Raw genomic sequence first — 54,858 nt, 5'->3', positions numbered from 1 at the left:
CCATGATTATGGGCAATATTCCGATGGTGCTGATCGGTAGCGTGATCGCCATATGGCTGGCGGGAATATCGTTGTCGGTGGCGTCGTTGGTCGGCTTTATCACCCTGCATAAAGCGTTGATAGCACTCCAGGCCACAGAAGTGCACGACGTACTCGGAACCTTCCGGCGTAAGCGCGGCGTCAAGGGGAATGTCCTTGCACCATTCGCAGCAGCTGATGGTAGGGGTGTTGTTTGCGTTCATGATGGGGTTCCTCCATCGTCCAAGAACTAGTAACGCTTCCGCACCCGTGATTGAACCTGTGCACAGATCGACCTGCGGCTGGTAGTGCAGCAGAAATTCCCGACGCTCCCGAGCCTGCCACAATTCTGCAGCGGAGACCGCGCAGTGTCTGAGCTGGTCACTGCCGCTCCCGAAAGGCCGGCAGTGCCGCTCTCAGGAAGAGGATGAAGAGAACCGCCAGCACGAGCGCAGCGAGGCCCCAATGTTCGCTGACGAAGGCCCCGGCCGCAGTCCCCGAAAGCAGCAATGCCAGCACCGGCAAATGGCAGGGGCAAGTGAGCGCGGCGAGCACACCCCACGTGTAGGCGCGCCAGCGGGGTATCTTGATTGATTCGGATTGGTTGGTGTTACGCATGGGCGTGACCTTCGACGGCGCAATGGGTCAGCCCGGCCAACTCCGTTTTCACTGCGGCTAAAGCCGCCTGCCGTGTCGCGATTTGCCGAAGCAAGCGCTCGATACACCCGATCACATCGGTACTATCGTGCGCATCGAGCGCTCGACAGAGCCGCGCCAATTCGTCGAGCCCGATACCGGACTCGAAGGCGGCACGCACGAAGCACAGCCGCGCCAGGGACCGCTCATCGAAAATGCCGTAACCGCTTTCCGTGCGCCGCGCGGGGTGCAGCAAGCCGCGCAGCACATAATCTCGGACGATATGGACACTAACGCCCGCGTCCTCGGCCAATCTGGATATGGAGTAGGCATTCATCGCCGACACACCCGATCTTCACCGCAAACTGGGGCGCTCAGATATTTCCTTCCGGCTAGGCGCTCAGGTAGCCAGATGAGCAACGGTGCAGCACCCAGAGCCAGTAGCAGCCAAAGCCTGGAGAGATGCTCGCCGTTTTGGTCAAACACATAAGCCAGTAGCGCACCACCCGCGAGCAACAGGAAGTAAGGCCCCGTGATGTAGCAGTGAAGGCGGTGACAACGCGTGGCGTTGACCAGGCAGGCGCCGCCCATCACGGCCAGCGCGGCGCCCGCTGCCAGGAACAACGCGGGGCGTCGATCTGACAGAACAATCGCTATCGTCGCCACGACGGCAGGCAGCCCCCAGAAGCTGACCACCTGCCATGTCTTGCGTAGGCTGTCGCACCTACCGAGTTCGCCTGCCGTGTTGCTCATGTTTCAACCTCCCTCTCTCATTACCCGGCGCAGCAGGACAATTGTTTGACGTCCTTGTTAAAGGTCTGTGCGGCGAGCTTCAGCCCCTCGACCATCGTCAGGTAGGGGAACAACTGATCGGCCAGTTCCTGCACCGTCATCCGGGCGCGGATGGCAATGGCGGCGGTCTGGATGATTTCCCCCGCTTCCGGAGTCACCGCCTGCACGCCCAGCAGCCGGCCGGAGCCCGCTTCGGCGACCAACTTGATGAAACCCCGCGTGTCGAAGTTAGCCAACGCTCGTGGCACGTTGTCCAGGGTCAAGGTGCGGCTGTCGGTTTCGAGGCCGGCGTGCTGCGCTTCGGCTTCGCTGTAGCCGACGGTGGCCACTTGCGGATCGGTGAACACCACGGCCGGCATGACGTCGAGATTGAGCTTTGCCTCGCCGCCGGTCATGTTGATTGCCGCGCGGGTGCCCGCCGCCGCCGCCACATAGACGAACTGTGGTTGGTCGGTGCAGTCGCCGGCCGCATAGATATCCGCTGCGCTGGTGCGCATACCCTGATCGATCTGGATTCCACCGCGCTCGTCCAGCTTCACGCCGGCGCCGTCCAGATTCATGCCCTGGGTGTTCGGCAAGCGCCCGGTGGCAATCAGCAGTTTGTCGGCACGTAACTCACCATGGTTGGTGGCCAGTACGAACTCGCCGTTGGCGTGGGACACCTGGCTGGCTTGCGTTTGCTCCAGCACTTCGATGCCCTCCATACGGAAGGCCTCCGTCACCGCCGCGCCGATGGCCGGGTCTTCGTGGAAGAACATCGCACTGCGTGCCAGGATCGTGACCTCGCTACCCAGCCGGGCGAAGGCCTGCGCCAGTTCCACCGCCACTACGGAGGCGCCGATCACGGCGAGCCGCTTAGGGACTGTATCGCTCGCCAGCGCCTCGTCCGAGGTCCAGTAGGGCGTGTCCTTGAGACCGGGAATCGGCGGAACGGCCGCGCTCGCGCCGGTGGCGATCAGGCAGCGGTCGAAGGCAACGATGCGCTCGCCGCCCTCGGCTAGTTCCACGCTGAGCGTGTGGCCGTCCTGGAAACGGGCGGTGCCACGCAGCACGCTGATGGCTGGGGTGCTCTCCAGAATACCTACGTATTTAGCGTGGCGCAGTTCGTCGACACGGCCTTGCTGCTGCGCGAGCAGTCGCTCGCGCAGGACCGTCGGTGTCGTGGCGGACAATCCAGTATCGAACGGACTCTCGCGGCGCAGATGGGCCACATGCGCGGCACGAATCATGATCTTGGAGGGCACGCAGCCCACGTTGACGCAGGTGCCGCCGATGATGCCGCGCTCGATCAGGGTGACGCGGGCACCGCCTTCCACCGCCTTGAGCGCGGCCGCCATCGCCGCGCCACCGCTGCCGATGACCGCAATGTGGAGCCTACCGTCTTCTTTCCCGGCGCCAGTGCTGCCGCTCAACCAGCCCCGCGCCTTGTCGAGCAGACCAGGACGGGCTTGTATCGTGGAATCTTCGAACGCCGCTCGATACCCCAGAGCCTCGACGGCGGCCTGCATTTGCTCTCGGCTTACGCCCTCGTCGGCCTTCAATTCGGCCTTCCCGCTGGCGTAGGAAACATCCGCCTGGTGCACGCCCGGAATTTGCTCCAGGGCATCTTTCACATGCTCGACACAGGAGGCGCAGGTCATGCCGACGATTTGCAGTTTGGTCATAGCGTTATTCCTCAGATGGGTCTCTTGTCGGTATTACTGTTTCTGCGGAGTCGGACAGGAATCCGGCCCGCAACGGCGGTTGGCGGGCGACACCAGATCCCATATCGACACCCCAAACATGAGGGCCAGGCCGATATAGAGCAGCCAGCCGCTCCGCCAGCCGTAAGCCAGCATCAAAAACACCGCTGCTAGCACCAGGACAGGACCGATCAGACTGAGCGCAGTCCGTCGCCACTGCCGATGATTGAGCCAGCCAAGGGCATTAACGAGCAGAGCCAGTCCAGCAAAAAGAGGCAGCAGCGTGGTGATGAACAGGCCTTCCCACTGGCTCAAAAAGCCCAGACCGATCGCGGCCCCCAGGCTGGCAAGGGCGGGAAAACACGAGGCGCAACCTATGGCGGAAACCAGCACGCCGACAGAACCGGCTTTGTCACCGATCCGCGTGAACAGATTGAAAGAATTTGCCATCGGAATGCCCGCCTATTGCTTGACGCTGGATGGGTAGCCGGCGTCCTCAGTCGCCTTGGTCAGCGCCGGGGCATTGGTCTTGGTATCGTCGAAGGTGACGGTGGCCTCGCGGTTTTCGAAGCTCACCTCAGCCTTGGTCACGCCATCGACCTTGGTCAACGCCTTCTTCACCGTAATCGGGCAGGCGGCGCAGGTCATGCCGGGCACCGACAGGGTAACGGTCTGGATGGCCGCCCAGACAGGTGTGGCGACGAGAGTGGCAAGGGCGAAGGATGCAAGCAGTTTTTTCATGGCGAACTCCTGATCAGTAGAACAAGGGAAGGATGTAAGGGAAGCCGAGCGCGACCAGCGCCAATGCCGCAACCACCCAGAACAGCAGCTTGTAGGTGGTGCGTACCTGAGGAGTCGCGCAGGCTTCCCCGGGTTTGCAGACTTGAGCCGGGCGAAAAATGCGCCGGTAGGCAAAAAAAAGCGCGATCAACGCCCCGCCGATAAAGATCGGGCGATAAGGTTCCAGCACGGTCAGGTTGCCGATCCAGGCCCCGCTGAATCCCAGTGCGATCAGTACCAACGGCCCAAGACAGCAAGTCGAGGCGAGAATCGCAGCAAGCCCCCCGACGACAAGAGGGGCGCGCCCGTTTGATGGTTCAGACATGCATTTCTCCTTTCGAGCATTTGATCGATGGTTTAAGGTTAATCCCGTAGTCAAGTACGGAATCAAGCGGTATGAAAAAAAATTTGGAAAGTCTGACCATCGGCGCCTTCGCCAAGGCGGCCGGGGTCAACGTGGAAACCATCCGGTTCTATCAACGCAAGGAGCTGTTGCCCGAACCGGACAAGCCCTACGGCAGCATTCGCCGCTACGGCGAGGCGGATGTCGCACGGGTGAAATTCGTAAAATCCGCGCAACGGCTAGGCTTTAGCCTCGAAGAAGTGGCCGGGCTATTGAGGCTGGATGACGGCGCTCACTGTGATGAAGCGCGCGTGCTCGCCGAGCAGAAGCTCGAGGACGTGCGCGGCAAGCTCACAGATCTGCGACGGATCGAGTCAGTTTTGGAGCAACTGGTTCACGACTGTTGTGCGAGCCACGGGACTGTTTCCTGTCCGCTGATCGTTTCGCTGCATAGGAACAAAGAGCCGCGCTGACCTACGATCAGCAGTTTCGTAAGGCGCCCCTGTTTGTCGGCTGGAGCTTAAAAAAAAGCTGCGCTCAATGAGCACCGCTGAATGGCCAAAGGAGCACTTGCAGAGGCCACAGATGGGTAATCTGACATTTACGCTCACGCCTTATCAGGACAAACTCACGCTGAGTCTGGTCGAGCGGAGCGTGGAGCGGTCGCTCATGTACTACCTTGCAGGTGAACAGGCGGGCTGCTCTTCGACACGGCTAGCCGCCGTGGCCCCTCGTTGCTCAATCTTCACCACCAAGGCCGCCTCAGCCTTGTCGTGCATAGAAGCGGCCCGCTCAATCAAACGATCGCTCCCGCCCTCGGCCCATATGGTGGATGACAGCAGAGTCGAACCAACTATCAGCAGTAGTCTTAGGTATTTTCATAACAGCCTCCTCTCGGGTTTTCTACCCACGAGTCGACTCTATCTCCGTAGTTAAGTACGGAATCAAGAAGGAAATGGAGTTGAAGAGAACCTAGATTATGGTGCTGAGAGAAGATGGTAGGGCTTTAGTGCGCTTTCTGTTCCGTTGCTCCCCAAACCCCAGCTTGAAGCATGCTCCAAGGTCAAGCTGCGGATGCCCGCGCAAGACGCGCAGCGAACCAGCCGGAGGCCCTTGACCTTTGAGCGCACTCGAAGGTTTATAGTGAGTTTAGCGAGCTTCGCTCCGCACCCGCCGGAGCCCGCCCCTGATGACTCGGGTGCATGAGAGGGAGGTAATTGACCATGACTCGCAAAGTTGAAGTCTTTAGCGCCGGCTGCGCAGCTTGCAACGAGGTGGTGGATACGGTGAAACGCCTGGCCTGCCCGTCTTGCGAGGTGAGCGTGCTCGACATGCACGACATGCAGGTGGCACAGCGCGCCCACGCCCTGGGTGTCCGCTCGGTTCCCGCCGTGGCCATCGATGGCGTCTTGGCCGATTGCTGTGCCGGCCGCGGCGTGGACGAGTCACGTCTGCGGGCGGCCGGCTTAGGCCAGGCGATCTGAGCCGATGGCGGACCCACGGTAGGCAGCAGGCTCCTTGATGACGGCGCTGACTGCGGCGCTGGCACTGTTGCCGCTGCTATTTTCCGCCGATGCGGCGGGCAAGGAAATCTTACATCCGGTGGCGGTGGTAATTTTCGGCGGGCTGGTTAGCTCGACCATTATGGACAGCTTCCTGACCCCCTTGATGTTCTGGCTATTTGGCCGGGCACCCTTGCAGCGTTTATTGGATGACCACAGTCAGACCATGCTCTAACCCAGATGCACATTAACCCGACGCCCACCATGAACGGAGTCACCATGAAAAAAGCATTTCGCACACTGTTGTTGAGCAGCAGTTTGATCCTTGCCATTAACGTCACTTATGCCCATGAAGATGCGCCGCAAGCGCCGCAGCATGAAGGAGTGGTAAGCGAGGCGTCGTCGGGCAATACCGCCGAACTGAGCCTGGCAGGCGGCAAGCTGAGCTGTGCTCAAACTGACGTTTCCCGGCAAGTCGGCTGAGCTGTTTCGCTTCGTCTTGCCGTGAGCAATAACTACTTTTTCCGCAGCGCTCAATGCCAAGTAGTTGATCATGATCAATGAGCGACTGGTTGCGGCGGCGCAGCATGGTAGGCAGGCGATTGCTCGCCGAACACCAGTCGCAATAGTCACTGTTTCGCTAAAAGGATCAGCGCTCATGTTCAAGTTCAAGTTCAAACTGCTTTTGGCGTCCAGTCTCGCTCTGGCTTTAAACGTAGCGCTGGCAGCGCCAGTTGGCACTGTGTACACGGCCAATGAGCGCGACAGTTCGATTAGCCAAGTCAGGCTCGACACGGGAGTGGTCAAAACGCTGGCCCTGAACATTGCACCGCATAATTTACACATCAGCGCCGATGGACGCTGGCTGCTAGTGGTGGGCATGCCTGCGCATGCTGAGCATCAAACAGGAGCCATGAGTGGGGGTGAGTTGCTGGTGTTCAGCACTGCCACGCTGGATAAACCGGCCTTTAGCCTGCCGGCGGGGCAACATCCTGCCCACGTGGTGACTGACCTGAGCGGGCAGCGGGCTTTCGTTAGCGACTCTGCCGCTAATCTGGTGCGGGTGTTTGACCTACAAGCACGCGCTCAGCTCGGCACTGTCAAGACCGGTAGTTTCCCCCATGGTTTACGCCTGAGCCCGGATGGCAAGAAGCTGTATGTCGCCAATATGCGCAGTGGCAGCGTATCAGTAATCGATACCGCAACGCTGAAAGAAGCCACGCAAATTGCCGTTGGTAACGGCCCCGTGCAAGTCGGCTTCGCCCCAGATGGACAGCAGGCCTATGTGTCGCTGAGCGCGGAGAACAAGCTCGGAATCATCGATACGAAAACACAACGCTTGATAGGTAAAGTTGCCGTCGGCAGAACGCCGATTCAGATGTATGCCACGGCAGATGGTCGCCAGGTCTACGTAGCCAATCAGGGCAGCAGCAGTGAGCCGGATGACCGCGTCTCGGTGATTGACCCGCAGACCTTGAGCGTTGTCGCCACCCTGACCACCGGTAAGGGCGCTCACGGCGTGGCCATCAGCAGCGACGGCGCTTATGTATTTGTTAGCAATATCGAGGCCGGCACCTTCTCTGTGATCGATACTGCCAGTCGCACAGTGGTGGCCAGCCATAAAGTCGGGGCCGGCCCCAATGGCATTAGCTACCAAGTGCCCGAGTGAGCAGCAAACAACCGCTGGTTTGACTTAGGTCAGTTCGGGTGCTGCTTAGCGGTCTAAACTGAACATCGACATGGCTTAACAGGTCTATGGAGTGCTCATGTACTGGTTCCGTCATCACCGCCGCAGTCTCATGCGCCTCACTCTTACGACTCGCGGCGCTTTGCTACGCCGGGAATGCGGAAAAAGTGTGCGCGGCGCCGGTGTCTGCGGTTCTGGGAATGAACCTGGATTTCTTCCGACTGCTGCCGCGGCTGTTCCCACACCGGCGCACGCGGGTGGTACGGCGAGGATCAGCAGCTTCTTGCCAAGTCTGCTTTCCGCAATTCCACATCGCAGGGAGCGTACCTCATCGTCGCCGCGCGACTGCTCGGCCTATGGCAGTTCGAAAAACCTTAGCGTACGATTTTTTCCGAACTCTGTAGGCTCCCCAAGGAGAATCTAGTGAAGCACGACCACCTCCAGCACAACTCTGAGCCACAAAGCTTTTGGAGCTCGCGCTACTTGATCGGGTTGATCGTTTTTGGCGCCATTGCTACGTATTTTCTGTTAAGCGAGCACCGTGCCCACTTCTTTGGCGCGCTGCCGTTTCTGCTGTTGTTGGCGTGCCCGCTGATGCACGTCTTCATGCACGGCGGCCATGGTCACGATCACGAAGACCCGTCGGCCAAAGCCCCCCCTGGACCATCGCAGCCGCCAAAGACTGGAGATTAGTCATGCACGACACCCCGGCTTACGGACTGTGGACGCTTGTCATCCTCAATTCGGCCATCTTCATCATGTTCGCGTTCAGTTTCTTCAAGCCTCGGACCGCACGCGACTGGCGCACTTTCGGGGCGTTCGCAGCCTTCATAGTTGCTCTGTTCGTCGAGATGTACGGCTTCCCGCTGACCATCTACCTGATGTCGGGCTGGCTTCAGACGAAGTTTCCGAGCCTCGACCTACTGTCCCACAACACCGGCCATCTGTGGTCGACGCTACTCGGAGAGAAGGGCGATCCGCACTTCGGTGTGCTGCACATCGCCAGCTATGTCTTCCTTGGCTTCGGCTTCTATTTACTGTCCAGCGCGTGGAATGTCCTGTATCACGCGCAACGGCGCAAAGGTCTCGCCGTGTCAGGCCCGTATGCGCATATCCGCCATCCGCAATACGTTGCGTTCGTACTTATTCTGTTGGGCTTTCTGTTCCAGTGGCCGACGTTGCTGACCTTGCTCATGTTTCCTATTTTGCTAGTGATGTATGCGCGGCTGGCTATCACAGAAGAGGCAGAGATGCGAAAGCAGTTCGGCGCGGAGTTCGCAGATTATGCTGCGAGGACACCACGCTTTCTGCCGTCGCTGCGCAAGCGGCTATCGGCCACCTGAGGCGATGTTGCCTGAAAGCTCGCGGGCACTCCTTTAACTCCGTTTATCCGGCGGCTATGGATCAACACCTGAATCGCGTCAGCAGGTTCAACGACACAGGCAAGCAGCCTCCTCAACCTCATCCATCTGTTGATTGCTCGGCCTTACCTCAGCAGAACGAGCCTAATGTCGAGAGGGAGGTACCCGTATCGGGGGGGTGTGCAGACAGCGCGTAAGCGCCTAAAAATTCTGCGTCCGTGACACCGATCCAGATCGAATCGGTGGTCACCAAGTTCAGTTTTGCCCTGAAGGTCCGAACGACCGTACTGGAGGATGGAGTACTTCTATGAGCAAAAAGAAAAAGAATGTCAGGGGAAATGATGAAGTCGCTCTGCCGGTTGCAGGCGGCACAGGTATTTCGCCGGCTGAGCTTATCAGCAGCAGGGGGCAAACCGAGGCATTGATCTCACATGATGACTATGAAGCTCAGCTTCGTGTTTTGCAGATTGAGTTGGTCAAGCTGCAGAGGCACTTTATCGGCTGCGGCGATAAGATTCTCGTGCTGCTGGAGGGGCGAGACGCCGCCGGTAAGGACAGTAGCATCAAGCGCGTCGTCGAATACCTAAGCCCGCGCGAAACACGCGTCGTGGCACTCGACAAACCCTCTGACCGCGAGCGCAGTGGATGGTACTTCCAGCGTTTCGTCGTCCACCTCCCCGTGGCTGGGGAGCTAGTTCTGTTCAATCGAAGTTGGTACAACCGTGCCGGCGTCGAGCATGTGATGGGCTTTTGCTCTAAGGACGAGCATGAGGAGTTCATACAATCGGTGCCGAAGTTCGAGGAAGTGCTCGTCAACTCAGGTATCAAGCTGCTGAAGTATTACCTCGACATCAGCAAGGACGAGCAGCGGCGCCGATTAGACGAGCGGCAACGTAATCCGCTCAAGCAATGGAAGACGAGTCCGATCGATGCTGTCGCCATTAAACGTTGGAAGGCGTACTCCGCCGCGCGCGACGAAATGCTGATGCGAACGCATACCGCTATCTCACCGTGGCGCATCGTACGGGCTGACAATAAGCGGTTAGCGCGTCTAAATCTTATACGCGACGTCCTCTCGCGACTACATTACGCGGGCAAGAAGAACAAGCTTGTCGAGCCGGATCGGGACATCGTATTCGAATTCACGCCCAATTGCGTCGACGCTGGGAAACTGGCGCGCTGATGTCTGCCCTCAGGAGCGAACATGAAAACAAGCACCTTCGAAGTGGGGGAGTTAGTCTCCCCCCTGAGCGCGACCGGCGTCCACCGACAGATCGCAATGCTATCGGGTGTTCATCATGTCGAAGTGAACTATGTGGCCGGCAGTGCCACCGTGCACTTTGACGAAGCGAAAACGTCGCATCAAGAGATCCGCCAACGCATCATTGACTGCGGCTACCATTGCCGGGGTGAACTCGTTCCCGCTCACCTCTGCGAGCCTACAGATCACAAGACCGCAGACGCGCATAAAGGCTACATGGCGCATGGTGGTAGCAAGGGACACGCGCCGAAGGAAATGGAACCGGGGAGTGATCCCCATGCTGGCCACAGCGTCAAACCCGCGCAACTGATGAGCGACATGACGCACGATATGGGGCATGCGCCCGGCATGTCGATACAGGACATGGCCGACGATATGCGTAATCGCTTCTTCGTTGCCCTATTGTTCGCTATTCCAGTCTTCCTGTACTCGCCGATGGGCAAGATGTTCGGCGATTTCGCAACTCCGTTCGACCTTAATCGGAAGGTTTTTCTGTTCGTCGCCGCCACTGGCGCGATCGCTTATCCGGGTTGGCCATTCTTCATCGCAGCCTGGCGTGCTGCGCGCAACCGGGTGGTCAACATGGCGACCCTGGTTTTACTCTCGGTCGGCACTGGGTATGTGTTCAGTGTGGGGGCCACCTTCCTCTATGAAGGTGAGGTGTTCTACGAAGCGGCAGCCGTGCTGCTGGTCTTCATTCTACTGGGCCACTGGCTTGAGATGCGTGCACGCGCGGGTGCCTCAGATGCGATCCGCGCCCTTATGGATCTGGCCCCGCCGATGACCACGGTGCTACGCGCTGGCGTCGAGACCGAGGTGGCCACCTCGGAGGTGCTGACAGGCGAGACGGTAATCATCAAGCCGGGCGACAAGCTTCCGGTTGACGGCGAAATCATCGAAGGTAGCTCTGAGGTCGATGAGTCTATGCTGACCGGCGAATCGATGCCCGTGAAGAAGACTCTTGGTGATGCCGTTATTGGTGCCACGATCAATAAGAGCGGTAGCTTCCGCTACAAGGCTACCAAGGTTGGTGCCGACACGGCGCTGGCCCAGATCGTCAAACTCGTCCAGGAAGCCCAAAACTCCAAGGCGCCGGGGCAGCTACTTGCTGATCAAGCCTCGCAGTGGCTGGTTCTGGCAGCCATTGTCATTGGTTTGCTCACTTTCGGCGTGTGGTTCTGGGTCCTGGGCCAGCCACTACTGTTAGCGTTGACGCTAACGATCACGGTGTTCGTCATTGCCTGCCCCGACGCTCTAGGCTTGGCCACCCCGATGGCCATAATGGTCGGTACGGGACTCGGTGCTATGAACGGTATCTTGTTCAAAAACGCCGCCGCACTTGAGAACGCTACCAAGCTCACCATCATCGTTTTCGACAAGACAGGCACTCTCACACTCGGGCAACCTGATGTGGTAGAGATGGTCACCGCCCATGACGTCACCGAAGCTCAGTTGCTGGCTACCGCCGCGGGGGTAGAGAAGTTCTCGGAGCATCCCTTGGCGTTGGCGGTGCTCAAAAGATTGGGGACCTCGCAGGCCGAGGTCGCGACGGGATTTACCAACATCGATGGTCAGGGTGCTCACGCGATGATCGACGGTGAGAAGGTACTGCTCGGAAACCTAAAGCTGATGGAGTCCGAAGACATCCCATTGCAGGCGCTGGCCACAGAAGCCATCCGACTCCAGGGTGGGGGCCGCACCGTGGTGTATGTCGCTCGCGGCGGAAAGCTGATCGGTCTAATCGCCATCGCCGATGCCGTACGACCGACCTCCATGGCGACGATCGCCAAGTTGCAGGAGCGCGGTGTAAAGGTGGCGATGATTACCGGCGATAATCAAGCCACGGCCGATCGCATCGGCAAGGAGCTTGGTATTGATATAGTGCTGGCCGACGTGCTTCCAGGCCAGAAAGCATCCAAGCTTAAGGAGCTTCAAGCGCAGGGGCACAAAGTTGGCATGGTAGGCGACGGCATCAATGATGCGCCGGCCCTGACCCAGGCCGATGTAGGTTTCGCGATTGGTGCCGGCACCGACGTGGCTATGGAAAGCGCGCAGGTCATTTTGATGAAAAGCGACCCGTACGATGTCGTCGGTGCTATAGAACTGTCACGTGCCACCCTGCACAAGATGCATCAGAACCTATGGTGGGCGGTTGGTTACAATCTGATCGCCTTCCCTCTGGCAGCCGGCGTCTTCTACCCGTTTACTTTGTCGCCAGAAATCGCAGCATTATCGATGTCGGGTAGTTCGGCCGTCGTGGCAATCAATGCTTTGCTACTGAAACGGACCAAGCTCGCCGGTATCAAGCGTGTACGACCACAAATTACACCTACGGCCGGCGCGCAGGCTTCCCCAGGCGTCTCGTTATAAGCCGGCCGATGTGTTCCACGGGCCCGATCATGCGGCAAGGAGGAAACCGAAAGCTTTGCAGGGTGCAAATCACAAGCGACGAACGGTGGAGGTCCATTCTGGTTACTTTGACCTAGATCAATCTATCCTTTCCCTCATCCTCGTACTGTAAATTTATCCACTATCTATAAGAGAAGAGGGAAAACTCATTAAACTGAAACTTGTCCTTAGATATATCTACTCTGACTGTGGCCCTGTCAGCTTGCATCTGACTCAACCAGTATGACCAGCACTGCCCAGACTTCAGCGGCAAAAAATATCTGAAGAGCGTGATACGTTGATGGCCGAACGCATGAACGCGATGCAGGATGACATGTCGAACCTAAATGGCATGGGTGTGAAATCGTAGAACACACAATAGCGTCACTGCAATTGATGCACAAATAAATGCAAACGGTGATGGATCCAACCGGATCTCATCGGCAGCAATGCGATGAGCGGCAGTACTGCACCGTGGCGAAGAATTTTTATAAGTAACACTTAGTCATCGCAACCAAAACATGGCAAGGATATTGCCGACAGGCGCAACAGTCACAATGTTGTTCGGTTTGAAAACCTGTTTTTGGAAAAATAAAATGCGCAAATTATTGATCCTCCTGACAACGCTGGTTGCTTTAAACCTAAGTGGCTGCGGCTACAACACTTTTCAGACTAACGACGAGCAAATTAAGGCAAGTTGGTCTGAGGTAGTAAACCAATACCAGCGTCGAGCGGATCTGGTACCTAATCTGGTCAATACAGTCAAAGGCTATGCTGCGCATGAAAAAGAAGTACTAATCCAAGTGACGCAAGCGCGGGCTCAGGCGACCTCCATACAAGTGACGCCAGAGGTGCTCAATGACCCGGCCGCCTTTGCCAAGTTTCAGGCTGCACAAGGCGAGCTGTCCGGAGCGTTGTCCCGGTTGCTGGCAGTGAGCGAAAACTACCCGCAACTGAAAGCCGACGCCGGTTTTCGCGATTTGCAGGCGCAACTGGAAGGCACCGAAAACCGCATCGCCGTAGCACGCAACCGTTACATCAAGTCAGTGCAGGAATTCAACGTCACGGTCCGCTCGTTCCCCTCCAATCTGACGGCGATGGCATTCGGATACAAAGAGAAGCCTAATTTCACGGTAGCAAACGAAAAAGAAATCGCTAAGCCCCCTTCAGTAGATTTTGGGTCAGCGCCTGCTCTTCCCCCAAGCGGGACGCAGGGAGCAGCCAAGTGACAACGGTGCGCACGACAAGCGCGGCGGCATTGTTTGTCTTAGTGCTTTGCTGGTCTTTCCTCGTGGGCGCTCAAGTCGCAGTACCCCCCCTTACTGGCCAGGTCACTGACCAGACCGCTACGCTCACCGCAGATCAGACGGCAAGTCTCGAGCAAACTTTACGGACGTTTGAAGCCAAGAAAGGCACTCAACTCGCACTTCTCATTGTCCCCAGCACCCAGCCGGAAGCGGTCGAACAATATGCTTTGCGCGTTGCGGAACAATGGAAGTTAGGCCGGAAAAAAGTGGATGACGGTGCAATCCTGGTCATCGCGAAGACCGACCGTGCGCTTCGCATCGAAGTAGGCTACGGGCTTGAAGGCGTACTCAATGACGCCACCAGCAAACGCATCATCAGCGAGATCATCACACCGCGCTTCAAGCAAGGAGACTTCTACGGTGGCATTGCTGCCGGGCTCGATCAGATGATCCGGGTAATTGATGGAGAGCCGTTGCCGGCACCCAACGCACAAACTATCGGCGGTGTTACAGACATTCGGCAATATGGTCCGCTCATTTTTATTCTTGCGCTCGTGATCGGCAGTGTTCTGCGCCCCGTTTTGGGTAGATTTCCAGGCGCGCTGGTCACTGGAGGTGTTGTGGCCGTTATCGCATGGTTGGTGGCCGGCGCACTATTCATCGCGTTTGGTGCGGGCGTGATGGCGCTCTTGTTCACGTTGGTCGGTGGCGGTATGGGCGGATACGGCATGGGGGGGCATCGTGGAGGATTCGGTCGAGGCGGTGGTGGCTTCGGCGGAGGCGGAGGCGGGTTTGGCGGTGGCGGCGCATCGGGGAGATGGTAAACATGAATATCAAACGCGTTCTGAACCATCTTGTTATGACCCACTGGCAGGTCAAACGGGCTTTTCCCCGCGAAACGTTGATCGCGATCGAGCTAGCGATTAAAGCCAGTGAGGCTGCACACGCCGGAGAAATCCGTTTCGTCGTGGAGGGCGCACTGGATAGCACACCGCTTTTCAAGGGCCAGTCCGCGCGAGAGCGCGCTATCGATGTGTTTTCGCAGTTGCGTATATGGGACACCGCTCACAATAACGGTGTGCTGATTTATCTTTTGCTCGCTGACCGGGACGTGGAGATTGTTGCCGATCGCGGAATACACGCGAAAGTGGGCTCTCAAGAATGGCAAAGCATTTGCCTCCAGATGGAAGCCGCCTTCAAACAATCCAATTACGAAGGCGGCGTAGTCAGCGGTGTTCAGGCGGTTACACAGCATTTGACGAAACACTTTCCCGGTGCCGGCGGTGACCAAAATGAATTACCGGATAAACCAATGGTTCTCTGAGGAGCCCTCTATAGTTGATAGCCGACCAAAAAACTCAAGCACGCTCAGACGAGGCGGAGAAATCCAAAGTAATCTTGAGCAAACGGATCTGCATACAAATGTGAAGCCACTGACGGGAGACTGAGAACGTATTACAACGATTTTTTATTCCCTATCATGAAAAGGAGTATCACCATGCAAAGTGAAACGTTGAATGTTACCGGTATGACGTGTGGCGGCTGCGCCAGCAATGTGGCGAACGCGCTGAAAGCAATTCCAGGAGTCGATGACGTAGTAGTGTCGCTCTCGACCGGCGAGGCTGCCGTGCGCTATGACGAGCAGCTCACCTCGCTCGATCAACTGAAATCGGCCGTGAAAGGGGCGGGCTATGGAGTGAATGCGGCCAAGGCCACGCCCAATCATCAATCCAAGGGTGGTTGCTGCGGTTAACTCGCCCCTATGATGCTCAGACGTCGGACCGCAGGCATGACTCGATGGCCTGCGGCTACATGAGGGCCACCAGCGCGCGCTCAGCACGTTTGCCCGTAGCGACTACGGCCGCGCTTATGCTCAGCGTGTTCACTGTGTCGGTTGGCTTTGGCATCGTGCTTCCGCTTTTACCCTACCTAATTGAGCGGCTCTTGGGAGCTGAAGGTGATGCTGCGCTAGTTTCCCAGCACACCGGGTTACTGACTGCTGTCTACACTCTCTCACTTTTTCTGTTTGCACCCATGTGGGGCCGACTTTCCGACCAACGCGGCCCGCGAGGTGTACTACTTGTTGGACTTCTCGGCTTTGGCGTAACCATGTTGGTTTTCTCTTTTGTTGAGAGTCTCGTCGCTGTTTACGCCGAGCGCTTCATAAGCGGTATGTTTGCCGCAGCGGTGACGCCCGTAGCAGCGGCTGTATTCGGAAACGTCACGACGACCGAACAGGGACGGGCCCGTCGGCTTGCGTTCGTCAGCATGACAGGGATTAGCGGCTTCCTGCTTGGACCGATGCTGAGCGTGTTCGTAACGCGCTTTGCCGCAGATACCTTTAGCCTCGCCTCGCCGGCAGGATCGATCGCGGTTCCGCTCGCGGCGACGGGACTGCTCGCCTTTCTAGTGGCCGCTGGAGTTGCGTTTTCAGTACCACGTATCGAAGGCCTTGGTCGGTCAAAGCAGATATCTAATACCTTGGTCGATCAAAAAGCATGGCTCGTGCCAAAACTCCTCATCCTCACTTTCATCGTTTCGGTCGGCGTCGGGGCCTTCGAGGTCGGGCTCGCACTGCGTGGTAAACAGGAACTTGGTTTGAGTCCATATCAGATTGCGCTGATGTTCACCGAGTGCAGCTTGGTCATGTTTGGGATGCAAGCAATCGTATTCTCACCCTGGTTTAAGCCGGACAAGACCCGCTGGCTCATCGCACCCGCACTCTCCGTGCTGGCAGCTGGGTTGTTCCTTGTACCTTGGGCATCTGATTTTATGTTGATGCTAGTCGTGATCGGTGCGGTCGCTGCCAGCGCCGGCATCCTGTCGCCGATCCTCACTTACTGGATCTCAGCCAAGGCTGGAAGCGCGCAGGGCTGGGAACTCGGCAAGCAAACGGCAGCGTCCAGTCTTGGGACAACCTTAGGGTCGGCGGTCGGTGGAATCCTCTACAGTACTGTCTTTCTGCCTGGTGCCTCTTTCGTTCTGAGCGCGAGCCTCACAGCGCTTGGCTTCTTGCTAAGCCTTGGGTTGCCGCATTTACTAATGCTTCCTAATTTATGCTCTCGTTCGATATCCGAGGGATCGACCAAGCCAAAATGAGAAAAATAGAGCTGAATCGCCTCGGGGCTCAACCCGATTTTACGGGGGGTGGGCGATCTACGTGAGGCCACTCTCGGTGGTGATGTGCGTTGGTGCCCGATTTGCGACGGATACGATGTCATCGACCAGGACATTGCTCTTCTCGCCTCCGCCAAGGAAGGTTTCAGGCATGCGCTATTTCTCCGTACCTAGACCCGCCAGCTCACACTAATTGCGCAACCGGGCAGCAGAGAACTAGACAACGAAGAACGTCTCAAAATTGCACAGACAGGCATCCGGCTCGTCTAGGATCCGCTCGCGCAAATCCGCAAGATCAAAGGGCATCGTGTGGCGATACGCTTGGCTAACGGCGGCGAACTCAGTTTCGACACCCGATACCCGATGCTTGGCTGCAACGCACGGACCGAGTTGGCTAAAAGCCTCGGCGTAACTTTTGACAGCAATGGCGAGTTGGTGGTGGACACCGGCCAGCGCACGTCAGTCCTGGGGTTGTACGAGGCGGGCGATGTAGTCAACGCGCTCAATCAGATGAGTGTTGGAGTCGCCCATGCGGCGACTGCGGCGACCGCGATACATAACGCCCTCAAGGACAACTATCGCTGAAAAGGTAATATCCAAGGACGGTCTGCTTCGGTCATACCGCGATAGCAACTAATGCCCACGACATTACGTGCTGATGAGATGCGACTCGGACCGAGGCGCGACTTTAGAGTGGTAAGCGAAGCGTCGTCGGGCAATACCGCCGAACTGAGCCTGGCAGGCGGCAAGCTGAGCGGTGCTCAAACTGACGTTTCCCGGCAAGTCGGCTGAGCTGTTTCGCTTCGTCTTGCCGTGAGCAATAACTACTTTTTCCGCAGCGCTCAATGCCAAGTAGTTGATCATGATCAATGAGCGACTGGTTGCGGCGGCGCAGCATGGTAGGCAGGCGTTTGCTCGCCGAACACCAGTCGCAACAGTCACTGTTTCGCTAAAAGGATCAGCGCTCATGTTCAAGTTCAAACTGCTTTTGGCGTCCAGTCTCGCTCTGGCTTTAAACGTAGCGCTGGCAGCGCCAGTTGGCACTGTGTACACGGCCAATGAGCGCGACAGTTCGATTAGCCAAGTCAGGCTCGACACGGGCGTGGTCAAAACGCTGGCCCTGAACATTGCGCCGCATAATTTACAAATCAGCGCCGATGGGCGCTGGCTGCTGGTGGTGGGCATGCCTGCGCATGCTGAGCATCAAACGGGAGCCATGAGTGCAGGTGAGTTGCTGGTGTTCAGCACGGCCACGCTTGATAAACCGGCCTTTAGCCTGCCGGCGGGGCAACATCCTGCCCACGTGGTGACTGACCTGAGCGGACAGCGGGCCTTCGTTAGCGACTCTGCCGCTGATCTGGTACGGGTGTTTGACCTACAGGCACGCACTCAACTTGGCACTGTTAAGACTGGTAGTTTCCCCCATGGTTTACGCCTGAGCCCGGATGGCAAGATGCTGTATGTCGCCAATATGCGCAGTGGCAGCGTCTCAGTAATCGATACCGCAACGCTGAAAGAAACCGCGCAAATTGCCGTTGGTAAAGGCCCCGTGCAAGTCGGCTTCGCCCCAGATGGGCGGCAGGCCTATGTGTCGCTGAGCGCGGAGAACAAGCTCGGAATCATTGACACGAAAGCACAACGCTTGATAGGTAAAGTTGCCGTCGGCAGAACGCCGATTCAGATGTATGCCACGGCAGATGGCCGCCAGGTCTACGTGGCCAATCAGGGCAGCAGCAGTGAGCCGGATGACCGCGTCTCGGTGATTGACCCGCAGACCTTTAGCGTTGTCGCCACCCTGACCACCGGCAAGGGCGCTCACGGCGTGTCCATCAGCAGCGATGGCGCTTATGTGTTTGTTAGCAATATCGAGGCCGGCACCTTCTCTGTGATCGATACTGCCAGCCGCACAGTGGTGGCCAGCCATAAAGTCGGGGCCGGACCCAATGGCATTAGCTACCAAGTGCCCGAGTGAGCAGCAAACAACCACTGGTTTGACTTCCTCAGTCCGGAACTCCTCGAGTTGACTGGATAGCCCCGCTTTGTCTTACAGGAGAAGCTGATTTTCTGTGGCCAATTCGGTCACATGGGTTTCAGCCCGGGTTAAGCCTTCCGCCAAAAGGCTCCGTTCCCTATCGACCAAAGCCAGGCGCATCAGTGTCTCGGCCAAACTCTGCTCGCCATTGCCGTGCTCTTGTGCCTGATGATCTGCTTAAGCTCGGTGAGTTGATACGCCACCTGCTCATGCGCGCTGCGGCTCTGCGTCAGCGTATTCTGGGGCGTGAGCGCGATCGTTGTGTTGTGTCAGGCGTTGCTCCTGAGCTTGCTGCTCGGCGCGAGAAAGGGTTACGCGCGATCTCAAACAGTTCTTATGTTCGTCAGCGAACGGACGTCACTGAATAGTGGGGCCAAGTTGCACGTACACCGAGAGAAGTGGGTCAAAGCTGGCGCTAGTCGCCGATCGCATCACCATCAGGAGAACATATCAACGAACGAGAACCAGATGGCTCACCACACTGGGATCCGCGACAACATGCGACCCTGAATAGATGTGTGTAGTCACTGCCACGACCTGCCTGCATACCGCGATGACCCATTGCCTTGCGGCAGGAAGCAAAAACGTCGAAGCCACACATTTCAAGAGCTAATCGAACACCCCAATGCAGGCACACAAGAAAGTAATTTTCATGCTGCGCGGGCAATGGCAGCGTGTGTCGACCCTCCGGCCTCTACCTGGAGATTCACGATGTCACAGCAAATTAAACACAGCAGATCTAACCAGTTCACTTTATCGGCCTGCGCCGTAGCGATGGCCGTCACGGTCATGGCAGTAGCACCGACGTGGACGAATACCGCCGAACCCGCGAAGAAGGATGCGAAGGCCATGTCCGCGAACAGATGGATCATTCGAAGAAGGATGGCATGAAGGATATGGGCGGCATGAAGCACATGGAGGGCATATCCATGACAGGCGATGTGGATTATGACTTCGCGGCCAACATACGCATGCACCACCAGATGGCGGTCCACATGTCGCAAGCCGAACTCAAGAACGGCAAAGATCCGCAGATGCTCCAGGTGGCCAAGGACATCATTGCAGCACAGAAGAAGGAAAACGCCGTATTCGATCGGTGGATGAAAGCGCACAAGAAGCTATGATTAAGGCGCTGCTGAAGTCGAATTAGGGTGCGGCTGCTTTGAAATAAGCGGTCGTGCCGGTTTGAACAGCAATCCCCAGTCAGGCTGGTTTGCCTGAACTAAGAAGATCCGAGGATGCTCCGCTGAGCTCGGAAGCATTGATGCGCAACCTGCTCGGTATGCAAGCAGTGCTACCGGTGCTGCTCGATGAAGCAGAACCGAAGACCCCAATCTGCCGCGTTATACGGAGATCGTAGCTATTGCGCATACATCGGCAGGGAATACTCGGAGCCAGACGATGCCGTTGAGCAAAGCAAGTACCCTCTTATCCGCCTTTTTTGTATTCACGACAACGGGCTGCCAACCCTCCAACGTTCAGCCGTTATCAATCACTGGGGATGCCGTAGCGCGGTCTCAATCGGCGTGTCAAAAGGAGGACTTCATCTGGAATAACAAGATTGTGCCTTCCCTCTACGGCTCTGAACTCCCAGCGCTGACTGCGCCAAGCATCGGTGATACCTTAACCTTGGCAATGCCGAGTTTTACGGTTAAGTCGCTGACTGCGCAAGGAGATGAGCTGGAGCAAGGGCGGCGCAAATTGGTGCATGCATTTGGTGCAGAGGCGCGCTTCCGGTTTGTGGCGAACCGTGCAGTGGCGAGTCGCTATACCGGCATCTTCCAAAGCGGCACCGACTGCGTGATTGGTCGTCTTTCGTTGGCGACTAAGCCGACGGATACCCACTCTGTGCCGGCCTTAGCATTGAAGTTTTTCATTGACGGTAATCACCCGTCGGTCAATTTACAGGTTATGAATTCCATCGATGGCCAAGAGAGATACAATTTCTTCGAGAAGACTTTCAGCAACATCATTCCACCCGCAGGCTCTTTTGCGACGCGCTTACTCGCCGGTTTCTTTGAATGGGCAGCCATACGTTTTGGGGCTAGAGATTCAGATCCCGGTCACTTGACCGTTGAGCATCTGGCCGATATTAACGCCGATGGCTCTAAAGTGGCTGCGCCAAGGGCGCCTTACCAACTTCTTTTTAAGCCGCGGCCAGCAGCTGCTGCTCGCTTCAACGGGGTGACAATGCAGGATGACTTTCGGATAAGGTTGACTGACTTCCCTGTCGGAGAGGTGCTGTACGACGTTTACGCCTTGGATAAAGGCGAGACGGTCGAGCAGGCTAAACTTTTAGGCCAACTGGTTCTAAATTCCAAGATCGTGGCGTCTCGGTATGGCGACGAAAAGCTCTACTTTCAACACAATATGCAAAGATAAGCCTAAGCCGCGTTGCGGGACAGCAGGTTGATTCGGTGCTCGCCGGTAATGCGTTGACCATCAACCGCCGTCTCAATGGTCGCGGTAGGAATGGCAGTTACCTGTAAGGGGCCGGCGAACACACCTTCCGAGCCCGGCCGATAAGGGCGATTGTGTCCGCGTAATTTTATGCGGACACAATTACCCTTAATGTCAGGATCGCCATGCGTGAACGTAAGTCCTACACAAAATCCTTCAAGGCCCAAGTCGTCCATGAACGCGAGCAGCCCGGCGTTTCCGTGGCAGCCATCGCGATGAGGCACGGTATCAACGCTAATGTCGTGCGCCGTTGGCTACCGCTTTACCGTGATCAGCAGGCTGCCGCGCTACCCGCTTTTATCCCTTTGAAAGTCGAATCAAAACGAGTGGTTGAAGCGCCGGGGATCATTGAATTACCGCTTGGCCAGCAAACGCTCACGGTGAAGTGGCCAATTTCCGATCCCGAAGGGTGCGCCCGATTCATTCGTGGGCTCACCCAATGATCCGCATTGATGCCATCTGGCTCGCCACCGAGCCCATGGACATGCGTGCTGGCACCGAGACCGCGTTGGCCAGGGTGATCGCGGTGTCATCGATCAACGACTGATGACCTGAGGGATTTTTCTCGTAGGTACAACGCTGTGATTCGGGGATGGATCGAATACTACGGTAAATTCTGGTACAGAAACTTCAGCTATCGATTGTGGAGCGCGTTGCAATCGCGCCTGCTCAAATGGATGAAGAGCAAGTACCGAATCTCTATACGTCAAGCGGAGCATCGGCTGCGTCTTGTCCGAAGAGAAAATCCGGAGCTGTTCGCACATTGGTATCTACTACGTGCATCGAATGTGTGATCAAGAGCCGTATGACGGGAGACTGTCACGTACGGTTCTGTGAGCAGCCGAGGGGTGAAATTCCCTTCGACTGACTCGACTCGCAGGATCGCTACGCAGCGGAAAACGGGCGGTGGCGATCATGAGGTTGATCCAGTCGGCGCGGCTCAATGGGCATGATCCGTACGCTTATTTGAAGGACGTTATCACGCGCTTGCCAACGCAGCGAGCGAGTGAGATGGATCGGTTGCTGCCGCATAGGTGGCAGCCGGTTTAGTTACGCAAGACGGGATGCCCGGACGCTTACTTTTGGCGTGCCTTTTGTCGCCATTAGTCAGTGCACGTCGCCGATAATATGCACTCTTTAAAATACGAAGCTAACCTCAAATATGAAGGTGAATTGAGTGCTGCCAAGCGTGATTTGCAGACATTCAACAGCGCCTGTGGCTACTCCAACCGAGTGGGGCGTCGTCGAAATATTGATCGGGATGTAGGTGACATCAATCCCGATCCAACGACAGCCGCTTCTGCTCGTTGGTGCAGTAGCCTTTGGTAAGCCACTCGTAGCTTTGGGCTTTCTGATCACCACACCTAAAGCCTAGGTGTTGGCATCTCGCAGATGCCCGTCATGGCTTTTCCTTCTTGGCTGGTGGGGCTGTCTAGTGCTCAAAGACGTGTTGATGTTGGCAGGCCCCTCCTATTAGTGGCGGAGTTGGCCTCGTCAATAACTGCACAAGCGTGTGGCTAGAGCGGCTCAACTTTTCTAGAGAAAACACCATGAAAACATTGATTGCTCTGTTCTTGGCTGTTGCTGCCAGTAGCGCTATTGCCGCTAATGATGTTCAGGCAGACCGCACGGGCGTTCCATCTGATGTGGCGAAAATCATTAGCATCACCGACACTCGCTTCGCCTGTGGGATTGTGCCAGTCGAGCTGGTTTATCAAGACTCGCTCGGTGTGCGGCGTGTCGCAACGTACATGGTGGAAGGGGGCGGGTGCCAGACAAATTAAACAGCAGCCAACCATGATGGTAAGCGTCCGGCCGACGCAGCTTTACTGACACTTTCGCTTGAGGCGATGGGGTCAGGAAGGTGTGTTCGCCGGCCCCTTACTGCGAGTTTCCCAGCACACGGCTCAAGCCTCTACAAAAGCACTAATAAGTACCCGGCGATACCTCTTTAACATTGGCGAATTGCTGGTCTCTAGGGCTACGCAGATGGTAGATGTCAAGATTGACAGCGGCGTCCGTTCCGCCATTAGCCAGCTTTACGATGTGGCGACTATGCCACGGCGTATCTTTGGTAACGGGTTTATGACAGACAGAACACAGGCCGTCTTGCTGCCGCCAGACGCGATACATCTTCGCTCGTCCCTTTGTCCCTTCGTCGATTTGAGTATTTTCTTGCCCCAGCGGAACTCGAAATACTCATCCCAATTGGGGGGCATGCCGAGATAAGGGGAAAATTCATTCATTTTGTCTGTAAGTTATTGTTATTAAATAGCTTTTTCTCAAAGAAACGCTGCGACTGATCCATGGTCTATCTTTTCCGCTTGGTTCCCGGACAGGAGTGATCGATGGCATCCCCCGAACGCACCGCCTATCCCGTTTTGTCGCGCTCCTATTCGAGGGCCGAGCTGCAGCGTGATTTCACCTTCTCCGAGGAAGAAATCATCTGGGTCAAAAGTCGCTCCAATGCGGCCTTCCGGTTGAACCTCGCTGTTCTATTCAAGACCTTCCAGATACTCAGGTACTTCCCAGAGATCATGGAGGTGCCGGAGTCGGTCGTTGATTTCATCCGGACACAAATAGGTCTGCGCAGCAAGGTCGCGTTATCCCCCTACAAGTGGATGCAACTTTACCGCCATATGAATGCAGTGCGGGAGCGGCTTGGTGTTCAGCCATTTTATGGCTCAGATGGTCAGGACATTGCAGCCGCACATGCACAGCAGATGGCTCCTCTCCTCGAACAGCGCGCTGACATCATCAACGCGGTAATCGACGAACTACTGGGTCATAACTACGAGCTACCCGCCTACTCGACCTTGAATGACCTAGCCGAGACCGCTCGCGCAGAAGCCCAGGAGAAAATCTTCAACCTTGTGGTAACCCGAGCGCCAATCGAGGTGATTTACAAACTGAAGGAGCTGCTCGACACCGATTTCGGGCGGCGGCAGAGCGACTTCAACGCACTCAAGCAGACACCCAAGAAACCCTCTCGCAAGCACCTGGAGGTGCTGATCGACCATCTAGCGTGGCTAGAGAGCTTCGGGAACCTGGATTCCATTTTTGAGGGAATCGTCGATACGAAGATCCGCCACTTCTCCGCTCAAGCTGCGGCGTCGGACGTCGCCGAGCTGAAGGACTGCTCGCTGCCGAAGCGCTACACGCTGATGCTGGCCTTGATCTATCGGATGCGGGTGCGAACTCGGGATCACCTGGCCGAGATGTTCATTCGGCGGATTTCGACGATCCACAAACGCGCCAAGGAGGAATTGGAGCAGATCCAGGCGCGGCAGCGCCAGAAGCTGGAGCAACTGGCAGCTACCCTCGACGGTGTCGTGCAGATTCTCGTTCAGGAACCGGATAACCAGGAGGCTGGCAGCCTGATTCGGGAATATCTCTCTCCCGATGGCACCCTAGATCGGTTGCGCGAGACCTGTGCCGAAGTCCAGGCCACGGGGGGCAACAACTACCTGCCGCTGATCTGGAAGCACTTCAAGTCCCATCGCTCGCTGTTGTTCCGTCTCAGCCACCTTCTCCAACTAGAACCCACGACTCAGGATCGCTCACTGATCCAGGCCCTCCACCTGATCCAGGATAACGAGAATCTGCACCGCGAATGGATCGATGAGCATGTGGAACTTTCCTTCGCTTCGGACCGATGGATCAAAGTCGTGCGGCGCTCTGCCACTGAAGGTCCGCCAACCAACCGTCGCTACCTGGAGGTCTGCGTCTTCTCGTATTTGGCCAGCGAACTCCGATCGGGTGATCTGTGTGTGGCGGGTTCTGAGTCTTTCGCTGACTATCGCAAGCAGTTGCTGCCCTGGGACCAATGTCTCCAGCGACTACCGGCCTACTGCGAAAAGGTGGGACTGCCTGGCACGGCGAAGGAGTTTGTTGCTTCCCTCAAGGCCCAGTTGGAGGAAACCGCGCAGCAGCTGGATGACAAATTCCCCACTTGCCGAGGAGACGTTTCGATCAACGAAGCCGGCGAACCGGTGCTACGCCGCGTGACGGCGCGGGACATCCCGCCTCGGCCATCTCGCTACAGACGGCGCTTATGCAGCGCATGCCGGCCAGGCACGTGCTCGACATCATGGCCAACATTGAGCATTGGATTCAGTTCACTCGACATTTCGGGCCGATGTCCGGCAACGAGCCAAAGCTCAAAGAGCCGGCAGAGCGCTACCTGATGACGATCTTCGCCATGGGCTGCAACCTCGGCCCCAACCAGGCGGCTCGGCATCTGGCCGGTAATGTCACGCCGCACATGCTCTCCTATACCAATCGCCGCCACCTCTCGCTGGAGAAGCTGGACAAGGCCAACCGCGAGCTGGTGGAACTCTACCTGCAACTCGATCTGCCCAAGCTCTGGGGCGACGGCAAGGCGGTGGCCGCGGATGGTACGCAGTTCGACTTCTATGACGACAACCTGCTGGCCGGCTACCACTTCCGCTACCGAAAAATGGGAGCCGTGGCCTACCGACACGTGGCCAACAACTACATCGCCGTGTTCCAACACTTCATCCCACCGGGCATCTGGGAGGCTATCTACGTGATCGAGGGGCTGCTCAAGGCGGATCTCAGCGTCGAGGCTGACACGGTGTACTCCGATACCCAGGGGCAGTCTGCCACGGTGTTCGCCTTCACCCACCTGCTGGGCATTAACCTGATGCCGCGTATCCGCAACTGGCGCAACCTGGTGATGTGCCGACCGGATCGCGGCGTGTCGTACAAGCATATCAACCGCCTGTTCACTGACACCGCTGATTGGAACCTGATTGAAACCCATTGGCAGGACTTGATGCAGGTGGCGCTATCGATCCAGGTCGGTAAGATTTCCTCGCCCATGCTGCTGCGCAAACTTGGCTCCTACAGCCGGCGCAACAAGCTCTACCATGCTGCCCAGACGCTTGGCAGTGTGATTCGTACGATTTTCCTGCTCAACTGGATAGGCAGCCGCGAGCTTCGTCAGGAAGTCACCGCCAACACCAATAAGATCGAGTCCTAAAACGGCTTCTCCAAGTGGCTGTCCTTCGGCGGCGATGTTATCGCGGAAAACGATCCGGACGAGCAGCAGAAACGCCTGCGCTATAACGACATGGTGGCCTCGTCGGTGATCCTGCAGAACACCGTGGACATGATGCGCATCTTGCAGAAACTGGCCCGTGAGGGCTGGCAGTTCACCGACGAAGACGTGTCCTTCCTTAGCCCCTATCTAACCAGCAACGTCAAGCGTTTTGGCGAATTCAACCTCAAGCTGAACCGGCCACCGGAGCCCTGGATCAAGGACTCGGTGTTTCAGCAGGCTGCCGGCTCGCTGCGAGTCAACACGGCCAGCAAGGCCGATGCCGAGGAGGCAACATGATCGAGATTCCGCCGGCGTCTTTTCGTGACACTCCCTACGGAGAGGTGGATGTCGCAGCACTGGACAGGCTGCGAACCAGCTTCGACACCTCCCAGCTTCTACAGTTGGTTGACCGACTGGATGCCTGTCTGGCTGAGCTAGGTGGAGTTGCGGCTGTCCGTGATGAGCTGCTGAAGCTTCACGCGATGGCCCTAACCCTTCTTGTAGAGGGCGCGCCACTGACAGTGCCTAATGAGAATGCCTGCATCTGGTCGGAGGCCGAGTCGCTACAACAAGATCTTGAGGTCCTCGCTGGGTGGGTGCGTTCTGCCCAAGCCGGGATATCCCCCTTGATCAATCTGGCACCCGACCATGAACAGTAGATCCCACTCCAGACTCGCGAGCTCTTCGTGGCTCAACTGCGCACCGACCAGGGCGGCAGCGCCGGCAATGCCCACGTTCTACGTCATCAGAGTCCGGGCATCATCGGCCTTGGGCTGACGCCCTTGACCGCGCACGCGTTGCATCGTTGGCGGAACGGATGGCGTCGTTCACCAAGTTGCAAGAACGTTCCATAGACGTCGAACACCACGGCTTCTATCACGTCTGGATACCTGTTGAGAGGACGCTGCAAAAGTGCCGATTGAGAGGTTGTCTTACCGTCAGCCCTTCCACAGCCATCGGCTTCGGTGCGCCGTATCTCGAACGCTGGGGCCTCACGTACGCGCCGTTACGTTTATTCCGGGGCAATCCTTTACCCAGTAGTTTGGGCAGGCTCTGAGCGATCACGGCAAAGGAAAGCGGGTATTGCACGGATGTAGATCAATTCCCCAATCAGCTCCACGAGGGTCTGGGTGATTACCGCTGCCGCAGCGAGCCCGCGAATCTCTTCGGGTAGCGCCAAGGCCAACGGTAAAACCACCAGGGAGTTTCGGGTCGAGGCACTGAAGGTCACGGCTCTAGCCGCACCGGCAGGCAGCTTGAATAGCCTGGCAACCAGCGCGCCGATCAAGGGAGCCAGGAAGAGGAAGCCGATATAGACCGGAATCACTGGCGCCAGTCTTTCGATATCGCGCACGACAGGGGTGATCTGCGACCCGACTACCACTATGAGCACCGCAGCCATCGCCGGCACCGGCAGCCATGCCCAAACCTCAGTCCAGACCTTGACGGCAGCTGATCGCTCGACCAAGGCTTCGGTGAGCAGTGCCAGGATCAGGGGCGCAACAATCAGCGCCAAAAAGGCTTCAATGAACGGACCCATGGACACAACCACCCCAGAGACGCCACTGAGCATGATGCCCAGGTAGAGCGGCAACAGGGCGAGTTGGAGCAGTAGCAGGATGGGCGTAGCCGAGAGGATCAACCGAGAATCGCCTTTGCCGATGTGGGTAAAGACCACCACATAGTCGATACAAGGCGTCAGCAACACCAACAGCGCACCGACCAAGATGGCCGGATGCCCCGAGAGCACGCGCGTCAGTGCCCATACCAGCAAGGGGATCAGGACGAAATTGGCGATCAGGAGGGCAGCCATGAACGGCTTGCTGCTCAGGCCTTCCCGCAGACGCAGGAAAGGGATTTGCAGGAACATCGCATACATGAGAACGGCGATGGCCGGCGTAACCAGAACCTCTAGCCCTTGTGCGCCAGACGGAGCCATAAGCCCGCCCAGCGCTGCTGCTATCACCGCAACGAAATAGATCGGTATCTGGTTTCGCTCAAGCGTATCTCTATCCATGGCTCCCCCGAAGCAAAGCTCGCAAGCCTATGCACTACCTGACGGCACGTCGAGCACTATCAAGCAGTGCCGCTGGCTACGGGCTTGTTACTAATATTTAACCGGGCAGCCATAGGGCTGAGTCGATGGGGTAGAAACCGGTTTGCCGGTTAGGCTTTCGTCCAACGCAGCTTTGACGTAGTTCCTCGCAACCTTCACATCCTCAAGCGCCACGCTGCGTTTGTCATCGATTGCCCCTGCATAAATCACCACTCCTTTGGGATTGATAACGAAAAGATGGGGGGTAGTTTTGGCACCGTAGAGTTTGGCCACAGTCGCATCCGAGTCCATCAGTAAGGACGTGGGTGCTGCTTTCATTTCGCTGAGCCAGGCGTTCATTTCTGCGGCAGGCCGGAAGGAGGCGCTGTTGGCTGATGCCGTGTTTACCGACAGCCAGACCACATCTTTCTGGCGAGCATATTCCTGCAACGATTGCATGTTTCCGCTGCGGTAATGCTTTTGCGTAAAGGGGCAAGAGGGGTTCATCCATTCCAACACCACAGTTTTTCCCTCAAGGCTGGATAGTGCGACGGAAGCACCATTGCTATCGGTAGCGGTGAAATCCGGAGCTGGCTGCCCAACGATTGCAGCAGCGCTGGCTACCCCTGACCATAGAGAGATTACGAGAAGCGTTATCGACGCAAATACGCTGGTTTTCATGATGTACTCCTTAGCGGGTAGGTTACTGCCCAGAACGAGGTTGGATTGAGGCAGTGGATTGTTCATGGTCGCGCATGAGAGCATTTCTCAGCGTTGTTTTGGTTAGCAGCTCAGGAAGCAGCTCAGGTGGCTGACCCGGCCGCTGGATGAGGTATACCGGCACCCCTGAACGACCAAGCTGAGTCAGGGCTCGGGTGATTGCAGGGTCGCGGTTTGTCCAGTCGGCTCGCAACTTCACGATGCCGCTCTCGGCGAAAGCGCGGTCAATCTCCTCCGTCTCCAATACGAGCTTTTTGTTCACCTGGCAGGTAACACACCAGGCTGCGGTGAAGTCGACGAAGACGGTTTTACCCTCCGCCATGAGCTGCTCAACCCTGGCCTGTGAATACGCATCCCAGGCGTTTGCCTCAGGTGCGCCAAGGGTGGCTGACTCTGGCTGCGGATCTTTTACCGAGACGGCAATGCCTGCCATTGGAACCAACGCGATCAATGCCAGACCCCAGGCAGCCAGCCGTACAAGTTTTGAAGCACGAGAACCGCGGAACAACCAGAGGCTCAACGCGATCAGCCACAGCGCCAGGAGAAGGTCGATCACGGTGCTCACACCAGCCTGCATGCCCAGCACCCAGGCAAGCCAGATCACCGTGGCAAACAGTGGGAATGCGAGGAACTGACGCAACTGCTGCATCCATGCCCCTGGGCGGGGCAAGAGCCGCCGCCCCCTTGGAAACCAGGCCAGCAAGAAATAGGGCAAGGCCATCCCCAGTCCCAGCGAGGTGAATACCGCGAATGAAGTCCAGCCTGGCTGGGTTATCGCATAACCGAGGGCAGCCGCCATGAATGGACCAGTGCATGGGGAGGCGATAGCAACCGCGAGCCCCCCGGTGAGCAGCGCATCAACATCTGGATGGCGGGCGTTGGCTGAAGCCAGTGCGCTGGGAAGAAAGCTGCCGAACTCGAATAGGCCTGAAAGGTTCAACGCGAGCACGAAGAACAGTAAAGCCAGGCTCGCCACAATCAGCGGAGACTGCAACTGGAAGCCCCATCCCAACTCATGGCCTGCGGCCCGCAAGCCCAGCAGTAAGGCAGCAAGCAGCCAAAACGAGGCAATCACTCCGACCGAATAGAACAGGCCATGGCGTCGTGTGCGTGCCTGATCCGTTTCCCGCGCAAAGCTGAGCACCTTGATGGACAGCACCGGAAAGACGCAAGGCATCAGGTTGAGAATGATCCCGCCGCCGAACGCGAGCAGCAATGCTGCTACTAGGCTCATCGGAACCGTTGCCTCGGTGGTTGCCGACTTCAGGATATGGGTATCAGTAACAGGGGCACTGATCTCCAGCACCGTAGGCGTGTCGCCACCATCTTCGAGCACGACGAACCCGCGCAACTGGTTCAAGGGCGCAAGCGGCTGCACTGCTCGAACGATCTCCAGTCGATAACCTTCACCGTCCGGTGCCAAGGATTGTGGAGCACTGGGTTCGATTAGACCCTCGTCGTACGGGTAGAAAGTCGCGCGCTGAATGGGCCGCTGGCCGGCTGGAGGGGTGATCAGTAAGCTGCTGCCGACACTGGTCGAAGTCGTGGAAAATACCCACTCGCTTGCGACCCTCGGAAGTCGTGCCCGAGTCCGTTCGAACTCCTGAGTCGCCGCAGGGTTTGGCGTCAATGACGCACCGGCTGGGGCAACCGGCAGGGTCAAACGAAGCTCACCCTGTTCAGGAATGCAGACGTCGCTGCACACCAGCCACTCTGCGCGGCCGGTCAAGGTGACAGATGGCTTGTCGTAGTCAGGAGAGAGCCTGAGTTCTGTGATTAGCCAAACCTCTCCATCGTAACCAAAGTTCACCAGAGGCCCAAAGGGTAAACGCTGAGGCGCTGGCCACTGGATTCCCCCCATTTCGACGCCAGTGGGAACCTCCCATTTGATTTGGGTAGGCAAGCCTGAATCACCTGGGGTTCGCCAGTAGCTATGCCACTGCGGCTGGTGAATTAGCTTGAGGGCAACCGATGATGCCTTACCGGGTATCAACTCGCTGTGTTCCGCAACCAGTTGGGCGGTCAGGTGCTCCGTGGTGATGGAGTAGGAGGGTTCAGCGAAGCTCGTGCCGACGAATAGGCTCAGAATGAGCATCGTCAGTACCAGCATGCTCTTCCTCCGCCGCTTCAGAAGCCTAGAATAACGGCGTATTGCAGAATCAGCGGCCACTGCACGCAGCTCCTTTGCACGCCGACTCTGGGGCTGTGCAACGCTTTCGCCGGCGAAGGTGCAGGTAATAGCCAGCCGCTCCAACCAGAAGCGAAAGTACCGCAAGCACAAGGAAAAGAACGATTCCGCTATGCCACCAAACTGCGCACACCGCTGCAAATACAACTGCACCTCAGCCTGGCATTGGAAGCCGGCTACCTGACTGGCGAGAAACCCGTTTCGGCGGAGCTGGTGGAATCCGTACTGTCGCGCCAACTGGATGATTTGGAACCGACCCTTACTCGCCACGGCTACCGCATCAAGGATTTGGTGGAGCAATTCGACGCCAGACCTACCGAGATCAAAGCGTTGTTCAGCAATGCGCTCGATCCGGCGCGCGCCGCTGAACTGCGCGACAAGATGCTAGCTGCGGGGTTGCCGATCTGAGCGCTGGTAAGTGGCAGATTCGGTTGGTCAGGCTTTCAATGCCAGGATTCGGCGAGCACCGTTCAGTACGATGAGGCCAACGATCGTACCAATCACCAAATCTGGGTAGGAAGATCCTGTCCACGCAACCAATGCACCTGCTGCGATGACGCCAATATTCGCGAGCACATCGTTGGCTGAAAAAATCCAACTCGCTTTCATGTGTGCACCACCTTCGCGGTGGCCATAGATCATCAAGAGACAGCTGACGTTTGCGACTAGTGCGACTGCGCCAATCCCCATCATCAGCATCGACTCAGGTTCGCTGCCGTAGAGAAAGCGTCTGGCCACTTCCACGAGTACACCCAGAGCCAACACGATCTGAAAGAAACCCGCCAGGTGCGCAGCGCGAACTTGCAGCCGTGCACTCCGGCCGACTGCATAGAGAGCCAGGCCATAGACGGCAGCATCAGCAAACATGTCCAGTGAGTCGGCCACCAGGCCAGCCGACTGGGCGATCAAACCTGCGCCCATCTCGATGACAAACATCGCGGCATTGATACCGAGTAGGATTTTGAGCGTGCTTGCCTCCTTGGAAGCAGTCAGCGCTTCACTGGCACTATTGGCCGAGGCTGCTTCCTGACTGGCCGGTTGAGTACCCAGTAACGTTGCGCCCAGGCCAAGTGACTCCAGTTTTGTAGTGATCAGATCAACAGGTCCGTCATGGAAAGCGCGTACCTGCCTGCTGGTCAGATCAAAGGACAATGAATTGAGCTCAGGTAAGCCATTCAATACGAGCCGAATCATCCGTTCTTCTGACGGACAATCCATCTTGGGCACAGAAAAACTGCTGACCCATGTTCCTTCATTCGACGACGCGGTTGCCGCTTCAGTGGTTGCCGACACTGGGCCACAGCCACAGGATTTCTCACAAGAACTCATGATCCGTTGCTCCTATTGGACTTGATTCTGCCGATTGAAAACCATATAGCAGGTATAGGGTCAAGCGTGGATATACTGGCCTTTTTACCAAGGGGCAGATAATGCGCATTGGCCAACTTGCACAGCTGGCGGGGGTGGACATTCAGACGATCCGTTTTTATGAACGCCAGGGACTGCTTCCCCCTCCTAATCGCCAGGACAACGGCTACCGAACCTATAAAGCAGACCATGCGGAAAAACTGCTTTTCATTCGCCGATGCCGCTCTTTTGGCATGTCACTGGAAGAAATTGGTGTTTTGCAGAGCTATCAGGAACAGCCGCAGCAACCCTGCACGGCGATCAATGCGCTCCTTGATAGACATATCGCCCAGGTAAGGACTCAGATCGCATCCCTGCACGCCCTCGAAAACCAGATGGTGACGTTGCGGGGCTGTTGCGATAACGAGCGGCAAAGCCTGGACTGCGGAATACTTTCGGGTCTGGTGGAGGGCGGCACACCTCTTTCGTAACTCACGGCTTAAAGTCATTTTTCGCTTCGCCTCAATCCATAGCGCTTGACCCTATAGCGGCTATAGGGTGTTCACTTGGCCCATCTGCTACGCAAGTGAGATCCAGATGAATACCGCCCTCCGAATTGCCATCGATGAAGCCTTCTTCCGAGCAAGGAAAGCACTCAGTGAAAAGGCGCCAACCGAGGCTTTCCCCTGGCTGGAGCGAGTTCACATACTGAGCCAGCGAATGCCGGTTCTTCATGCTCGGAGCCATTGGCTGATGCTGAGGGCTGGCTGGCAGTTGCGCGACTTTCGGGAGGTGCTCAGCCAAGTACCGCGAATCATGGCGGCCCTGCTGTTCTCGAAGATCTGGGTGCCGCTCGGAAACACCGGGCGCGCCAATGTCAGTGCTTTCGCACCAATGCCCATCTCACAGGAGTTGCAGCGACTTCTTCAAGGAGAGGAATAATGACATCGCCTCTTGGAATGGCGCACTTTATCGCTCCCTGGCTTTGGTGGACGCTATCGTTGGCCATTGCCTTGGCCGACCAAGTGTTCAAGAACGCAATTGAGGTTTTGTTCCCGGTCGGCACCGTGATTCCTCTGACCGCGGTCTTCAATCTGGTTCATTTCTGGAATACCGGTGCTGCGTTCAGCTTCCTGGCTGACGCAGGTGGTTGGCAGCGTTACTTTTTCATCGTCATCGCCTTGATCGTTTCGATGGTGCTGGCTCTGATATTGCGTAAACCCATAGCCAACAGCGAAGCCCTGGGCTATAGCCTCATCTTGGGCGGGGCAGTTGGGAATCTGATCGATCGCGCATTTCGAGGCCATGTGATCGACTACCTGGATTTTTACTGGCAGTCCTGGCATTGGCCTGCGTTTAACCTGGCGGATATCGGTATCGTCGGTGGCGCCACCATGTTAATCCTGAGCAGTTTGCTGACCCCGAATGCGGAAGCCGGCCGAGCCAGGGAATGAAAAGCTCGTCGTCAACGGACGCGGCGCGCTGGGTAGGCCATGCCTGGGTCGGGCCCGGCATCGGAGTCTTTCATGGCCGTGCCGGCCACCAGGACTGGCACCACCATCAGGCGCATCAGATTTCAGTGGGCTTCGATTCACCTGTATCGGTTGAAACCCCGTTGGGCATTCAAACAGGATCAGCCATCTTCATCCCGGCCGGCTTGAAGCATCGGATCCGCGCCAACCGAGTGCTATCGATCTATCTGGATGCGCTGTCCGATGAAGCGCGTGCTTTGCGTGGTACCGAAGAAGCGCGGGTGATTGAAATCACGCCGGGGGACATCGCACCGATTCTCGACGCGCTGCGCGAGACAGGACACACCGCTCTCCAGGTTAGGGCGGGGGTGCGCCAGGCGCTACGGCTTCCCGATCCACCGCCCCCAGATCCTCGCTTGACCAAGGTGATAGAGGCGCTGCGTAGAGGCCACATGGGACGCGACGAAATGGCCGCGTTGGTGCATTTGTCCCCCACACGCTTTTCCCACTGGTTCGTGGAACAGACCGGCCTGCCGCTGCGGAGCTATGCGAAATGGTTACGTCTCACGCAGGCCCTGCAGCACCTGGCCAAAGGTGTACGGCTGATCGAAGCGGCTCATGAAGCGGGCTTTTCTGACTCAGCGCATTTCTCCCGGACATTCCGGACGCTGCTGGGCATCGATCCTTCCTCTGCCCTGGCTGAGGTCGATCTCCAGGAATCGTAGCTCTTTCGTTCAAGTCGAAAGCTGGCCTCTCCGCATACAGTCATGGCTCCCTATTCAGGAACTGAGCGATGTCTACTTCCCTGCGATTCGCCATACGGTGGCTGAGTTATCCACTCGTATTCGGCGGCTGTGCCGCCTTCATGATCTGGGCGCTGTATGCGGGAGTGCCTTATTGGCCCACCACACCCATAGTCGCCGCGGTGGGTCTATTGGTCGTCGCGGGCTTGGAGCGTATCCAGCCTTTTCGCGAAGCCTGGCTCGAGGATCATCAAGACACCGCGACCGACCTGCTGCACATGCTGGTGAACCTTTCCGTCATTCAACTCACCGCTGAAATTCTGGCCAGACTTGGCGATGCGGTGCCGGCCTCGGTTCGTCTCTTTCCGATCGAGAGTCCGCTGTGGCTGCAGTTGCTCCTGGTCGCCGCCGTGCTCGATCTGGGCCTGTATGCCATGCATCGAATTAGTCATCGAGTGCACTGGCTGTGGCGGTTTCACATGATTCATCACAGCGCCGAGCGGTTGTATTGGATGAACGGGGAGCGCCGCCATCCCCTGCACGCCGCGCTCATGGCCGGTCCGGGGCTGGTAGTTCTGCTCACATCCGGCGCGCCGTCAGCCGTGGTCGCCACCTGGTTTGGCATCCTTACCGTGCACTTGGCCTTTCAACATTCGAACCTGGACTACCGGCTGGGATGGCTGCGTCACATCATCGGGGTTGCTGAAATTCATCGCTGGCATCACAAGCGTGAGTTCGAAGATGCCCAGGTCAACTTTGGTGAGTTTCTGATGGTGTGGGATCGACTGTTTGGGACGTTCTACGACAGTGCGGGAAAGCTGGGAGACGCCGAGGTCGGGTTGCATGAAAAGGACTATCCAAAAGACTACCTTGGACAGATCGCCGAACCCTTTGGGCGAGACCGTACAAGCAAAGGCTAACGGATTCTCTTGCAGTGCGGCCGCAGCCAGACACGGCACGATGCCTCTGGAGAGTGGCTCTGGTTAGTTGCAGAAAGCGTGAGCCCATTGAGATTGAATGCAAGCCGATGTCGCTGAATGCAAGCTCGCTCGCAGCGAATGTGAGCCCGGCCGCTCCGTCAGTCGCAGTTAATCTGAGCTGGAAATGGCGTTGATTGCGAGCCCAGCCGATTTCAAGCGCGAGCCGGTACAAGTAGCGATTGGCAGATCTTGAAATCGCAGAGATCCAACCTTCCTCCATGGATGGCTGAAGCGATTGGGCGCGAAGCGGCCTTCGCTTGAGCAAGGCTTTAGATATATTCGTTTAAATACAGCAAGTTAAAGAACGAATGTCCTAATTTTTGCCTCATCTCGGCATGCCCCCTTTAGAATCGTTCCATTGCGACAGATTTCCTTAACTTGGCCAAGAAAATCTTTATGTATGGGCAGATGGGCAATTTTTTCTTCATCTATGGAATTCTTTACGACCATCATCACGTAATTGAGCATTCAGCAGAAGACGGAAGTAGCCCAGGCCTGACGCATCCGGCAGGATGATGGTTTAATTATTAAAAACAGTCACTTACAGCTCAAATGAATGAATTTTCCCCTTATCTCGGCATGACCCCAATTGGGGTCGTGCGGATTGGCAGCGGCCTTGATCGTTGTGCCGTACGATCGGCGTATCCGATTCTTTCAGTAAGGTGTACTCCCCTTACCGTCTGCGGTTTTTTCGACAGTGGAGAACACCCACCGGCGCGATCCTCGGACTTTGAAATATCTATCCTTGACCCATGGGGCTCCTTTGCGCGGATGTCTTCTCACCGTCCAGCGCCAGAGCATTGTCCAGACTTCGCTGTCTACCTGATTGAAGACTTTCTTAGCGACCACGCGGCTATGATAGTTCGCCCACCCTCGTAATAACGGGTTGAGCAGCCCTATCAAATTGACCTGCTTGGTCGCCTCATTAGTGCAGACTTTAACCTCCGGAGTCAACACGCTGGTGACAAACGAGTTGTGGCTTTAGAAACGTAGCGTTACGGCAACATGGACGCTTGGCTCAGCGCTCACAAAATTTGCGTTTGGAGCGTAGGCGCTCCAGGGAACTGTGGACATTATGCGAATTATTAATGTTGGCGCTGATTGAAAACTGACCCACCCTGCCGATTGAAAATTGACCCAGGGCGGATTGCTGATTTTTGTCCCAGCAATTGTGGATAAGCTTAGCAGTAGTGTCCTAGTTGAAGACGCATCTGGCCCCACCGCATGCAGGCATGCGGAAGGGTGTTTACGGTGCAGATCAAAACGGCTCATCGTCCTCAATACCATCTTCGTCCTTGCGCTTTCGTTCACGCGATTTGATCTTTGTCTGAGCGGCCAAGGTGCTGTGTTGCAGGCGGTAGGACTCGTTGCCCGTTTCGACGATATGGCAGTGGTGTGTCAGCCGATCCAGCAACGCTGTGGTCATCTTGGCGTCGCCAAACACACTCGACCATTCCGAGAAGCTGAGATTGGTGGTGATGACCACGCTGGTGTGCTCGTACAGTTTTGAAAGCAGGTGAAATAGCAGCGCGCCACCACTCTGACTGAAGGGCAAATACCCAAGCTCATCGAGTATCACCAGGTCTGTCCGAAGCAGTCCCTGGGCGATTCGGCCTGCCTTACCATCGTACTTTTCACGCTCCAGCAGGTTGACGAGATCGACCGTGGAGAAGAACCGTACTCGTTTGTTATGAGTGGTGATTCCGGACACGGCCAAGGCACTGGCCAGGTGTGTTTTTCCAGTTCCAGGCCCACCGATGAACACGACATTTTGCGCAGTCTCCGTAAACTCAAGGCTGGATAATTCCTTGATTAGACGGGCATCAGCGCTGGAAGCGCTGAAGTCAAAGCCAGCTAAATCACGGTGCATGGGGAGCTTTGCCATGTTCATCTGATGATTCACTGAGCGCACGGCGCGATCTGCCTGCTCCTGTTGGAGCAGATGCTCAAGCAGCCACTTCGAGGATGCCGTCGAAGCTTCTCCCTGGGCCGCCAGTTCTTCCCAAGCTTGCGCCATGCCATGCAGACGCAGTTCTTTAAGTTCTGCCATCAAGTCACGCATTGCGGCTCTCCTCATCTGTTGTACGGAGTTGGTCATATCGGGCCGTGTTGGCAACGGGAGCCACCTTGAGTTGCAGGCTGGTTTCTACGGAAGGCGGTGGTGCAGTAGCGGTGAGTCGGGCGAGAACATTTAAGATGTGATCGGCGCTCAGACTTCCCGACTCAAGCACCAGTTCTACCGCTACCAGCACCGGGTCGAGACCGGCGATGGGCACGGCAGCGAGCACCTGCGTCATGATTCGATCACCATTGCTGTGACGTCTCAGGCCCCGTTTGAGAAGCCGCAACGGATTGGGCAGATCGGCAAACGGTGCGCCATTGCGCAGTGCACCCGGCTTGCGTTCGATGAGTGGGATGTAATGCTGCCAGTCAAAACTGACCTGATCTCGATCAAAGAGGCGCTCGTGGCTGGCAATCATTGCGTCATCGGCGATGACCACGATCCGGGATGGGTAAAGACGGCTGCTGACCCACTGGCCGACTCGCTCACAAGGCACCGAATAGCGATTTCGCGCCACGCTGATCAGGCAGGTGCTGGAGACCCGAACGGTGCGCTCGACGTAGCCATCAAAGGCCGTCGGCATCGGCATCATTTCGACCCGTTCCAGCTCCAAAACTTCCGCCACCGTAAGTCCGTTGTACTGCGGATGCAGCAGCTCGCTCCAGAGCGCACGACAGCGTTGGCCGAGCCAGGCATTCAGTTCCTCGAAGGTGTGGAACATGCAGTTTTGAGCGTCAAGCCAAATGCGCCGTCGACTGTCTTGAACGTTCTTCTCGACAATGCCCTTTTCCCAGCCAGAGGCTACGTTGCAGAAATCCGGATCGAACAGGTAGTGCGCGCACATCACGGAAAACCGGGCATTGACCGTGCGGCCCTTGCCTTTATTGACCTTGTCGACAGCCGTTTTCATGTTGTCGTAGATGCCGCGACGCGGCACGCCACCTAACGCTCCGAACGAGCGCGTATGTGCATCGAATAGCATCTCGTGACCTTGGCTAGGGTATGCAACCAACCAGAATGCGCGACTGGCGCACAGCTTCATGTGGGAGACCTGGATGCGTCGAAACAGGCCTCCGATCAGCAGCCCTTCTTCGCTCCAGTCAAATTGAAAAACTTCACCGAGCGCAAACGTCAGCGGTACAAAAGCGCGTGAAGACTTGCCTTGTTCACCTCGCCACGAGCGTACGAACGCCGTGAGCTGGCTGTAGCCGCCGTCATAACCCTCGGCCTTGATCTGCTCGAAAAGTGCTTTGGCGCTTCTGCGATTGTGCTTTGCCCGGAACGAATCGGCTTTCAGCGCCTGTTCCAGCGTGTCGTGGAAAGGGCTGAGTTTGTTGAAGGTCGCGCACCGCTGGTACGCCGGCTGAGTAGCTTCGGGCGCTCTGACCCATTTTCGGATGGTGTTTCTCGACAGCCCGGTACGCTTGGCTATCTGGTGCAGCGAGAGCTTGTCGCGGAAGTACATCCGCCGGATTTTTCCCAACATTTCCATGCTGATCACCCTGTGTTCTCCTGCTCGGAAAGTGAGCAGAAGCAGTTGAACACCTGGGTCAGTTTTCAGTCGGCAGAACAGCCTTTACTGGGTCAGTTTTCGGTCAGCGGCAACAAATTATTAATGCTGCACCATGTTCATATCCATCTCCGGGCTCAGAGTTCCTAGCCAAGCGACAAGGCACACTATGACTACTGCAACGGAGAACTCCAGCGTCATACTACGTCGTAAAGCATTGACGGCGACGGCATGGTCCCCTTCGTCGATTGAGCGTTCTAACAGTGGACTCAAATGAAAGCGATTTAGCGTCGCTAATATAATCATCCCTGCGAAGAGTAAAACTTTCAAAAATAGCAGAATGCCATAAGTAGTGAGCATCACCTCGTCCAGGGTCGGGCCCACGATAAAGAGATAATTCACTACGCCAGTAATGCTCAAAATCACTACAATCAGCGCACCAGCTGATTCAAATCCTGTCAGGACTCGGGAGAGAACCCGTACTTCTTGTCCACCGTTTAGTCTTTTCGCACGCAGCAGTAAAGCGAATGCGGCTAGAGCCCCCATCCAGCCGCCGGCTGCCAGAAGGTGAAGGATATCGCTAAGGAAATGTATATAACGACGATTGCCCTCATCCATAGCACCATGCCCTGTCCACGCTAAGGTCGCGAGAGCAATAGCACCGAAGACGGTAACCGCCCAAAGACTGAGGGTTGGGAAGCGCTTGTTAAGTGTGACGGCGATACCTGCCAGCACAAGGGCTGCTATTCGGACCATCCAAGTGAGCCCGACGTCGGTACCAGTTAGAACCATTTCGAAGATGTGGTGGTGAAGCTCCATAAATTCTGAAACACCGCTCATCGCTTTCGCAAGTAACAACATAGCGGCAAGGGACAGAAGTACACCAACAACTGCTGTGCCGAAAAGGAGCGACTCAAAGTTCAAGACAACGCCGGATACCCGTTCCTTTCCCCTGAGGCTATACAAGCCAAAAATGGCTAATCCAAACAGCAGCATCAGGTCTAAGTAAAGAGCGAAGCGAAGGGCGATGTTGATTGAGTCGCTCATGAATTATTTCACTTTAAAAGAGAAGTTGCCTGTGATGGGGTGGGTGTCGGAAGAGACCGCCCGCCATTCGACCTTATACGTACCGGTGGTTAGCGGAGCGGCGGGCGTGATAACCATCATTTTCGGGTCGTCGCCGCCTGCGACGCCTGCCTTGACGCCCATGGGGGAATTAGGCATTCCCGGCATGTCAGTCATGATCAGTTTCGCTCCCGAGAACTGAGTCGTGAGGTTCTCCGAGAAGTGCAACTCGATTTTGGACGGCGCCGTGGACGTCGAGCCTTCTGCTGGGGTAGAAGACAGCAGCTTTGGATGCGCCTGGGTGATGGCGCTCATGAGCAAACCGGCGGTAAGTGCAACTGCAACGGTAGTAGTTTTGAAGAAGGACATGCAAGACTCCTCACAGCATAAGCTGTTGGTTCGAGGTTTGATGGAGTAGATCTAGTTTTTACTTCTCAATTCCGGTTAAAACCACAGCCGAATACCAAGCGTGTGCCGCGGACTGAAGATAGGTAACCGATCAGGGTGACCGCGTTAAAGAGCTAGGACACGATGCCACATGACTGCCGACTGTTGGATTACATTTCAGTAAGCTTCGCGCGTGCTCTCTGGTCCAGAATTTGGGGGGTGTCACGTGGCCTAACTGAACCTCTGGGGTCTGTAGGTCAGGTGCATCGAGCATGTAGCCCATGCCGCGGGAGGTCTGGATCAGCTTGACTTCGAAGTCGTCATCAATTTTCGCCCTGAGCCTACGCACCGCAACCTCGATTACGTTGGTATCGCTGTCGAAGTTCATGTCCCAAACTTGCGAGGCGATGAGCGACTTCGGCAGCACTTCGCCTCGGCGACGGAGCAGCAGCTCCAGCAGCGCAAACTCCTTGGCCGTAAGATCTATGCGTTTGCCTCCCCGAATGGCCCTGCGTTTGAGCAGGTCAACCTTAAGATCGGCAATTTTCATAAGAGTCTGCGAGGGCACGTTATTAACACGACGGAGCAGCGTCCTGACTCGAGCCAGCAACTCAGAAAACGCGAAGGGTTTAATGAGGTAATCATCAGCTCCGAGCTCAAGACCCATGACTCGATCTTCGACACGGTCTCGCGCCGTCAAAAAGAGTACCGGGACGTCCTTCCCTGACAAGCGCACCTTCTGAAGCACTTCCCACCCATCGAGGCCCGGCATCATGACGTCCAGAATTAGCAGGTCATACGCCTTCGCTCAGGGCATGTTAAAGGGCCACAGTGCCGTTGGTGAAACGATCAACATTGAACCCAGCCTCACTCAGGCCCTGTTGCAAATAGATACCTATTATCGGTTCGTCTTCAGCAACCAGAAGTCTCATGGGGGTGGCTCTCGAAGTGATGATGGGGCTGAGTTTGCATTGAATAGGTCCCGCCAACCAGAAGCTGACAGAAATGTAATCCTGGCTTCAGCTTGATGTCAGCCAGCGTCGTCTAGGGTTGGATCATGAGCACTTTCAAGTGCTCATCCGTCTCTCCAAAGAGCACAGTTCTCAGGAGTCGGACACCATCCCTATCAAGGAGCTGCCCCATGAACTCTCTCAAACCATGTTTCTGGTTGGCTCGATCCTGTGGGCTGAAGGCGCCGGAGACCGAGTGATGGAGCGCATGGAAAGTATGCGGGATAAAGCCGAAGTCGTTTTGGTTCAAGCCGAAAAAGCCCCAGCGGGCCAACACCATGTGCACATGGCAGAGCACATGAACATGCTTGGCGTCCTTCGACGGAGCTCCATAACGATCATCCCGACGCATCGATGACAACTCAACAGCACCTTGACTGTATGGAAAAGCACGACAAAATCGTCGATGACGTGCTGGGAACAAATGCAACGAACAACATCAAACGGCTCTATCCTGAAGGTTCTCGCACCCGATCAGATTCAAACGGCCTCGCTTCGACGCCGTGTTTATTTCAAAAACTGACAGAAATGTAGTGTTCAGGTCAGTTAACTGGCAGCTCAGCTTCCTTAGCATAACCAGTGCTACCCACTTTCACTCTGAGGTCACTATGAAAGCTAGATTTGCTATCCCGGTTTGCGCTGCAATAACTCTTTTCCTCGGTTCTACAGCCATAGCCAGCGTTGGTCACGGGAAAGATGACATTGGTCAACCTGGAGCAGCGGCCGAGGTTACCCGCACGGTTGAAGTGAAAATGGGCGATATCTCCTTCGAGCCCAAAAAAATCGATGTCAAACCTGGAGAGACGGTTCGCTTCGTCCTGCGCAACGAAGGCTCGCTGTTGCATGAATTCAACATCGGCAAAGCCCCTGCCCATGCCGCGCATCAAAAAGAGATGGCAGCTATGTTCCAGAACGGCACGCTCAGTCCTACCGGACATGGGCAAGCGATGAGCGATATGGGACACAGCATGGGGGAGATGAAGATGGTCGGGATGGAGCACAACGACCCCAACAGCGTTCTGATCGAACCAGGGACAACCAAAGAGCTTGTCTGGACCTTTTCCAAGAGCTCAGACCTGGAGTTTGCCTGCAACGTACCGGGTCACTATCAGTCGGGGATGGTGGGTCAGTTCGAAGTGAAGTAAGCGTGGCTTGATCGATATCACAGCCTCAGAGCGAGCGTTGACTATTCTCAGTCGCAGACGTCACCGCAGCTCTTGCCAGGACACTGGGGACCACATCATGACTAACCATCCGCATTCGGTTGAAAATTCGCCTTCTTCCTTCTGGAGAAGCAAAACGGGTGTCGTACTGATCATGCTGGTTGCGATCGGTGTTTTCTACGTCGTCCGGGAACACTTCAGCCATGTTTCACCTTATCTGCCCTATCTGATCCTGTTGATCTGCCCAGTGATGCATTTTTTCGGGCACGGCCACGGCGGTCACGGTCGACACGTGAGTTCGGAAACCAACAAGGACGATAAAGGAAACTAGTCATGTCTAACGCCACGAGTCACCGCGACCATGATCACGTCCATCCGGTAAACCCCCACGATGGTGGTCTACGCGATCCAGTGTGCGGCATGGCAGTTACCCCGCCGAGCACGTTCAGTGAGCTATACGAGGGGCGGGTATATCAGTTTTGCAGCCTGAAGTGCCAAGAGAAGTTTCGAGCAGAACCCCAACGTTATGCTGCGGATCCGTCTGGTACCAATCACTCTAGTCGCACTGAACCCGCGGCTGAGCCACAGCTGGGCACTGAATTCACTTGTCCCATGCACCCAGAGATACGACAGCCTGGCCCCGGCACCTGTCCTAAATGCGGAATGGCATTGGAACCTGTCATGCCAGGGCTGGAAGAGGAGGAAAACCCCGAGCTTAAGGACTTCACCCGTCGCTTTTGGTGGTCGTTGCCGTTAACCGTGATAGTGACCGTACTCGCTATGGCGGGACACTCGTTGCAACTCTTCCACGGAGCCACACAGAACTGGCTGGAGCTGGTCCTTGCAACCCCGGTGATCCTATGGGCCGGCTGGCCCTTTTTTGTGAGAGGCGTAGCGTCCATTCGTCATCGCAGTCCAAATATGTGGACCTTGATAGGTCTGGGTACCGCAGCTGCCTATCTTTACAGCGTTGTGGCCACGTTTTTCCCTCAGACTTTTCCCGCCACCTTCATGCAAGATGGACGCATCGGCGTCTACTTCGAAGCTGCCGCAGTCATCATCTCACTCACCCTGCTGGGGCAGATGCTCGAGTTAAAAGCCCGCTCGCAAACCTCCACCGCCATTAAATCTCTTCTGGGCCTTTCACCCAAAACGGCACGCAAAATCAACGCCGATGGTCAAGAGGAAGACATCCCTCTGACGCATGTCCACAAGGGTGATCACCTCCGGGTAAGACCAGGTGAAAAGGTGCCGGTTGATGGCTCAGTACTGGAAGGCGAAAGCGCGGTCGACGAGTCTATGCTGACCGGCGAACCCGTGCCGGTGATGAAGAGAGCTGGAGATAGTCTGATCGGAGCCACGCTCAATACCCATGGCAGTCTGGTGATGGAGGCACAGAAGGTTGGGGCCGAGACCATGCTGTCGCAAATCGTACAGATGGTTGCCCGCGCTCAACGCTCCAAAGCACCAATGCAACGCATGGCTGATGTCATTGCCGGGTACTTTGTAATGGGCGTCATCGCTATTGCGGTACTGACGCTCTTGGGCTGGGGGCTCTTTGGCCCTGAACCTAGTTGGGTTTTCGGCCTGATCAATGCGGTCGCCGTGCTGATCATTGCCTGCCCCTGTGCTCTGGGGCTCGCGACGCCAATGTCGATCATGGTTTCCACGGGTAAAGCGGCCAGCATGGGCGTGCTGTTCAGAGATGCCAGTGCCATCGAGAACCTTTGCAAGATCGACACGCTCATCGTCGATAAGACCGGTACCCTGACAGAGGGACGTCCGGTGTTTCACAGCGTGGAGGCTACACAGAACTTCGACCCCAATGGCGTTCTTCAACTCGCTGCCAGTCTCGATCAAGGCAGTGAGCACCCTCTGGCTCACGCAATCGTTGATCACGCCCGAGCTGAAAACCTTGTTTTGAGCAAGCCTGAATCGTTCGAGTCCGGATCCGGGATTGGTGTCAGCGGTATGGTTAGCGGCAAGAAAATCCAACTGGGCAATACCGCCTTGATGGAAGAAGCAGGCGTGAGTATCAGGCCCCTCCAATACCGTGCAGAGCTGTTACGACTTGAAGGTATCAGCATCATCTATGTTGCGGTCGACGGAGTACTGGCTGGGTTGCTCGCAGTGTCCGATCCGATCAAGCCAACCTCCAAAGAGGCTGTCACCAAGCTCAAGGCTGACAATGTAAAAATCATCATGGCCACTGGTGATGGTCTCACCACGGCACGAGCTGTAGCCAAGGAGATGGGCATTGAAGAAGTCCACGGTGAAGTGAAGCCTCAGGACAAGGAGCGTTTGGTCGCGGACCTTCAGCAATACGGCCGACGGGTTGCTATGGCTGGCGACGGTATCAATGATGCGCCTGCCTTGGCCCGAGCAGATGTGGGCATCGCCATGGGGACCGGGACAGACGTCGCGATGAACAGCGCGCAACTGACTCTGGTTAAAGGCGACTTGATGGGAATTCTTCGAGCGAGGTCCCTTTCTGTCGCGACAGTAAAAAATATGCGGCAGAACTTGGGCTTCGCCTTTCTCTACAACTCGATGGGTATCCCGCTCGCAGCAGGCTTGCTGTATCCACTGACCGGGCATCTCTTATCACCGATGGTGGCGGCCATCGCCATGAGCGTCAGCTCTGCATCTGTTGTTTTCAATGCATTGAGGCTGAGAAACATCCGTATAGATTGAGGCCTGGGAACCACTAAATCCGGGGTGCAGACAACTCTTGACCTTCCTATAGTGTCAACGTTGATGCTGTGCCTGCGGCTAAAGAGGCCGCTCAGAGAGGAATAACTATGTTCGTCTTAGACGTTTCAGGCATCGGTTGCGGTAGCTGTGTTAGCAAAATTACCAAAGCCATTCAATCGTTGGATAGCGAGGCAACTGTTTCGGTGGATCGTGCTGCCGGTAAGGTCAACGTTGAAAGTAACGAAAGCCCAGAGCGCGTCCGCGAAACTGTTGAAACATTGGGTTTCCCTTCCAAAATCAGCGCCTGACTGCGCTGATCTACTCCAGCGTTAACGCCCTCATACACAGACTCTCCGTAGGCTCATTTCAGGTATGAGCGCAGGGCCGAGATGACCTGATCCAGGTCTTCTTGGCGTTGTTCCGGAGTAACAGCTTCTGCTCCTAGGTGCTCACGGATATGCCCTTCAAGCACCTCTGCCATCAATCCGTTCACCGCGCCTCTCACCGCTGCAATCTGTTGCAGTACAGCAAAGCACTCTACTTCCTGCTCCAGTGCTCGCTCCAAAGCCTCCGCTTGTCCCTTGATGCGTCTGACGCGAGTCAGCAGTCGTTTCTTGTCGTGGATGGTGTGCGGCATACGGTTGTTCCTTTTTCATTAATCTATACTAGGGTATAGTATATTTTTGTTCATTAAGCAGAACTTCAACCCATGTCTTCTTCAACAATCTCAGACGGTCAGGGCCACTCTCACATTTTCGACGAGGGTAACCCCTTAGCCGAGAAAAACACCCGTCGAGCGATGATTCTAACTGCATTGATGATGATTGCAGAGATTGCCGGTGGATGGTTCTACAACTCGATGGCATTGCTTGCGGACGGGTGGCACATGAGTTCCCATGCGCTGGCTCTGGGGCTTGCTGTCCTGGCCTATGCGGCGGCAAGACGATTTTCCAATGACACCCGCTTTGCGTTTGGGACTTGGAAAATGGAAATTCTAGGGGGTTACACCAGCGCTATCCTGCTGATCATGGTGGCAGGGTTGATGCTCTATCAATCGATTGAACGGTTGATACTGCCCTCTTCGATTCACTACGACCAGGCCATCGCCATCGGTGTTGTGGGCTTGCTCGTGAATATCGCTTGCGCCTGGTTACTCAAGGATGGTCATGCCCACACACACCATGACCACGATCATGGGCATGGGCATCATGACTTGAACCTGCGCTCCGCTTACATGCATGTATTGGCGGACGCCGCTACGTCGGTGCTGGCCATTCTGGCGTTGATCGGAGGTAAATTCTGGGGGGCTGCGTGGCTTGACCCAGTCATGGGCATAGTGGGTGCCGGATTGGTTGCGAGCTGGGCCTATGGTTTGATTCGTCAAACCAGCCGCGTATTGCTGGATGCGGAAATGGATTCCCCGGTCGTCGAAGAGGTTCGCGAAGTCATCGCCTCCAGTCCCATTTTCGCGCAGATTAGCGATCTTCATGTATGGCGAGTAGGTAAAGGGAAATACGCCTGCATTCTAAGTTTGACGACGGATCAAAACGCGACGCCCGCTTACTTCAAAGACCTCTTGTCAGTGCATGAGGAACTGGTTCACATCACAGTTGAGCTTAACGCCGCCTAAAGCAAAGGCGTAACTGACCTCCGCACGCGTGAAGAGGCCTGTTCACATTGAAGCCCAGCTCAGAGCTGGGCTTTTGCGACTTAGTGGCAGTGGTAGTCGTTCGTCTTATGGTTGCGATGGCAACCTTTTGAATCAGTACCGCCGCTATGCGCGAAGGCAGCCACGGAAGTAATCGAGAGAACAGCAGCAATCAGAAGGGCAGATAGTTTCATTGGGCGAATTCCATGCTCAGGTTTTTATGAAGGGTGAGAACTCTCACGCCTTGCAGGGTATGGCTAAATGCCTTCATTGAGCAAGCGTGCTTGGTTAGTCCCCCTCAGTATTCGACGCGGTAGGTGACAGAACCTTTTCTTTAGCTGACAAAGCCAATAGTTTAGGATCGCCTCATATCCCCCTAGGGAGGATGCGAATGCTTCTCTCAAAGCTAAGCCAATATCTTTTTTGCGGTTGAGAAAGTTCTGCAACCCTTCTCGGCAAAGATGGGCTTCGTCCTTGAAGTCGACGTCGTGATTAGTATTCGTCGTAAATCCTCTTGGCCAAGCGCTTGGCCGCCCGAGACTTCAAATGCTGAAAATCCTGGCTAACCGAACCTACCGACATCTCTTCTTGGCTCAAGTGATTGCTCTTGTCGGAACAGGCCTCGCGACTGTTGCGCTGGGGCTACTGGCGTTCGATCTTGCGGGAGCACAGGCCGGGGCAGTGCTTGGCACCGCGCTGGCAATTAAAATGACTGCCTATATTGGCGTAGCACCGATTGCGGCGGTTTTTGCGGAACGTCTGCCGCGACGGGCGATGCTCGTATCACTGGACTTGGTGCGAGCCCTCGTTGCACTTGCCCTGCCTTTCGTCACGGAAGTATGGCAAATCTACGTGCTGATTTTTGTACTTCAATCGGCCTCTGCTGCATTCACCCCGACCTTCCAGGCCACCATCCCAGACATACTGTCGGATGAAGAGGATTACACTCGCGCCTTGTCGTTATCTCGCCTTGCCTACGATCTTGAAAGTGTCGCCAGCCCCATGCTCGCAGCCGTACTGCTGACGGTGATCAGTTTCCATAACCTATTCGCCGGAACGGTGATTGGCTTTCTGGCCTCAGCAGCGCTGGTCTCGACGGTACTACTGCCAAAGGCGAAGCCGACTCAAAGGCGCAGTATCTTTGAGCGAACCACCCGAGGAATGCGCATATTTCTGGCCACACCGCGCTTGCGGGGACTACTAGCCCTCAATCTAACGGTGGCTGCGGCCAGCGCCATGGTCATCGTTAATACCGTTGTGTTGGTACAGTCCCGATTCGCTTTACCTCAGAGTTCAACCGCATTAGCGCTCGCTGCTTTTGGGGGTGGATCTATGATCGCCGCACTGATTTTACCTCGCCTTCTGAAAGGCATAAAAGACCGGACAGCAATGCTGTTTGGCGGTGGGATCCTGGTTGCGGGCTTGGCAGTTGGCATCAACCTGAGCACCTACAACTTCCTGCTGCCTCTGTGGTTGGTACTCGGTGTGGGATATTCCTTGGCACAAACGCCCAGCGGACGCCTGCTGCGTCGGTCGTCGCATGCCGAGGATCGTCCAGCCCTTTTTTGCAGCGCAATTTGCACTTTCCCATGCCTGTTGGCTGATCACTTATCCACTGGCCGGTTGGCTGGGCGCCAACATCAGCCTCAATGCCTCTTTCGTGGGACTTGCCATCGTGGCAGGTGGAGCATTGGTGGTCAGCGTCGTGATGTGGCGTCCTGCACATGACCAAGAGTCTATTAGGCACACCCATCAGAATCTGCCGGACGGCCACACTCATTTAGAAGGTCACGATGGAGCGAGTCACGAACACCCTTATGTCATCGATGATCAGCATCGTCGATGGCCGTATTGATCACAGGGCATGCATAATTTTCTGAGTTTGATCACCCACAGTTCAGACTAGAAAACGAAGGGCCTGTAATGCGGCAAGGTGACCCGGATAGAACCAGTAACCCCAGTGCTGCACCGGCCATACCTTGAACGTGAACGTCTGACGCAGAAGCCAAAGTCCGATCAGCGGAGCGATAAAAGCGGTACTTAAAGCCAGCAATGGATAGGTCTCAAACTCCATCGCCCTGACAATAATGCTGCTGCGGGTATTGATCAACATACACAAAACCGCTGGCAGCAACCAAAGGATGCCCTGGCATTTGATCGCCAGTAGCAAGGCCGTAGGTACGAGCGCGCCATAAACCCCATACATCAATGGATCATCCAGTACGTAGGCAAGACCTGCGGCGACCGAGGCCATGACAATGCTTAGCAGGGTTCTGTGCTGAACACCCCAGGCAATCACCAAACCCAACGCCAGGGTGGGCAGCACATTGAATGACCCGGAGGTGCTTAAGTAGCGGTAAGGCACCTCAGAAGCGACGGCGAACAAGAGCATCAAGGCGAGGTAGCGGCCGTTAGCAACGGTCAGAAACGCGCCCGGCGTGGAGCGCGCTACGTTGGCCGCAACGGCAAGGCAGAAAAAGGGAAAAGAGAGTCTTCCAGGAATGAACAGGCTGCTCATGTCTGGCCACAGCAACCGAAGGTGATCGATCACCATGGTCAGCATCGCGAGCCACTTGATCAGGTCAAGGCTGCTGCTACGGCTACTGGATGGATTGTGTTGAGTTGAACTGGCGGTCGTCATGTCCAAGGGTGAGATCCGCCCTGCTTCAAGAATTCAGCGAAATTGGGCATGTCAGACCTAGAGGTACTTGGTGATTTGCTTGAACGCTTCCAGCGGTGCGCGCTCGCCATTGTTCAAGGCTGAGACGGTATTCTCCAGGCAGTGATCGATATGATCCTGAATGAGCGTTCGCTTGGCCTGACACACTGCTTTTTCAACGGCATGCAGTTGCTGGGCGATGTCGACGCATTCACGACCTTCTTCGATCATGGTGATTATGCTGCGTAGATGGCCGTCCGCACGCTTGAGGCGCTTGATAATGGCATCATGACTTCGGTGAGTGTGGGGATGGCTATGTTTGTGTTCATCCATGGCTTGAGCCTCTGGCCTCAATGAATTACGCTGGCATGCTATCCCCCTAGGGGGGTTAGGTCAAACGCATCACCGCAGCAAAAAAGCGAGTTAAAAGACGATCAACATGCTCAGTAGATCCCTGACAACAACGGTGGTATTCGCGCTTGCTCTCGCCGTTTTGATGGCTTGGGTCGGGCATACCTATACGTTGTCGGTGGCGACGAAACAGCCTGCCTGGGAGATTAAGCAAGACGCCTATCACTCCCACGGCGAGCAAGAAGCCTCACTTTCCTGCGCGAGCTGTTCGGATCACTTTCATTCGCCGTTGACCCCGGACCACCAGCACGAAACACCGCAGCTTACTTCCCTGTTGATTTTGGCCGAACAACCCAAGCTATCGGTGCGGGTTGATGCCCCGCAATATGCAGTTCCCCCTCCGCCGATATTCTTGATCAAGCGTCCACCCCGTCCTTCGTTCGCATCCTGACCATGGCCGCGCTGCGGCCCAAGATCACTGCAACGTAGGATTTATCCATGCATTCGCACTCTATGAGCGGCGTGGGCGCATTCACTGTGCCCTCGTGTCGCCCGCTACTTCTGCTGTTTTTGCTTATCGCATCACTCTCCTTCGGCATGCCCGAGGCGCTGGCTCACGCCGTTGCCGAGGGGGATAAGGGCTTCATCCAGGAAAGCTCTGGCGTCATGTTGCTGCCCTTTATCTACATGGGCGCCAAACACATGATGACGGGCTATGACCACTTGCTGTTCCTCTTCGGGGTGATCTTTTTCCTCTACCGCCTGAAGGATGTAGGCCTCTACGTCACGCTGTTTGCTGTGGGCCACTCGGTCACGCTGCTGCTCGGTGTGCTCACGGAAGTAAGCATCAGCTCCTACGTGATCGACGCCATCATCGGCTTCTCGGTGGTGTACAAGGCGCTCGACAACCTGGGCGCGTTCCAGCGCTGGTTCGGTTACCAACCCAATACCAAGGTGGCCACGCTGGTCTTCGGTCTGCTCCATGGTTTTGGTTTGGCAACCAAGATCCAGGAGTACGAGATCTCGCCCGACGGGCTGATCCCCAACCTGCTTGCGTTCAACGTCGGCGTCGAGATAGGCCAATTGCTGGCCCTCAGCTCGATTCTCATTCTGATGGGGTATTGGCGGCGCACCGCCAGTTTTTGGCGCCATGCCTATGCCGCCAACGTTGCCATGATGAGTGCCGGTTTCCTGCTGATGGGTTACCAGCTAGTCGGCCTGTTTGTCTCCGCGTAAGGAATTCTGACCATGTTCAATACTCCACTTCCAACCGTTAACGAATTACCCAGCAGCCGCCAGTTAGTGCGCTCGACAGTCATCGCGCTGATCACCGCAGTCGGCCTTTTGGTGACGGTCGTCATGCCTTCGGAATACGCCCTTGATCCAACGGGCGCGGGACGAGCATTGGGCCTGACGCAAATGGGCGAACTGAAAATCACTCTCGCACAAGAGGCCCTGGCCGATACCGCTCCACCACAACCCGTCGCGGCAGCTCCGATTCCGCAAATCGCACAAGTTCAGCCTGCGGCAAAGCCGGTAACGGAACCTGTAGTAGCTGCTATCCCTGCATCAAAGACTGATCAGATGACCGTCATACTCAAGCCAGGTGAAGGGACAGAGATCAAGCTGGAAATGTTGAAAAACACCAGCGTCAGCTATGAGTGGACAACGGCTGGGGGCCCTGTGAATTACGACACCCATGGCGAGCCCTACAAGGCAGAAAAGGGCTATTTCCACAGTTACACCAAAGGCAAGCAAGTCAAAGGCGATAAGGGCGAGTTCACCGCCATTTTTGACGGCACCCATGGCTGGTTCTGGCGTAATCGCAGCAACAGCGACGTGACTATCTCACTGAAAACAACCGGTGATTACCTGAGCGTTAAACAGTAATCCAAGGACGGCCGCTCTTCTGCCGAAAAGGCCTAGAGCGACCGGACCACGGACGTTTAACCTCAGTATTTTAGGCAAGACTTTCCCATGAAAACTTCAGCAACGTTGTTCCGTACGATGCTCTTGATCTGCTTCTTGGGCCTGATGACTGCATGCAGCGGCGGCGAGAAAGAAACAACCTCCGAGAGCGCTGAGCACGGGCACTCGCACGAGTGATATCTTGAAAACAAGCGAGGCCGCAAATGCGGTCTCGCTTTTCTACCCTTACTCTTTACGCACCAGCATCCTCGTCATCCGACGCTCTTCAACGCCAACCACCGTCATGCTCCACCTCTCCCAATCGAGTTTGTTCCCGATGATCGTCAGACGATCCAGCAGGCTCATGACCAGTCCCGCCAGAGTCAGGTAGTCCTCAGTCGATTTAGCCTGAAAGCCGGTTTGTTCACGCGTTTGAGATTCAGGGCACCACTAACGATGAATCGACCATTCTCAAGAACAATATTTGGGTCTTCGACTTTGCTGATATCGGACAACGCGTCCAGCGATGGACTCGAGCATATCAGTCATGGTGAGGTGCGCTTAATTTTTTGCTGACACTGAAGTTCAAGGACGACTAGATTTGGAATAGCAGCCCCACACTATAATTACCTTTGTTTTGTCATAGTTCTTTTGCCCATCACTCTCCACGTATTGCCTTAATTAAGCCTTTAAATGAGCCATTTAATCGAGTAAAAGCCGCCTCGAAATGAATTTCATTCTCCGTATATTTCGCGATTTCGATCTGCTGATCCACGGTGTTTTGGTCAAGGGACGGTTGATTTGGAGTTCTGTAAAGTAAAGCACTCCCATCAGAATCGTCTTCTGAGCCATTTCCACGAATATGATTTCGGTTTGTTGTTTGTAAAGAAAATTGGGTGTCTGCAACTCGCTTTGACTGTTCTGCAAGCAAGGTAGGAAAGTCCATATCGCGAGCCTTAAAATTCGGTGTGTCGGCGTTGACGATATTGTTGCTCAGCACCTCAGCTCTTTGACTACGATAGATTAAAGCTCTTTCCGCAGAGCCAACGGCCTTTTCGAAATTAATACTCACGCCAGATCACCTTTGTGGATAGTTTCCAGTCCAAACACAATATGCATCGCGATTACTCAAGTTGAAATAATGGTGGCACGTCGATCAATTCAGATTCTCTGCAGCTGTTCAAAAGCTGTCGAGCATCCTTTAAGAAAACTTTAAATTTCGCAGCCATCCGTCGTCTTCGCTGAAAATGACTGGAGGCTTACAAAGCCGTCATATATTGGTTTTTAAGCGGTTAATTGCAGCTTAGGATGGACGATACCATACGGATTAAGTCGCAGATTGTTCAAGAAGAAAATGTCAACCTGACACAACTGTAATGTTGGCCTAAGGTTTCTGACAGGGTATGAGCCGTAGAATTACATCGAGCCTTGAGCTCAGCCCCAAGAATCATCTCTTGATGTGGATTCAACGGGGCAACCAAAAACTCATCCGAGGCTCCCCAAATGAAATCCATGAAAACCCTGTTTGTCATCGCAGCTTTGACCGTCTCTTCCCTGGCTATGGCCGAAGGCGGTGGTGACCGGACATTTGCACGTATGGAAGCGGCCAGTAAGGACTCGATGGAGTCGTACCAAATTGCCCAAAAGCAAGGCACTCAACCCCCCGTAGTCGAGAGCAAGGCCAAAGCCGCCGACCACGCCAACTGCTGATCCGTTTGGCGCATTCCCAAGCTGAAAGAAATGTAATCCCCTTGATAGTTAAAGTGTGGCAATTTCTGGGCTCGTCTGCCGTATGAGTTTCGTCATTTGCGGCGGCGGGCAAGGCTCAGGGGATTCGAGACGGTTACCCTGCACCTCCAAATCTTTCAAAACTGGGCGTTGATGGAAACCCTGCTGCAGCTTTCTGGATCATCAAGCATGGAATCAAATCCACAGGCATGCCCGCTTGGAGTAAAAGCATGGCTGATCCCTACATCTGGGGAATGGTCGCTTTTCTTAAGCAGCTTCCCACCTTAGATGCAGAGCAATACAAAGCTCTAGCCGCGAACAGTGGTGGTCATCAACACGGTGGCGGCGAGAGCAAAATGCATAACCATGAAGGTCTGCATGAGGGTCAAAAAGGGGCCGCCGCTGGACATCATGATGCGGATGAAGCTAGAGAGGTAGCTGAAGTAGGCAACCATCAACGCGAGAAAAACAGCGCCCATGCTCATGAGGACGCCGCAGCACCTACTCAGGATGAAAGTAACGAACACGCCCATCCTCAGGGTGCCGAGGCTTCACATGACGCTCCAGCAGCCGCTCAACCAAACAACTCATACCCATGCTGATGGGAAGGATCATACCCATGCGAAATAACTTTCTTCGTCCCTGCCGGGCACTTCGCCTCGCTGCATTCGCGGCTCTGTTGATCAGTTCCGCTGGTCATGCAGCAGAGTCGCTGACGATCGATGTCCATCGTGACGCTAACTGTGGATGTTGCAAGAAGTGGATGCAGCACCTTGAAGCTAACGGCTTCACCGTCGTTGACCATGTAGAAACCAAC

Annotated in this window: 59 protein-coding genes and 10 pseudogenes (2 of these 69 running past the window's edge); 44 read left to right on the top strand and 25 right to left on the bottom strand. The window is 55.9% G+C overall.

Going from position 1 to position 54,858, the window contains the following annotated elements; all coding sequences use genetic code 11:
• A pseudogene (locus AC1ROI_RS29815) lies at nt 1-95 on the top strand (efflux RND transporter permease subunit); its annotated part reaches 304 nt to the left of the window's first position; the annotation flags it as partial.
• A 48-nt stretch (nt 96-143) separates the two neighbouring features.
• Here the strand turns inward: AC1ROI_RS29815 and AC1ROI_RS29810 are convergent.
• The 8 genes and pseudogenes from AC1ROI_RS29810 to merT form a co-directional block, all read right to left on the bottom strand.
• Nucleotides 144-242 (bottom strand): annotated as a pseudogene (locus tag AC1ROI_RS29810) (DUF3330 domain-containing protein); the annotation flags it as partial.
• 157 nt (nt 243-399) lie between these two features.
• A complete protein-coding gene (gene merE / locus AC1ROI_RS29805) occupies nt 400-636 on the bottom strand; it encodes a broad-spectrum mercury transporter MerE (protein WP_010466053.1) in 237 nt (78 codons plus the stop codon).
• The gene (merD, locus tag AC1ROI_RS29800) at nt 629-991 is read right to left on the bottom strand and encodes a mercuric resistance transcriptional repressor MerD (RefSeq protein WP_010466052.1); all 363 of its coding nucleotides are present in this window, start codon (nt 989-991) and stop codon (nt 629-631) included. Before merD ends, merE begins: the two co-directional genes overlap by 8 nt.
• The gene (locus AC1ROI_RS29795) at nt 988-1,407 is read right to left on the bottom strand and encodes a hypothetical protein (RefSeq protein ID WP_010466050.1); all 420 of its coding nucleotides are present in this window, start codon (nt 1,405-1,407) and stop codon (nt 988-990) included. Before AC1ROI_RS29795 ends, merD begins: the two co-directional genes overlap by 4 nt.
• Nucleotides 1,408-1,427: 20 nt before the next feature.
• Nucleotides 1,428-3,110: a mercury(II) reductase gene (gene merA / locus AC1ROI_RS29790; RefSeq protein ID WP_102599623.1), complete on the bottom strand. Its 1,683-nt coding sequence runs from the start codon at nt 3,108-3,110 to the stop codon at nt 1,428-1,430.
• Between the two features lie 33 nt (nt 3,111-3,143).
• The gene (merC, locus tag AC1ROI_RS29785; protein WP_102599624.1) at nt 3,144-3,578 is read right to left on the bottom strand and encodes an organomercurial transporter MerC; all 435 of its coding nucleotides are present in this window, start codon (nt 3,576-3,578) and stop codon (nt 3,144-3,146) included.
• A gap of 12 nt (nt 3,579-3,590) precedes the next feature.
• On the bottom strand, nt 3,591-3,869 hold the full coding sequence (gene merP, locus AC1ROI_RS29780) for a mercury resistance system periplasmic binding protein MerP (RefSeq protein WP_019819715.1): 279 nt from the start codon (nt 3,867-3,869) through the stop codon (nt 3,591-3,593).
• 13 nt (nt 3,870-3,882) lie between these two features.
• On the bottom strand, nt 3,883-4,233 hold the full coding sequence (gene merT, locus AC1ROI_RS29775) for a mercuric ion transporter MerT (RefSeq protein ID WP_102599625.1): 351 nt from the start codon (nt 4,231-4,233) through the stop codon (nt 3,883-3,885).
• A gap of 71 nt (nt 4,234-4,304) precedes the next feature.
• Between merT and merR the strand changes: the two genes are divergently transcribed.
• Entirely contained in the window at nt 4,305-4,724 is a 420-nt protein-coding gene (gene merR, locus AC1ROI_RS29770) for a mercury resistance transcriptional regulator MerR (protein ID WP_102599626.1), read from the top strand.
• A 201-nt stretch (nt 4,725-4,925) separates the two neighbouring features.
• On the opposite strand, the pseudogene AC1ROI_RS29765 reads toward merR, so the two are convergent.
• Nucleotides 4,926-5,117: pseudogene (locus AC1ROI_RS29765) on the bottom strand (co-regulatory protein PtrA N-terminal domain-containing protein); the annotation flags it as partial.
• A gap of 357 nt (nt 5,118-5,474) precedes the next feature.
• Here AC1ROI_RS29765 and AC1ROI_RS29760 point away from each other — a divergent pair.
• The 23 genes and pseudogenes from AC1ROI_RS29760 (at nt 5,475) to tnpC (ending at nt 27,030) form a co-directional block, all read left to right on the top strand.
• Nucleotides 5,475-5,735, top strand: coding sequence for a thioredoxin family protein (locus AC1ROI_RS29760; protein ID WP_207235042.1), 261 nt, complete (start codon nt 5,475-5,477; stop codon nt 5,733-5,735).
• A gap of 37 nt (nt 5,736-5,772) precedes the next feature.
• The gene (locus AC1ROI_RS29755) at nt 5,773-5,988 is read left to right on the top strand and encodes an efflux RND transporter permease subunit (protein ID WP_207235041.1); all 216 of its coding nucleotides are present in this window, start codon (nt 5,773-5,775) and stop codon (nt 5,986-5,988) included.
• 44 nt (nt 5,989-6,032) lie between these two features.
• On the top strand, nt 6,033-6,236 hold the full coding sequence (locus tag AC1ROI_RS29750) for a hypothetical protein (RefSeq protein WP_102599629.1): 204 nt from the start codon (nt 6,033-6,035) through the stop codon (nt 6,234-6,236).
• A gap of 175 nt (nt 6,237-6,411) precedes the next feature.
• Nucleotides 6,412-7,422 (top strand): YVTN family beta-propeller repeat protein, encoded by a 1,011-nt coding sequence (locus tag AC1ROI_RS29745; RefSeq protein WP_102599630.1) that lies wholly within the window; start codon nt 6,412-6,414, stop codon nt 7,420-7,422.
• A 441-nt stretch (nt 7,423-7,863) separates the two neighbouring features.
• Nucleotides 7,864-8,133 (top strand): DUF2933 domain-containing protein, encoded by a 270-nt coding sequence (locus AC1ROI_RS29740; RefSeq protein ID WP_102599631.1) that lies wholly within the window; start codon nt 7,864-7,866, stop codon nt 8,131-8,133.
• Nucleotides 8,134-8,135: 2 nt separating this feature from the next.
• Nucleotides 8,136-8,783 (top strand): methyltransferase family protein, encoded by a 648-nt coding sequence (locus AC1ROI_RS29735; RefSeq protein WP_102599632.1) that lies wholly within the window; start codon nt 8,136-8,138, stop codon nt 8,781-8,783.
• Between the two features lie 325 nt (nt 8,784-9,108).
• Entirely contained in the window at nt 9,109-9,984 is an 876-nt protein-coding gene (gene ppk2, locus AC1ROI_RS29730) for a polyphosphate kinase 2 (RefSeq protein WP_102599633.1), read from the top strand.
• A 21-nt stretch (nt 9,985-10,005) separates the two neighbouring features.
• Nucleotides 10,006-12,432 (top strand): heavy metal translocating P-type ATPase, encoded by a 2,427-nt coding sequence (locus AC1ROI_RS29725; protein ID WP_102599634.1) that lies wholly within the window; start codon nt 10,006-10,008, stop codon nt 12,430-12,432.
• A gap of 614 nt (nt 12,433-13,046) precedes the next feature.
• On the top strand, nt 13,047-13,679 hold the full coding sequence (locus AC1ROI_RS29720; RefSeq protein ID WP_102599699.1) for a LemA family protein: 633 nt from the start codon (nt 13,047-13,049) through the stop codon (nt 13,677-13,679).
• Nucleotides 13,676-14,521: a TPM domain-containing protein gene (locus AC1ROI_RS29715; RefSeq protein WP_207235040.1), complete on the top strand. Its 846-nt coding sequence runs from the start codon at nt 13,676-13,678 to the stop codon at nt 14,519-14,521. Before AC1ROI_RS29720 ends, AC1ROI_RS29715 begins: the two co-directional genes overlap by 4 nt.
• Before the next feature lie 2 nt (nt 14,522-14,523).
• Nucleotides 14,524-15,021 carry a TPM domain-containing protein gene (locus tag AC1ROI_RS29710; RefSeq protein ID WP_102599635.1) on the top strand — a complete coding sequence of 166 codons (498 nt, stop codon included), beginning with the start codon at nt 14,524-14,526 and terminating at the stop codon, nt 15,019-15,021.
• Between the two features lie 174 nt (nt 15,022-15,195).
• Nucleotides 15,196-15,450, top strand: coding sequence for a heavy-metal-associated domain-containing protein (locus AC1ROI_RS29705; RefSeq protein WP_102599636.1), 255 nt, complete (start codon nt 15,196-15,198; stop codon nt 15,448-15,450).
• A 116-nt stretch (nt 15,451-15,566) separates the two neighbouring features.
• Nucleotides 15,567-16,796 carry an MFS transporter gene (locus AC1ROI_RS29700; protein WP_256580131.1) on the top strand — a complete coding sequence of 410 codons (1,230 nt, stop codon included), beginning with the start codon at nt 15,567-15,569 and terminating at the stop codon, nt 16,794-16,796.
• A gap of 303 nt (nt 16,797-17,099) precedes the next feature.
• A complete protein-coding gene (locus AC1ROI_RS29695; protein ID WP_102599637.1) occupies nt 17,100-17,399 on the top strand; it encodes an FAD-dependent oxidoreductase in 300 nt (99 codons plus the stop codon).
• A gap of 382 nt (nt 17,400-17,781) precedes the next feature.
• Nucleotides 17,782-18,786 carry a YVTN family beta-propeller repeat protein gene (locus AC1ROI_RS29690; protein WP_102599638.1) on the top strand — a complete coding sequence of 335 codons (1,005 nt, stop codon included), beginning with the start codon at nt 17,782-17,784 and terminating at the stop codon, nt 18,784-18,786.
• A gap of 866 nt (nt 18,787-19,652) precedes the next feature.
• Entirely contained in the window at nt 19,653-19,970 is a 318-nt protein-coding gene (locus AC1ROI_RS29685) for a DUF305 domain-containing protein (protein WP_256580132.1), read from the top strand.
• Nucleotides 19,971-20,247: 277 nt separating this feature from the next.
• Nucleotides 20,248-21,228: a hypothetical protein gene (locus tag AC1ROI_RS29680; RefSeq protein ID WP_102599641.1), complete on the top strand. Its 981-nt coding sequence runs from the start codon at nt 20,248-20,250 to the stop codon at nt 21,226-21,228.
• Between the two features lie 203 nt (nt 21,229-21,431).
• Nucleotides 21,432-21,749 (top strand): IS66-like element accessory protein TnpA, encoded by a 318-nt coding sequence (tnpA, locus tag AC1ROI_RS29675; RefSeq protein WP_102599642.1) that lies wholly within the window; start codon nt 21,432-21,434, stop codon nt 21,747-21,749.
• A 138-nt stretch (nt 21,750-21,887) separates the two neighbouring features.
• Nucleotides 21,888-22,100: a group II intron maturase-specific domain-containing protein gene (locus AC1ROI_RS29670; RefSeq protein ID WP_254668370.1), complete on the top strand. Its 213-nt coding sequence runs from the start codon at nt 21,888-21,890 to the stop codon at nt 22,098-22,100.
• 82 nt (nt 22,101-22,182) lie between these two features.
• Nucleotides 22,183-22,356, top strand: a pseudogene (locus tag AC1ROI_RS29665) (transposase domain-containing protein); the annotation flags it as partial.
• A 500-nt stretch (nt 22,357-22,856) separates the two neighbouring features.
• On the top strand, nt 22,857-23,090 hold the full coding sequence (locus AC1ROI_RS29660) for a DUF2790 domain-containing protein (protein WP_010465989.1): 234 nt from the start codon (nt 22,857-22,859) through the stop codon (nt 23,088-23,090).
• A 564-nt stretch (nt 23,091-23,654) separates the two neighbouring features.
• A pseudogene (locus tag AC1ROI_RS29655) lies at nt 23,655-26,668 on the top strand (Tn3 family transposase).
• A complete protein-coding gene (gene tnpC / locus AC1ROI_RS29650) occupies nt 26,665-27,030 on the top strand; it encodes a Tn3 family transposase post-transcriptional regulator TnpC (protein WP_102599644.1) in 366 nt (121 codons plus the stop codon). The pseudogene AC1ROI_RS29655 and the gene tnpC overlap by 4 nt, the downstream one beginning before the upstream one ends.
• Nucleotides 27,031-27,401: 371 nt before the next feature.
• On the opposite strand, the gene AC1ROI_RS29645 is transcribed toward tnpC, so the two are convergent.
• From AC1ROI_RS29645 to AC1ROI_RS29635, 3 genes are all read right to left on the bottom strand, one after another.
• Nucleotides 27,402-28,388 carry an arsenic resistance protein gene (locus tag AC1ROI_RS29645; protein WP_102599645.1) on the bottom strand — a complete coding sequence of 329 codons (987 nt, stop codon included), beginning with the start codon at nt 28,386-28,388 and terminating at the stop codon, nt 27,402-27,404.
• A gap of 90 nt (nt 28,389-28,478) precedes the next feature.
• A complete protein-coding gene (locus AC1ROI_RS29640; protein ID WP_102599646.1) occupies nt 28,479-29,087 on the bottom strand; it encodes a redoxin domain-containing protein in 609 nt (202 codons plus the stop codon).
• A 22-nt stretch (nt 29,088-29,109) separates the two neighbouring features.
• The gene (locus AC1ROI_RS29635) at nt 29,110-31,236 is read right to left on the bottom strand and encodes a protein-disulfide reductase DsbD family protein (protein ID WP_102599647.1); all 2,127 of its coding nucleotides are present in this window, start codon (nt 31,234-31,236) and stop codon (nt 29,110-29,112) included.
• Nucleotides 31,237-31,527: 291 nt separating this feature from the next.
• On the opposite strand from AC1ROI_RS29635, the gene AC1ROI_RS29630 reads away from it, so the two are divergent.
• Nucleotides 31,528-31,722 (top strand): hypothetical protein, encoded by a 195-nt coding sequence (locus tag AC1ROI_RS29630; protein WP_055000555.1) that lies wholly within the window; start codon nt 31,528-31,530, stop codon nt 31,720-31,722.
• 27 nt (nt 31,723-31,749) lie between these two features.
• Here AC1ROI_RS29630 and AC1ROI_RS29625 read toward each other — a convergent pair whose 3' ends face one another.
• On the bottom strand, nt 31,750-32,646 hold the full coding sequence (locus tag AC1ROI_RS29625) for a cation efflux transmembrane domain-containing protein (protein WP_371857851.1): 897 nt from the start codon (nt 32,644-32,646) through the stop codon (nt 31,750-31,752).
• Nucleotides 32,647-32,744: 98 nt separating this feature from the next.
• On the opposite strand from AC1ROI_RS29625, the gene cadR reads away from it, so the two are divergent.
• The 5 genes from cadR (at nt 32,745) to AC1ROI_RS29600 (ending at nt 35,796) form a co-directional block, all read left to right on the top strand.
• Nucleotides 32,745-33,152: a Cd(II)/Pb(II)-responsive transcriptional regulator gene (gene cadR / locus AC1ROI_RS29620; protein ID WP_102599649.1), complete on the top strand. Its 408-nt coding sequence runs from the start codon at nt 32,745-32,747 to the stop codon at nt 33,150-33,152.
• Between the two features lie 106 nt (nt 33,153-33,258).
• Nucleotides 33,259-33,603 carry a DUF3703 domain-containing protein gene (locus AC1ROI_RS29615; RefSeq protein ID WP_102599650.1) on the top strand — a complete coding sequence of 115 codons (345 nt, stop codon included), beginning with the start codon at nt 33,259-33,261 and terminating at the stop codon, nt 33,601-33,603.
• Nucleotides 33,603-34,115: a signal peptidase II gene (gene lspA, locus AC1ROI_RS29610; protein WP_102599651.1), complete on the top strand. Its 513-nt coding sequence runs from the start codon at nt 33,603-33,605 to the stop codon at nt 34,113-34,115. The genes AC1ROI_RS29615 and lspA overlap by 1 nt, the downstream gene beginning before the upstream one ends.
• A complete protein-coding gene (locus AC1ROI_RS29605; RefSeq protein ID WP_173678017.1) occupies nt 34,112-34,858 on the top strand; it encodes a helix-turn-helix transcriptional regulator in 747 nt (248 codons plus the stop codon). Before lspA ends, AC1ROI_RS29605 begins: the two co-directional genes overlap by 4 nt.
• 68 nt (nt 34,859-34,926) lie before the next feature.
• On the top strand, nt 34,927-35,796 hold the full coding sequence (locus tag AC1ROI_RS29600; protein ID WP_102599652.1) for a sterol desaturase family protein: 870 nt from the start codon (nt 34,927-34,929) through the stop codon (nt 35,794-35,796).
• 714 nt (nt 35,797-36,510) lie between these two features.
• Here AC1ROI_RS29600 and AC1ROI_RS29595 read toward each other — a convergent pair.
• The 6 genes and pseudogenes from AC1ROI_RS29595 to AC1ROI_RS29570 form a co-directional block, all read right to left on the bottom strand.
• The gene (locus tag AC1ROI_RS29595; RefSeq protein WP_256580133.1) at nt 36,511-36,813 is read right to left on the bottom strand and encodes a group II intron maturase-specific domain-containing protein; all 303 of its coding nucleotides are present in this window, start codon (nt 36,811-36,813) and stop codon (nt 36,511-36,513) included.
• A 301-nt stretch (nt 36,814-37,114) separates the two neighbouring features.
• The gene (istB, locus tag AC1ROI_RS29590) at nt 37,115-37,918 is read right to left on the bottom strand and encodes an IS21-like element helper ATPase IstB (protein WP_069556884.1); all 804 of its coding nucleotides are present in this window, start codon (nt 37,916-37,918) and stop codon (nt 37,115-37,117) included.
• A complete protein-coding gene (istA, locus tag AC1ROI_RS29585) occupies nt 37,911-39,410 on the bottom strand; it encodes an IS21 family transposase (protein ID WP_102599704.1) in 1,500 nt (499 codons plus the stop codon). The genes istB and istA overlap by 8 nt, the downstream gene beginning before the upstream one ends.
• A 120-nt stretch (nt 39,411-39,530) precedes the next feature.
• Nucleotides 39,531-40,475, bottom strand: coding sequence for a copper homeostasis membrane protein CopD (gene copD, locus AC1ROI_RS29580; RefSeq protein ID WP_102599653.1), 945 nt, complete (start codon nt 40,473-40,475; stop codon nt 39,531-39,533).
• Nucleotides 40,476-40,478: 3 nt separating this feature from the next.
• A complete protein-coding gene (gene copC, locus AC1ROI_RS29575; protein WP_102599654.1) occupies nt 40,479-40,862 on the bottom strand; it encodes a copper homeostasis periplasmic binding protein CopC in 384 nt (127 codons plus the stop codon).
• 274 nt (nt 40,863-41,136) lie between these two features.
• Nucleotides 41,137-41,812 (bottom strand): annotated as a pseudogene (locus AC1ROI_RS29570) (heavy metal response regulator transcription factor); the annotation flags it as partial.
• Nucleotides 41,813-42,021: 209 nt separating this feature from the next.
• On the opposite strand from AC1ROI_RS29570, the pseudogene AC1ROI_RS29565 reads away from it, so the two are divergent.
• The 5 genes and pseudogenes from AC1ROI_RS29565 to AC1ROI_RS29545 all read left to right on the top strand — a co-directional run.
• A pseudogene (locus AC1ROI_RS29565) lies at nt 42,022-42,307 on the top strand (co-regulatory protein PtrA N-terminal domain-containing protein); the annotation flags it as partial.
• 191 nt (nt 42,308-42,498) lie between these two features.
• On the top strand, nt 42,499-43,035 hold the full coding sequence (locus tag AC1ROI_RS29560; RefSeq protein ID WP_010465983.1) for a cupredoxin domain-containing protein: 537 nt from the start codon (nt 42,499-42,501) through the stop codon (nt 43,033-43,035).
• 97 nt (nt 43,036-43,132) lie between these two features.
• Nucleotides 43,133-43,384 carry a DUF2933 domain-containing protein gene (locus tag AC1ROI_RS29555; RefSeq protein ID WP_102599657.1) on the top strand — a complete coding sequence of 84 codons (252 nt, stop codon included), beginning with the start codon at nt 43,133-43,135 and terminating at the stop codon, nt 43,382-43,384.
• A 2-nt stretch (nt 43,385-43,386) separates the two neighbouring features.
• The gene (locus AC1ROI_RS29550; protein ID WP_102599658.1) at nt 43,387-45,747 is read left to right on the top strand and encodes a heavy metal translocating P-type ATPase; all 2,361 of its coding nucleotides are present in this window, start codon (nt 43,387-43,389) and stop codon (nt 45,745-45,747) included.
• Between the two features lie 107 nt (nt 45,748-45,854).
• Entirely contained in the window at nt 45,855-46,055 is a 201-nt protein-coding gene (locus AC1ROI_RS29545) for a heavy-metal-associated domain-containing protein (RefSeq protein ID WP_102599659.1), read from the top strand.
• 53 nt (nt 46,056-46,108) lie between these two features.
• Here the strand turns inward: AC1ROI_RS29545 and AC1ROI_RS29540 are convergent, their stop codons facing one another.
• Nucleotides 46,109-46,384 carry a metal/formaldehyde-sensitive transcriptional repressor gene (locus AC1ROI_RS29540; RefSeq protein WP_102599660.1) on the bottom strand — a complete coding sequence of 92 codons (276 nt, stop codon included), beginning with the start codon at nt 46,382-46,384 and terminating at the stop codon, nt 46,109-46,111.
• A 72-nt stretch (nt 46,385-46,456) separates the two neighbouring features.
• Here AC1ROI_RS29540 and dmeF point away from each other — a divergent pair, with 72 nt between their 5' ends.
• Entirely contained in the window at nt 46,457-47,377 is a 921-nt protein-coding gene (gene dmeF, locus AC1ROI_RS29535) for a CDF family Co(II)/Ni(II) efflux transporter DmeF (RefSeq protein ID WP_102599661.1), read from the top strand.
• A gap of 80 nt (nt 47,378-47,457) precedes the next feature.
• Here dmeF and AC1ROI_RS29530 read toward each other — a convergent pair whose 3' ends face one another.
• On the bottom strand, nt 47,458-47,589 hold the full coding sequence (locus AC1ROI_RS29530; RefSeq protein WP_102599662.1) for a YHYH domain-containing protein: 132 nt from the start codon (nt 47,587-47,589) through the stop codon (nt 47,458-47,460).
• Nucleotides 47,590-47,941: 352 nt separating this feature from the next.
• Between AC1ROI_RS29530 and AC1ROI_RS29525 the strand changes: the two are divergent.
• Nucleotides 47,942-49,250, top strand: a pseudogene (locus tag AC1ROI_RS29525) (MFS transporter).
• A 42-nt stretch (nt 49,251-49,292) separates the two neighbouring features.
• Here AC1ROI_RS29525 and AC1ROI_RS29520 read toward each other — a convergent pair.
• Nucleotides 49,293-50,036 carry a TraX family protein gene (locus AC1ROI_RS29520; protein WP_102599663.1) on the bottom strand — a complete coding sequence of 248 codons (744 nt, stop codon included), beginning with the start codon at nt 50,034-50,036 and terminating at the stop codon, nt 49,293-49,295.
• A gap of 57 nt (nt 50,037-50,093) precedes the next feature.
• Nucleotides 50,094-50,387, bottom strand: a complete 294-nt coding sequence (locus AC1ROI_RS29515) for a metal-sensing transcriptional repressor (RefSeq protein ID WP_102599664.1) — start codon at nt 50,385-50,387, stop codon at nt 50,094-50,096.
• Nucleotides 50,388-50,493: 106 nt separating this feature from the next.
• Between AC1ROI_RS29515 and AC1ROI_RS29510 the strand changes: the two genes are divergently transcribed.
• Genes AC1ROI_RS29510 through AC1ROI_RS29500 form a run of 3 tightly spaced genes read left to right on the top strand, consistent with a single transcriptional unit; the run spans nt 50,494 to nt 52,295 of the window.
• A complete protein-coding gene (locus AC1ROI_RS29510) occupies nt 50,494-50,856 on the top strand; it encodes a hypothetical protein (protein ID WP_102599665.1) in 363 nt (120 codons plus the stop codon).
• Nucleotides 50,857-50,903: 47 nt separating this feature from the next.
• On the top strand, nt 50,904-51,641 hold the full coding sequence (locus tag AC1ROI_RS29505; RefSeq protein ID WP_102599666.1) for a HupE/UreJ family protein: 738 nt from the start codon (nt 50,904-50,906) through the stop codon (nt 51,639-51,641).
• A gap of 12 nt (nt 51,642-51,653) precedes the next feature.
• Nucleotides 51,654-52,295 (top strand): transmembrane anchor protein, encoded by a 642-nt coding sequence (locus AC1ROI_RS29500; protein ID WP_102599667.1) that lies wholly within the window; start codon nt 51,654-51,656, stop codon nt 52,293-52,295.
• 264 nt (nt 52,296-52,559) lie between these two features.
• Here the strand turns inward: AC1ROI_RS29500 and AC1ROI_RS29495 are convergent.
• Nucleotides 52,560-52,868, bottom strand: a pseudogene (locus AC1ROI_RS29495) (transporter associated domain-containing protein); the annotation flags it as partial.
• 103 nt (nt 52,869-52,971) lie between these two features.
• Nucleotides 52,972-53,385, bottom strand: coding sequence for a flagellar basal body rod protein FlgB (flgB, locus tag AC1ROI_RS29490; protein ID WP_102599668.1), 414 nt, complete (start codon nt 53,383-53,385; stop codon nt 52,972-52,974).
• Nucleotides 53,386-53,816: 431 nt separating this feature from the next.
• Between flgB and AC1ROI_RS29485 the strand changes: the two genes are divergently transcribed.
• From AC1ROI_RS29485 to AC1ROI_RS29475, 3 genes and pseudogenes are all read left to right on the top strand, one after another.
• Nucleotides 53,817-54,023: a co-regulatory protein PtrA N-terminal domain-containing protein gene (locus AC1ROI_RS29485; protein ID WP_010465965.1), complete on the top strand. Its 207-nt coding sequence runs from the start codon at nt 53,817-53,819 to the stop codon at nt 54,021-54,023.
• Nucleotides 54,024-54,157: 134 nt separating this feature from the next.
• Nucleotides 54,158-54,643, top strand: a pseudogene (locus AC1ROI_RS29480) (c-type cytochrome); the annotation flags it as partial.
• Between the two features lie 17 nt (nt 54,644-54,660).
• On the top strand, nt 54,661-54,858 hold the 5' portion of the coding sequence (locus tag AC1ROI_RS29475) for a DUF411 domain-containing protein (protein WP_102599670.1). Its footprint extends 270 nt past the window's final position; 198 of the gene's 468 nt are visible here — the first part of the coding sequence; its start codon is at nt 54,661-54,663; its stop codon lies beyond the right edge, outside the window.

This window comes from Pseudomonas sp. GW823-FHT02C02, assembly GCF_058797635.1.
Note: the sequence above shows the minus strand (reverse complement) of the source record. Positions and strands in the feature narration are given on the sequence as shown.

Excerpts from the sequence above, each read along its gene's own strand:
- merE (WP_010466053.1), bottom strand. The coding sequence starts at position 636 with ATGCGTAACACCAACCAATCCGAATCAATCAAGATACCCCGCTGGCGC.
- merD (WP_010466052.1), bottom strand. The coding sequence starts at position 991 with ATGAATGCCTACTCCATATCCAGATTGGCCGAGGACGCGGGCGTTAGT.
- AC1ROI_RS29795 (WP_010466050.1), bottom strand. The coding sequence starts at position 1,407 with ATGAGCAACACGGCAGGCGAACTCGGTAGGTGCGACAGCCTACGCAAG.
- merA (WP_102599623.1), bottom strand. The coding sequence starts at position 3,110 with ATGACCAAACTGCAAATCGTCGGCATGACCTGCGCCTCCTGTGTCGAG.
- merC (WP_102599624.1), bottom strand. The coding sequence starts at position 3,578 with ATGGCAAATTCTTTCAATCTGTTCACGCGGATCGGTGACAAAGCCGGT.
- merP (WP_019819715.1), bottom strand. The coding sequence starts at position 3,869 with ATGAAAAAACTGCTTGCATCCTTCGCCCTTGCCACTCTCGTCGCCACA.
- merT (WP_102599625.1), bottom strand. The coding sequence starts at position 4,233 with ATGTCTGAACCATCAAACGGGCGCGCCCCTCTTGTCGTCGGGGGGCTT.
- merR (WP_102599626.1), top strand. The coding sequence starts at position 4,305 with ATGAAAAAAAATTTGGAAAGTCTGACCATCGGCGCCTTCGCCAAGGCG.
- AC1ROI_RS29760 (WP_207235042.1), top strand. The coding sequence starts at position 5,475 with ATGACTCGCAAAGTTGAAGTCTTTAGCGCCGGCTGCGCAGCTTGCAAC.
- AC1ROI_RS29755 (WP_207235041.1), top strand. The coding sequence starts at position 5,773 with ATGACGGCGCTGACTGCGGCGCTGGCACTGTTGCCGCTGCTATTTTCC.
- AC1ROI_RS29750 (WP_102599629.1), top strand. The coding sequence starts at position 6,033 with ATGAAAAAAGCATTTCGCACACTGTTGTTGAGCAGCAGTTTGATCCTT.
- AC1ROI_RS29745 (WP_102599630.1), top strand. The coding sequence starts at position 6,412 with ATGTTCAAGTTCAAGTTCAAACTGCTTTTGGCGTCCAGTCTCGCTCTG.
- AC1ROI_RS29735 (WP_102599632.1), top strand. The coding sequence starts at position 8,136 with ATGCACGACACCCCGGCTTACGGACTGTGGACGCTTGTCATCCTCAAT.
- ppk2 (WP_102599633.1), top strand. The coding sequence starts at position 9,109 with ATGAGCAAAAAGAAAAAGAATGTCAGGGGAAATGATGAAGTCGCTCTG.
- AC1ROI_RS29725 (WP_102599634.1), top strand. The coding sequence starts at position 10,006 with ATGAAAACAAGCACCTTCGAAGTGGGGGAGTTAGTCTCCCCCCTGAGC.
- AC1ROI_RS29720 (WP_102599699.1), top strand. The coding sequence starts at position 13,047 with ATGCGCAAATTATTGATCCTCCTGACAACGCTGGTTGCTTTAAACCTA.
- AC1ROI_RS29710 (WP_102599635.1), top strand. The coding sequence starts at position 14,524 with ATGAATATCAAACGCGTTCTGAACCATCTTGTTATGACCCACTGGCAG.
- AC1ROI_RS29705 (WP_102599636.1), top strand. The coding sequence starts at position 15,196 with ATGCAAAGTGAAACGTTGAATGTTACCGGTATGACGTGTGGCGGCTGC.
- AC1ROI_RS29700 (WP_256580131.1), top strand. The coding sequence starts at position 15,567 with ATGCTCAGCGTGTTCACTGTGTCGGTTGGCTTTGGCATCGTGCTTCCG.
- AC1ROI_RS29690 (WP_102599638.1), top strand. The coding sequence starts at position 17,782 with ATGTTCAAGTTCAAACTGCTTTTGGCGTCCAGTCTCGCTCTGGCTTTA.
- AC1ROI_RS29680 (WP_102599641.1), top strand. The coding sequence starts at position 20,248 with ATGCCGTTGAGCAAAGCAAGTACCCTCTTATCCGCCTTTTTTGTATTC.
- tnpA (WP_102599642.1), top strand. The coding sequence starts at position 21,432 with ATGCGTGAACGTAAGTCCTACACAAAATCCTTCAAGGCCCAAGTCGTC.
- AC1ROI_RS29660 (WP_010465989.1), top strand. The coding sequence starts at position 22,857 with ATGAAAACATTGATTGCTCTGTTCTTGGCTGTTGCTGCCAGTAGCGCT.
- tnpC (WP_102599644.1), top strand. The coding sequence starts at position 26,665 with ATGATCGAGATTCCGCCGGCGTCTTTTCGTGACACTCCCTACGGAGAG.
- AC1ROI_RS29645 (WP_102599645.1), bottom strand. The coding sequence starts at position 28,388 with ATGGATAGAGATACGCTTGAGCGAAACCAGATACCGATCTATTTCGTT.
- AC1ROI_RS29640 (WP_102599646.1), bottom strand. The coding sequence starts at position 29,087 with ATGAAAACCAGCGTATTTGCGTCGATAACGCTTCTCGTAATCTCTCTA.
- AC1ROI_RS29635 (WP_102599647.1), bottom strand. The coding sequence starts at position 31,236 with ATGCTGGTACTGACGATGCTCATTCTGAGCCTATTCGTCGGCACGAGC.
- cadR (WP_102599649.1), top strand. The coding sequence starts at position 32,745 with ATGCGCATTGGCCAACTTGCACAGCTGGCGGGGGTGGACATTCAGACG.
- AC1ROI_RS29615 (WP_102599650.1), top strand. The coding sequence starts at position 33,259 with ATGAATACCGCCCTCCGAATTGCCATCGATGAAGCCTTCTTCCGAGCA.
- lspA (WP_102599651.1), top strand. The coding sequence starts at position 33,603 with ATGACATCGCCTCTTGGAATGGCGCACTTTATCGCTCCCTGGCTTTGG.
- AC1ROI_RS29605 (WP_173678017.1), top strand. The coding sequence starts at position 34,112 with ATGAAAAGCTCGTCGTCAACGGACGCGGCGCGCTGGGTAGGCCATGCC.
- AC1ROI_RS29600 (WP_102599652.1), top strand. The coding sequence starts at position 34,927 with ATGTCTACTTCCCTGCGATTCGCCATACGGTGGCTGAGTTATCCACTC.
- istB (WP_069556884.1), bottom strand. The coding sequence starts at position 37,918 with ATGCGTGACTTGATGGCAGAACTTAAAGAACTGCGTCTGCATGGCATG.
- istA (WP_102599704.1), bottom strand. The coding sequence starts at position 39,410 with ATGGAAATGTTGGGAAAAATCCGGCGGATGTACTTCCGCGACAAGCTC.
- copD (WP_102599653.1), bottom strand. The coding sequence starts at position 40,475 with ATGAGCGACTCAATCAACATCGCCCTTCGCTTCGCTCTTTACTTAGAC.
- copC (WP_102599654.1), bottom strand. The coding sequence starts at position 40,862 with ATGTCCTTCTTCAAAACTACTACCGTTGCAGTTGCACTTACCGCCGGT.
- AC1ROI_RS29560 (WP_010465983.1), top strand. The coding sequence starts at position 42,499 with ATGAAAGCTAGATTTGCTATCCCGGTTTGCGCTGCAATAACTCTTTTC.
- AC1ROI_RS29555 (WP_102599657.1), top strand. The coding sequence starts at position 43,133 with ATGACTAACCATCCGCATTCGGTTGAAAATTCGCCTTCTTCCTTCTGG.
- AC1ROI_RS29550 (WP_102599658.1), top strand. The coding sequence starts at position 43,387 with ATGTCTAACGCCACGAGTCACCGCGACCATGATCACGTCCATCCGGTA.
- AC1ROI_RS29545 (WP_102599659.1), top strand. The coding sequence starts at position 45,855 with ATGTTCGTCTTAGACGTTTCAGGCATCGGTTGCGGTAGCTGTGTTAGC.
- AC1ROI_RS29540 (WP_102599660.1), bottom strand. The coding sequence starts at position 46,384 with ATGCCGCACACCATCCACGACAAGAAACGACTGCTGACTCGCGTCAGA.
- dmeF (WP_102599661.1), top strand. The coding sequence starts at position 46,457 with ATGTCTTCTTCAACAATCTCAGACGGTCAGGGCCACTCTCACATTTTC.
- AC1ROI_RS29530 (WP_102599662.1), bottom strand. The coding sequence starts at position 47,589 with ATGAAACTATCTGCCCTTCTGATTGCTGCTGTTCTCTCGATTACTTCC.
- AC1ROI_RS29520 (WP_102599663.1), bottom strand. The coding sequence starts at position 50,036 with ATGACGACCGCCAGTTCAACTCAACACAATCCATCCAGTAGCCGTAGC.
- AC1ROI_RS29515 (WP_102599664.1), bottom strand. The coding sequence starts at position 50,387 with ATGGATGAACACAAACATAGCCATCCCCACACTCACCGAAGTCATGAT.
- AC1ROI_RS29510 (WP_102599665.1), top strand. The coding sequence starts at position 50,494 with ATGCTCAGTAGATCCCTGACAACAACGGTGGTATTCGCGCTTGCTCTC.
- AC1ROI_RS29505 (WP_102599666.1), top strand. The coding sequence starts at position 50,904 with ATGCATTCGCACTCTATGAGCGGCGTGGGCGCATTCACTGTGCCCTCG.
- AC1ROI_RS29500 (WP_102599667.1), top strand. The coding sequence starts at position 51,654 with ATGTTCAATACTCCACTTCCAACCGTTAACGAATTACCCAGCAGCCGC.
- AC1ROI_RS29485 (WP_010465965.1), top strand. The coding sequence starts at position 53,817 with ATGAAATCCATGAAAACCCTGTTTGTCATCGCAGCTTTGACCGTCTCT.